Origin of the sequence: Streptomyces sediminimaris (genome assembly GCF_047049295.1) — a bacterium.
GTDB lineage: Bacteria > Actinomycetota > Actinomycetes > Streptomycetales > Streptomycetaceae > Streptomyces > Streptomyces sediminimaris.
Genome location: NZ_JBJWOT010000001.1, coordinates 560,483 through 614,441, shown reverse-complemented (window position 1 = coordinate 614,441; position 53,959 = coordinate 560,483). Strand labels below are relative to the sequence as shown.

At 73.3% G+C, this 53,959-nt stretch carries 55 protein-coding genes and 1 pseudogene (2 of these 56 cut by a window edge); 29 read left to right on the top strand and 27 right to left on the bottom strand.

Translation table 11 applies throughout. The annotated features are described in order from the left end of the window. Positions 1 to 430, top strand: the 3' end of a protein-coding gene (locus tag ACJ9NR_RS02860) for an NAD(P)/FAD-dependent oxidoreductase (RefSeq protein ID WP_412489959.1). It extends 851 nt beyond the left edge of the window; 430 of the gene's 1,281 nt are visible here — the last part of the coding sequence; its start codon lies beyond the left edge, outside the window; it ends in the stop codon at positions 428 to 430. Positions 431 to 456: 26 nt separating this feature from the next. Here the strand turns inward: ACJ9NR_RS02860 and ACJ9NR_RS02855 are convergent. From ACJ9NR_RS02855 to ACJ9NR_RS02845, 3 genes and pseudogenes are all read right to left on the bottom strand, one after another. Then, positions 457 to 741 (bottom strand): annotated as a pseudogene (locus tag ACJ9NR_RS02855) (cryptochrome/photolyase family protein); the annotation flags it as partial. Between the two features lie 10 nt (positions 742 to 751). Then, positions 752 to 2,125 carry a cryptochrome/photolyase family protein gene (locus ACJ9NR_RS02850; protein WP_412489960.1) on the bottom strand — a complete coding sequence of 458 codons (1,374 nt, stop codon included), beginning with the start codon at positions 2,123 to 2,125 and terminating at the stop codon, positions 752 to 754. A gap of 77 nt (positions 2,126 to 2,202) precedes the next feature. Beyond that, the gene (locus ACJ9NR_RS02845) at positions 2,203 to 3,729 is read right to left on the bottom strand and encodes an SDR family oxidoreductase (RefSeq protein WP_412489961.1); all 1,527 of its coding nucleotides are present in this window, start codon (positions 3,727 to 3,729) and stop codon (positions 2,203 to 2,205) included. 90 nt (positions 3,730 to 3,819) lie between these two features. Here ACJ9NR_RS02845 and ACJ9NR_RS02840 point away from each other — a divergent pair, with 90 nt between their 5' ends. From ACJ9NR_RS02840 to ACJ9NR_RS02830, 3 genes are all read left to right on the top strand, one after another. Continuing rightward, positions 3,820 to 4,332 carry a MarR family winged helix-turn-helix transcriptional regulator gene (locus ACJ9NR_RS02840; protein WP_412489962.1) on the top strand — a complete coding sequence of 171 codons (513 nt, stop codon included), beginning with the start codon at positions 3,820 to 3,822 and terminating at the stop codon, positions 4,330 to 4,332. A gap of 151 nt (positions 4,333 to 4,483) precedes the next feature. Continuing rightward, entirely contained in the window at positions 4,484 to 6,571 is a 2,088-nt protein-coding gene (locus ACJ9NR_RS02835; protein WP_412489963.1) for an MMPL family transporter, read from the top strand. Positions 6,572 to 6,717: 146 nt separating this feature from the next. Continuing rightward, positions 6,718 to 6,885 (top strand): DUF8839 family protein, encoded by a 168-nt coding sequence (locus tag ACJ9NR_RS02830; protein WP_412489964.1) that lies wholly within the window; start codon positions 6,718 to 6,720, stop codon positions 6,883 to 6,885. Between the two features lie 88 nt (positions 6,886 to 6,973). Here the strand turns inward: ACJ9NR_RS02830 and ACJ9NR_RS02825 are convergent, their stop codons facing one another. After that, positions 6,974 to 7,312, bottom strand: a complete 339-nt coding sequence (locus tag ACJ9NR_RS02825) for a nuclear transport factor 2 family protein (protein WP_412489965.1) — start codon at positions 7,310 to 7,312, stop codon at positions 6,974 to 6,976. Between the two features lie 259 nt (positions 7,313 to 7,571). On the opposite strand from ACJ9NR_RS02825, the gene ACJ9NR_RS02820 reads away from it, so the two are divergent. From ACJ9NR_RS02820 to ACJ9NR_RS02800, 5 genes are all read left to right on the top strand, one after another. After that, a complete protein-coding gene (locus ACJ9NR_RS02820) occupies positions 7,572 to 7,922 on the top strand; it encodes a YciI family protein (protein ID WP_412489966.1) in 351 nt (116 codons plus the stop codon). Beyond that, positions 7,922 to 9,118 (top strand): RNA polymerase sigma factor, encoded by a 1,197-nt coding sequence (locus tag ACJ9NR_RS02815; protein WP_412489967.1) that lies wholly within the window; start codon positions 7,922 to 7,924, stop codon positions 9,116 to 9,118. Before ACJ9NR_RS02820 ends, ACJ9NR_RS02815 begins: the two co-directional genes overlap by 1 nt. Positions 9,119 to 9,221: 103 nt before the next feature. After that, on the top strand, positions 9,222 to 9,584 hold the full coding sequence (locus ACJ9NR_RS02810) for an ArsR/SmtB family transcription factor (RefSeq protein ID WP_412489968.1): 363 nt from the start codon (positions 9,222 to 9,224) through the stop codon (positions 9,582 to 9,584). After that, positions 9,581 to 10,246, top strand: a complete 666-nt coding sequence (locus ACJ9NR_RS02805) for an SRPBCC family protein (RefSeq protein ID WP_412489969.1) — start codon at positions 9,581 to 9,583, stop codon at positions 10,244 to 10,246. The genes ACJ9NR_RS02810 and ACJ9NR_RS02805 overlap by 4 nt, the downstream gene beginning before the upstream one ends. A gap of 583 nt (positions 10,247 to 10,829) precedes the next feature. Further along, on the top strand, positions 10,830 to 11,738 hold the full coding sequence (locus ACJ9NR_RS02800) for an aldo/keto reductase (RefSeq protein WP_412489970.1): 909 nt from the start codon (positions 10,830 to 10,832) through the stop codon (positions 11,736 to 11,738). Between the two features lie 21 nt (positions 11,739 to 11,759). Here the strand turns inward: ACJ9NR_RS02800 and ACJ9NR_RS02795 are convergent, their stop codons facing one another. After that, complete coding sequence (locus ACJ9NR_RS02795; protein WP_412489971.1) at positions 11,760 to 12,566, bottom strand: MBL fold metallo-hydrolase; 807 nt, start codon at positions 12,564 to 12,566, stop codon at positions 11,760 to 11,762. Between the two features lie 151 nt (positions 12,567 to 12,717). Between ACJ9NR_RS02795 and ACJ9NR_RS02790 the strand changes: the two genes are divergently transcribed. Further along, positions 12,718 to 13,326 (top strand): alcohol dehydrogenase catalytic domain-containing protein, encoded by a 609-nt coding sequence (locus tag ACJ9NR_RS02790; RefSeq protein WP_412489972.1) that lies wholly within the window; start codon positions 12,718 to 12,720, stop codon positions 13,324 to 13,326. Positions 13,327 to 13,369: 43 nt separating this feature from the next. Here the strand turns inward: ACJ9NR_RS02790 and ACJ9NR_RS02785 are convergent, their stop codons facing one another. Beyond that, positions 13,370 to 13,828 (bottom strand): pyridoxamine 5'-phosphate oxidase family protein, encoded by a 459-nt coding sequence (locus tag ACJ9NR_RS02785; protein ID WP_412489973.1) that lies wholly within the window; start codon positions 13,826 to 13,828, stop codon positions 13,370 to 13,372. 173 nt (positions 13,829 to 14,001) lie between these two features. On the opposite strand from ACJ9NR_RS02785, the gene ACJ9NR_RS02780 reads away from it, so the two are divergent. Continuing rightward, complete coding sequence (locus tag ACJ9NR_RS02780) at positions 14,002 to 14,403, top strand: VOC family protein (protein WP_412489974.1); 402 nt, start codon at positions 14,002 to 14,004, stop codon at positions 14,401 to 14,403. Positions 14,404 to 14,497: 94 nt separating this feature from the next. Continuing rightward, complete coding sequence (locus ACJ9NR_RS02775) at positions 14,498 to 15,568, top strand: adenosine deaminase (RefSeq protein WP_412489975.1); 1,071 nt, start codon at positions 14,498 to 14,500, stop codon at positions 15,566 to 15,568. Here the strand turns inward: ACJ9NR_RS02775 and ACJ9NR_RS02770 are convergent. Beyond that, entirely contained in the window at positions 15,550 to 16,065 is a 516-nt protein-coding gene (locus ACJ9NR_RS02770) for a mycothiol transferase (protein WP_412490527.1), read from the bottom strand. The two genes, ACJ9NR_RS02775 and ACJ9NR_RS02770, sit on opposite strands and share 19 nt — an antisense overlap. A gap of 17 nt (positions 16,066 to 16,082) precedes the next feature. Next, a complete protein-coding gene (locus tag ACJ9NR_RS02765; protein WP_412489976.1) occupies positions 16,083 to 16,976 on the bottom strand; it encodes a LysR family transcriptional regulator in 894 nt (297 codons plus the stop codon). Positions 16,977 to 17,112: 136 nt separating this feature from the next. Between ACJ9NR_RS02765 and mgrA the strand changes: the two genes are divergently transcribed. Next, positions 17,113 to 18,105, top strand: coding sequence for an L-glyceraldehyde 3-phosphate reductase (gene mgrA, locus ACJ9NR_RS02760; protein WP_412489977.1), 993 nt, complete (start codon positions 17,113 to 17,115; stop codon positions 18,103 to 18,105). Positions 18,106 to 18,824: 719 nt separating this feature from the next. Here the strand turns inward: mgrA and ACJ9NR_RS02755 are convergent. Beyond that, positions 18,825 to 19,205, bottom strand: a complete 381-nt coding sequence (locus ACJ9NR_RS02755; RefSeq protein WP_412489978.1) for a nuclear transport factor 2 family protein — start codon at positions 19,203 to 19,205, stop codon at positions 18,825 to 18,827. A gap of 342 nt (positions 19,206 to 19,547) precedes the next feature. Here ACJ9NR_RS02755 and ACJ9NR_RS02750 point away from each other — a divergent pair, with 342 nt between their 5' ends. From ACJ9NR_RS02750 to ACJ9NR_RS02730, 5 genes are all read left to right on the top strand, one after another. Further along, the gene (locus ACJ9NR_RS02750) at positions 19,548 to 19,958 is read left to right on the top strand and encodes a hypothetical protein (protein WP_412489979.1); all 411 of its coding nucleotides are present in this window, start codon (positions 19,548 to 19,550) and stop codon (positions 19,956 to 19,958) included. 59 nt (positions 19,959 to 20,017) lie between these two features. Beyond that, complete coding sequence (locus ACJ9NR_RS02745) at positions 20,018 to 22,357, top strand: ABC transporter ATP-binding protein/permease (RefSeq protein WP_412489980.1); 2,340 nt, start codon at positions 20,018 to 20,020, stop codon at positions 22,355 to 22,357. An 8-nt stretch (positions 22,358 to 22,365) separates the two neighbouring features. Continuing rightward, complete coding sequence (locus ACJ9NR_RS02740) at positions 22,366 to 23,010, top strand: hypothetical protein (RefSeq protein WP_412489981.1); 645 nt, start codon at positions 22,366 to 22,368, stop codon at positions 23,008 to 23,010. Beyond that, positions 23,000 to 23,992 carry a serine/threonine-protein kinase gene (locus ACJ9NR_RS02735; protein WP_412489982.1) on the top strand — a complete coding sequence of 331 codons (993 nt, stop codon included), beginning with the start codon at positions 23,000 to 23,002 and terminating at the stop codon, positions 23,990 to 23,992. Before ACJ9NR_RS02740 ends, ACJ9NR_RS02735 begins: the two co-directional genes overlap by 11 nt. Before the next feature lie 63 nt (positions 23,993 to 24,055). Beyond that, positions 24,056 to 25,642, top strand: coding sequence for an IS1182 family transposase (locus tag ACJ9NR_RS02730; protein WP_412489983.1), 1,587 nt, complete (start codon positions 24,056 to 24,058; stop codon positions 25,640 to 25,642). Between the two features lie 101 nt (positions 25,643 to 25,743). Here ACJ9NR_RS02730 and ACJ9NR_RS02725 read toward each other — a convergent pair whose 3' ends face one another. Next, positions 25,744 to 27,024 (bottom strand): streptophobe family protein, encoded by a 1,281-nt coding sequence (locus ACJ9NR_RS02725; protein WP_412489984.1) that lies wholly within the window; start codon positions 27,022 to 27,024, stop codon positions 25,744 to 25,746. A 160-nt stretch (positions 27,025 to 27,184) separates the two neighbouring features. On the opposite strand from ACJ9NR_RS02725, the gene ACJ9NR_RS02720 reads away from it, so the two are divergent. Beyond that, positions 27,185 to 28,345, top strand: coding sequence for a DUF6777 domain-containing protein (locus tag ACJ9NR_RS02720; protein ID WP_412489985.1), 1,161 nt, complete (start codon positions 27,185 to 27,187; stop codon positions 28,343 to 28,345). 109 nt (positions 28,346 to 28,454) lie between these two features. Next, positions 28,455 to 28,910: an ATP-binding protein gene (locus tag ACJ9NR_RS02715; protein WP_412489986.1), complete on the top strand. Its 456-nt coding sequence runs from the start codon at positions 28,455 to 28,457 to the stop codon at positions 28,908 to 28,910. Between the two features lie 25 nt (positions 28,911 to 28,935). Here the strand turns inward: ACJ9NR_RS02715 and ACJ9NR_RS02710 are convergent, their stop codons facing one another. Then, positions 28,936 to 29,820, bottom strand: coding sequence for an RNA polymerase sigma factor SigF (locus ACJ9NR_RS02710; RefSeq protein ID WP_412490528.1), 885 nt, complete (start codon positions 29,818 to 29,820; stop codon positions 28,936 to 28,938). 16 nt (positions 29,821 to 29,836) lie between these two features. Continuing rightward, positions 29,837 to 30,730, bottom strand: coding sequence for a class I SAM-dependent methyltransferase (locus ACJ9NR_RS02705; protein ID WP_412489987.1), 894 nt, complete (start codon positions 30,728 to 30,730; stop codon positions 29,837 to 29,839). An 82-nt stretch (positions 30,731 to 30,812) separates the two neighbouring features. Here ACJ9NR_RS02705 and ACJ9NR_RS02700 point away from each other — a divergent pair, with 82 nt between their 5' ends. Beyond that, the gene (locus tag ACJ9NR_RS02700) at positions 30,813 to 31,214 is read left to right on the top strand and encodes a helix-turn-helix domain-containing protein (protein ID WP_412489988.1); all 402 of its coding nucleotides are present in this window, start codon (positions 30,813 to 30,815) and stop codon (positions 31,212 to 31,214) included. A gap of 172 nt (positions 31,215 to 31,386) precedes the next feature. Here ACJ9NR_RS02700 and ACJ9NR_RS02695 read toward each other — a convergent pair whose 3' ends face one another. From ACJ9NR_RS02695 to ACJ9NR_RS02685, 3 genes are all read right to left on the bottom strand, one after another. Next, complete coding sequence (locus ACJ9NR_RS02695; protein ID WP_412489989.1) at positions 31,387 to 31,989, bottom strand: ClpP family protease; 603 nt, start codon at positions 31,987 to 31,989, stop codon at positions 31,387 to 31,389. A 1-nt stretch (position 31,990) separates the two neighbouring features. Next, positions 31,991 to 32,629: an ATP-dependent Clp protease proteolytic subunit gene (locus ACJ9NR_RS02690; RefSeq protein ID WP_412489990.1), complete on the bottom strand. Its 639-nt coding sequence runs from the start codon at positions 32,627 to 32,629 to the stop codon at positions 31,991 to 31,993. Positions 32,630 to 32,781: 152 nt separating this feature from the next. After that, positions 32,782 to 34,008, bottom strand: a complete 1,227-nt coding sequence (locus ACJ9NR_RS02685) for an epoxide hydrolase family protein (protein ID WP_412489991.1) — start codon at positions 34,006 to 34,008, stop codon at positions 32,782 to 32,784. Between the two features lie 124 nt (positions 34,009 to 34,132). Between ACJ9NR_RS02685 and ACJ9NR_RS02680 the strand changes: the two genes are divergently transcribed. After that, positions 34,133 to 34,615 carry a VOC family protein gene (locus tag ACJ9NR_RS02680; RefSeq protein WP_412489992.1) on the top strand — a complete coding sequence of 161 codons (483 nt, stop codon included), beginning with the start codon at positions 34,133 to 34,135 and terminating at the stop codon, positions 34,613 to 34,615. A 93-nt stretch (positions 34,616 to 34,708) separates the two neighbouring features. On the opposite strand, the gene ACJ9NR_RS02675 is transcribed toward ACJ9NR_RS02680, so the two are convergent. The 5 genes from ACJ9NR_RS02675 to ACJ9NR_RS02655 form a co-directional block, all read right to left on the bottom strand. Next, positions 34,709 to 35,620, bottom strand: coding sequence for an SGNH/GDSL hydrolase family protein (locus tag ACJ9NR_RS02675; RefSeq protein ID WP_412489993.1), 912 nt, complete (start codon positions 35,618 to 35,620; stop codon positions 34,709 to 34,711). Between the two features lie 195 nt (positions 35,621 to 35,815). After that, positions 35,816 to 36,694 carry a geranyl diphosphate 2-C-methyltransferase gene (locus ACJ9NR_RS02670; RefSeq protein WP_412489994.1) on the bottom strand — a complete coding sequence of 293 codons (879 nt, stop codon included), beginning with the start codon at positions 36,692 to 36,694 and terminating at the stop codon, positions 35,816 to 35,818. A gap of 48 nt (positions 36,695 to 36,742) precedes the next feature. Next, positions 36,743 to 37,792, bottom strand: a complete 1,050-nt coding sequence (locus ACJ9NR_RS02665; protein ID WP_412489995.1) for a family 2 encapsulin nanocompartment cargo protein terpene cyclase — start codon at positions 37,790 to 37,792, stop codon at positions 36,743 to 36,745. 14 nt (positions 37,793 to 37,806) lie between these two features. After that, the gene (locus ACJ9NR_RS02660) at positions 37,807 to 39,252 is read right to left on the bottom strand and encodes a family 2B encapsulin nanocompartment shell protein (RefSeq protein ID WP_412489996.1); all 1,446 of its coding nucleotides are present in this window, start codon (positions 39,250 to 39,252) and stop codon (positions 37,807 to 37,809) included. Positions 39,253 to 39,598: 346 nt separating this feature from the next. Next, a complete protein-coding gene (locus ACJ9NR_RS02655; RefSeq protein ID WP_412490529.1) occupies positions 39,599 to 40,606 on the bottom strand; it encodes a zinc-binding alcohol dehydrogenase family protein in 1,008 nt (335 codons plus the stop codon). A gap of 206 nt (positions 40,607 to 40,812) precedes the next feature. Between ACJ9NR_RS02655 and ACJ9NR_RS02650 the strand changes: the two genes are divergently transcribed. From ACJ9NR_RS02650 to ACJ9NR_RS02630, 5 genes are all read left to right on the top strand, one after another. Continuing rightward, entirely contained in the window at positions 40,813 to 41,613 is an 801-nt protein-coding gene (locus ACJ9NR_RS02650) for a VOC family protein (RefSeq protein ID WP_412489997.1), read from the top strand. Positions 41,614 to 41,655: 42 nt separating this feature from the next. Continuing rightward, positions 41,656 to 42,360, top strand: coding sequence for a ribonuclease H family protein (locus ACJ9NR_RS02645; protein ID WP_412489998.1), 705 nt, complete (start codon positions 41,656 to 41,658; stop codon positions 42,358 to 42,360). A 143-nt stretch (positions 42,361 to 42,503) separates the two neighbouring features. Beyond that, entirely contained in the window at positions 42,504 to 43,988 is a 1,485-nt protein-coding gene (locus tag ACJ9NR_RS02640) for an MFS transporter (protein ID WP_412489999.1), read from the top strand. Then, complete coding sequence (locus ACJ9NR_RS02635) at positions 43,985 to 44,587, top strand: TetR/AcrR family transcriptional regulator (RefSeq protein ID WP_412490000.1); 603 nt, start codon at positions 43,985 to 43,987, stop codon at positions 44,585 to 44,587. The genes ACJ9NR_RS02640 and ACJ9NR_RS02635 overlap by 4 nt, the downstream gene beginning before the upstream one ends. 32 nt (positions 44,588 to 44,619) lie before the next feature. Next, positions 44,620 to 45,603, top strand: coding sequence for an aldo/keto reductase (locus tag ACJ9NR_RS02630; RefSeq protein ID WP_412490001.1), 984 nt, complete (start codon positions 44,620 to 44,622; stop codon positions 45,601 to 45,603). Between the two features lie 13 nt (positions 45,604 to 45,616). Here the strand turns inward: ACJ9NR_RS02630 and ACJ9NR_RS02625 are convergent, their stop codons facing one another. Then, entirely contained in the window at positions 45,617 to 45,967 is a 351-nt protein-coding gene (locus ACJ9NR_RS02625; protein ID WP_412490002.1) for a hypothetical protein, read from the bottom strand. A 163-nt stretch (positions 45,968 to 46,130) separates the two neighbouring features. On the opposite strand from ACJ9NR_RS02625, the gene ACJ9NR_RS02620 reads away from it, so the two are divergent. Further along, complete coding sequence (locus ACJ9NR_RS02620; protein WP_412490003.1) at positions 46,131 to 46,631, top strand: DUF6328 family protein; 501 nt, start codon at positions 46,131 to 46,133, stop codon at positions 46,629 to 46,631. Here the strand turns inward: ACJ9NR_RS02620 and ACJ9NR_RS02615 are convergent. Together ACJ9NR_RS02615 and ACJ9NR_RS02610 are read right to left on the bottom strand one after the other, a co-directional pair. Next, the gene (locus tag ACJ9NR_RS02615) at positions 46,552 to 47,262 is read right to left on the bottom strand and encodes a DUF2238 domain-containing protein (protein WP_412490004.1); all 711 of its coding nucleotides are present in this window, start codon (positions 47,260 to 47,262) and stop codon (positions 46,552 to 46,554) included. The genes ACJ9NR_RS02620 and ACJ9NR_RS02615 overlap by 80 nt on opposite strands. Positions 47,263 to 47,357: 95 nt before the next feature. After that, positions 47,358 to 48,329: an LLM class F420-dependent oxidoreductase gene (locus ACJ9NR_RS02610; RefSeq protein ID WP_412490005.1), complete on the bottom strand. Its 972-nt coding sequence runs from the start codon at positions 48,327 to 48,329 to the stop codon at positions 47,358 to 47,360. Positions 48,330 to 48,402: 73 nt separating this feature from the next. Here ACJ9NR_RS02610 and ACJ9NR_RS02605 point away from each other — a divergent pair, with 73 nt between their 5' ends. Further along, a complete protein-coding gene (locus ACJ9NR_RS02605; RefSeq protein WP_412490006.1) occupies positions 48,403 to 49,842 on the top strand; it encodes a serine hydrolase domain-containing protein in 1,440 nt (479 codons plus the stop codon). Here ACJ9NR_RS02605 and ACJ9NR_RS02600 read toward each other — a convergent pair. The 4 genes from ACJ9NR_RS02600 to ACJ9NR_RS02585 form a co-directional block, all read right to left on the bottom strand. Beyond that, a complete protein-coding gene (locus tag ACJ9NR_RS02600) occupies positions 49,834 to 51,429 on the bottom strand; it encodes a serine/threonine-protein kinase (protein ID WP_412490007.1) in 1,596 nt (531 codons plus the stop codon). The two genes, ACJ9NR_RS02605 and ACJ9NR_RS02600, sit on opposite strands and share 9 nt — an antisense overlap. Positions 51,430 to 51,631: 202 nt before the next feature. Continuing rightward, positions 51,632 to 52,591, bottom strand: coding sequence for a threonine/serine dehydratase family protein (locus ACJ9NR_RS02595; RefSeq protein ID WP_412490008.1), 960 nt, complete (start codon positions 52,589 to 52,591; stop codon positions 51,632 to 51,634). A 126-nt stretch (positions 52,592 to 52,717) separates the two neighbouring features. Beyond that, a complete protein-coding gene (locus tag ACJ9NR_RS02590) occupies positions 52,718 to 53,809 on the bottom strand; it encodes a polyprenyl synthetase family protein (RefSeq protein ID WP_412490009.1) in 1,092 nt (363 codons plus the stop codon). Beyond that, positions 53,806 to 53,959, bottom strand: partial view of a tetratricopeptide repeat protein gene (locus tag ACJ9NR_RS02585; protein WP_412490010.1) — the final stretch only. Its footprint extends 887 nt past the window's final position; only the last 154 of its 1,041 coding nucleotides appear in the window; its start codon lies off the right edge, out of view; it ends in the stop codon at positions 53,806 to 53,808. The genes ACJ9NR_RS02590 and ACJ9NR_RS02585 overlap by 4 nt, the downstream gene beginning before the upstream one ends.

The following is a 53,959-nucleotide window of genomic DNA, read 5'->3' as shown; positions in this document are numbered from 1 at the left end:
GCTGGGCGAGCCCACGCTGCTCGTCGACGAGCGCCGCCGCTTCGCCAACACCTGCGTCCTGAGCGACGTGGTCCCCCAGTACGCCCCGGCCGGCTCGGCGCTCGTCGCGACCTCCGTCCTCGGCGCCGGCGGCGAGGACGGCGAGCCGGCGCTGCGTGCGGCGATGGCGGAGGCGTACGGCACCGACACCGCGGGCTGGGACCTGCTGACCGTGCGCACGGTCGCGGACGCCCTGCCCGCCATGCCGCCCCCGCAGCCGCTCAGCCGCACCACCCGCGTCGCCCGCGGCCGGTACGTGTGCGGCGACCACCGCGCCACCGGCTCGGTCCAGGGCGCGCTGGCCTCCGGTGCGCGCGCCGCCCGTGAGGTGCTGCGGGATCTGCACCGGGGCGGGCCGGCGCACGGCTCACGGCGGGCCGTCACGCCGTAGCGCCCGCTCGCGGAGCAGGGCGTCGAAGAGGTGGGGTGATGGGCCGTCAGGGGACCGTCGCCCACGGCGCGGCGGAGCCCTTCGCGGTAGGTCTCGGCCCGCACGTACCGCACCCGGTCGCCGAGCTCGGCCGCCCGGTGCCGCACCGCGGACAGCACGAGATGGGCCTTGGCGCGGTGGAAGCGGCGGCGACGGAAGACCGACCGGGCCTCGATCATCACCACCGGTGCGCCGCGGGCGGGGCCGCCGTCGCCCGGAGCCAGGAAGTGCGGGCCGAGCTGGTCGCCGAACAGCCAGTGCGGGACGGTCATCCGGGCCGCCTCAGTCCCGGCCGCGGGCGTGCTTGAAACGGGCGAGGCCCTCGGAGAGCTCGACGATCGGGTCGGGGTAGTCGTCGATCGCGGCGCGCTCCAGCCCCCGCAGCTTCCACGGCTCGTGGACCGACGGGGCGCCGACTCCGGCGAGTTCGGGGACCCAGCGGCGGACGTACGTGCCGTCGGGGTCGTAGCGCTTGGCCTGGGTGACGGGGTTGAGGACCCGGTTGGGGCGGGTGTCGGTCCCGGTGCCCGCCATCCACTGCCAGTTCATCTGGTTGTTGGCGAGGTCGCCGTCGACCAGCAGCTCCAGGAAGTGGCGGGCGCCCACCCGCCAGTCGACGTACAGGGTCTTGGTGAGGAAGCTCGCGGCCAGCAGCCGGCCCCGGTTGTGCATCCAGCCCTCGTGGGCCAGCTGGCGCATCGCCGCGTCGACGATCGGGTAGCCGGTGCGGCCCTCCTTCCACGCCTGGATGTCGTCGTGGGCCTGGCGCTGCGAGCGCCAGCGGTCGCGCTTCGTACGGTAGTCGCGGGCGGCGGCCGCCGGCCGGGCGGCCAGCACCTGGCGGTGGAAGTCGCGCCAGGCGATCTGCCGCACGAACGCCTCGGCGCCGGGGCCGCCCGCCTTGCGCGCCCGGTGCACGAGTTCGACGGGGGAGAGCGTGCCGAAGTGCAGATGCGGTGAGAAACGCGAGGTGGCGTCACCCGCCAGGTCGTCGTGACGGTCCTCGTACCCGGAGATCCCGCCGCGCAGCCAGGCGGACAGACGCCTGCGGCCCTCGGCCTCGCCGCCCGCGGCCAGGCCCTCGGACAGGCCGGAGAGGCCGGAACGGGAGGGGAGCGCCTCGGATCCGACGCCGTCCGGGACCCGCACGGCGCGCGGCGCGGCCAGGGTGTCGCGCAGGTGCACCTGGGACCACTGCCGGAAGTAGGGGGTGAAGACGGCGAAGTGGTCCGAGGAGGCCGGGGTGAGCTCGCCGGGCGTGACCGCCGTGGTGACCGTGTCGTGGACGTGCAGCCGCCGCCCCCGTGCCTCCAGGGCGCGGCGCAGCCGCCGCTCGCGCAGATGCGCGTAGGCGCTGACGTCGCCCGCCATGTGCACCTCGTCGGCGTCGGTCTCGGCGACCACCCTGCACACCTCGTCGACGACGTCGCCGGAGCGCACCACCAGCCGGCCGCCCCGCTCCCGCAGCCCGCCGTCGAGGTCGCGCAGGCAGTCGGCGAGGAACGCGAGCCGGTTGGGAGCGGCGAACCCCGCCTCCGCGACGCCCCGGTCGCGCACGAACAGGGGCACCACCTCGCCGGCCTCGTTCGCGGCCCGCAGCGGTGGATGGTCGTGCAGACGCAGGTCCGCGGTGAACAGGGCGACCGAGACGTTCATGGCGATTCTCCGGAGAAGGCGGGTGAGGGGCGGCCGACGAAGTGCTTCGGGTCCGCCGGGCGCGGCGGATGCGGCCGTCAGCCGCCGGACACGTCCTGTCGTGCCGGCGCGGCCGGGTCCCGGGCCGCGGCGAGCGCGATGTTGCGGGCCATGCCGCCGAACACGGCGGCGTGGAAGGGGGAGACGCTCCACCAGTAGGCGTGGCCCAGCAGCCCGTGCGGGTGGAACAGGGCCCGCTGGCGGTAGCGGGTGCGGCCGCCGTCGTCCTCCGCGTACATCTCCAGCCAGGCCAGGCCCGGCAGCCGCATCTCCGCGCGCAGCCGCAGCAGCCGGCCGGGCTCGATCTCCTCCACCCGCCAGAAGTCCAGTGAGTCGCCGACCCGCAGACGCGCCGCGTCACGCCGGCCCCGGCGCAGCCCCACGCCGCCCACCAGCCGGTCCAGCCGGCCCCGCACCGCCCAGGCCAGCGGGCAGGAGTACCAGCCGTTCTCCCCGCCGATCCCCTCGATCACCCGCCACAGGGCCCCGCGCGAGGCGTCGACCGGCAGTTCACGTTCGTCGGTGTACAGGCTGCCGCCGGCCCAGTCGGGGTCGGTGGGCAGCGGGTCGCTGGGCGCGCCGGGCACCGCGGCCGACGACCAGCGGGTGGTGACCTTCGCGTCGCGGACGCGCTGCAGGGCCAGCCGGACGGCCTCGTCGAAGCCGATCGGCTGCCGGTCGGTGTCGGGGACGTGCCGGGCGATGTCGTGCTCCCGGCAGACGACCTCGTGCCGCAGCGACTCCGCCAGCGGCCGTGCGATCGACGCGGGCACCGGGGTGACCAGGCCGACCCAGTGGCTCGACAGGCCGGGCGTGAGCACGGGCACGGGGACGATGACCCGCCGGGGCAGCCCCGCGACCGCCGCGTAGCGCAGCATCATGTCCCGGTACGTCAGCACGTCCGGACCGCCGATGTCGAAGGCGCGGCTGACGCCGGCCGGCATCCCGGCGCTGCCGACGAGATAGCGCAGCACGTCCCGCACCGCCACGGGCTGCAGGCGGGTGCGCACCCAGCTCGGGGTGATCATCACCGGCAGGCGCTCGGTGAGATAGCGCAGCATCTCGAAGGACGCCGAGCCCGAGCCGATGACCACCGCCGCGCGCAGCACGGTGGTGGGCACGCCCGAGTCCAGCAGGATCCGCCCCACCTCGGCCCGTGAGCGAAGGTGCGGCGACAGCTCGCGCTCCGGCACCCCCGCGGGGGTCAGGCCGCCGAGGTAGACGATGCGCCCCACCCCGGCGGCCCGGGCCGCCTCGCCGAAGACACGCGCCGCCCTGCGGTCGGTCTCCTCGAAGCTGTCGCCGGTGCCCAGGGCGTGCACCAGGTAGTAGGCCACGTCGACGCCGCGCATCGCCTCGGCGACCGAGCCGGCGTCCGTGACGTCGCCCTTGACCACCTCCGCCCGCCCGGACCAGGGGTGGTCGCGCAGCTTGCCGGGGGAGCGGGCCAGGCAGCGCACGCGGTGGCCCGCGTCCAGGAGCTCCGGCACCAGCCGGCCGCCGATGTATCCCGTCGCCCCGGTCACCAGGCAGCGCGGCCCGGGGCCGTCCTCGTCAGCGTTCATCAGCTCCGGGTCCTTCGTGTCGATGTACCACTGTGATCACTTCCAGGGGCGGCGGCGCATCGGATGCGGGCGCTTCTATAGGCTGATCGCGTGGCCACAGCAGACGACCGGCACGAGCCGGCAGCCGCCGCGTCGGCACCCGACCAGGTACCCCCTGCCGGAGCCGGACTGCACGCCCTCGCCGTGCAGCTGCGCCGGATGAACGGCGAGATCAACCGTCTGGTCCACGGATTCGCCGGAGACCAGGGGCTGCACGCCACCGATGTCCAGGCCCTCGCGGCGATCCTGGACGCCGAGGAGCCGATGACCCCCAAGCGGCTGCGTGAGCACCTGGGCCTGACCTCGGGCGCCGTGACCGCCTGCATCGACCGGCTGGAACGCGCCGGGCACATCCGGCGGGTCCGGGAGAACGCCGATCGCCGGGTGGTGCACCTGTACTACGCCGCCGACGCCAGGGCGGCGGCCCGCACCTACTTCCGCCCGCTGGCGAAGGCGGCGGACGCGGCGCGCTCGCGGTTCACCGAGGAGGAGCTGTCGGTCGTGCTGCGCTTCCTCGCCGCCATGAACGACGAACTCGCCCCGCTCAGGTCGGCCGGCGCCTGAGCGCCCGGAGTCGTGAACGGCACGCCGGCCGCATCCGCGGCGGGCCGGGCGGCGGAAGTCCAGGTGCCGCCCACGATCGGCGGGCACCCGTATAACTCAATCATTGAGATTGTTTGTGATTGAGTTACCTAGCCGCCAAGCCTGGAGAACCATGTCCCTCACCCCGCGCCGGGGCCGCGTCCTCGTGCCCCTGCTCCTGCTCGTCGTCTGGCTCGGCATCGGCGGGGTCCTCGGCCCGTTCGCCGGCCGGCTCGGCGAGGTCGCGACCAACGACCAGGCGGCCTTCCTGCCGCGCAGCGCCGAGTCCACCCAGGTCATCGCGGCGCAGCGGGCCTTCCAGCAGGACGAGACGCTGCCCGCCGTGGTCGTGTGGACCGATGACGGCGGCGGCCCGGTACGCGACCGGCAGGCAGCGGCCGGACGCGTGCTCTCCTCCGTCACGGACGTGCCGGGCGTGGTCGGCGACGTGTCCCCCGCACTGCTGTCCAAGGACGGCAAGGCCCTGGAGGGAGTCGTACAGTTGCGGCCCGACCTGGGCGAACGGCTGGGTGACAGCCTCGACCGGATCCGCGCCGCCGCCGAACGGGTCCCCGGCACCACCGCCCAGCTGGCCGGACCGGCCGCCGGGCAGGCGGACCTGTCCGACGCCTTCGCGGGGATCGACGGCCTGCTGCTGGCGGTCGCCCTGGTGACCGTCCTGGTGATCCTGCTGCTGGTCTACCGCAGCGTGCTGCTGCCACTGGTGATCATCGTGGGGGCCGTCTTCGCCCTGGGTCTCGCCTGCGCGGTCGTCTACGCGCTCGCCGACCACGACCTCGTACGCGTCGACGGGCAGGTGCAGGGCATCCTCTCCATCCTCGTCATCGGCGCCGCCACCGACTACGCCCTGCTGATCACCGCCCGCTACCGCGAGGAACTGGCCGAGCACACCGACCGGTTCGCCGCCGCGCGGGCCGCCCTGCGGCAGTCGTGGGGCGCCGTCGTCGCCAGCGCGGCGACCGTCGCGCTGGGCCTGCTCGCCCTGCTGCTCAGCGACCTGACCAACAACAGGGCGCTCGGGCCGGTCGGCGCGATCGGCATCGTCTGCGCCGTCGTCAGCTCGCTGACGTTCCTGCCGGCCGTGCTGGTCCTGCTGGGCCGCGCCGCCTACTGGCCGGCCACCCCGCGCCCCGCCGCCGACGCCCATGGAGTGTGGCGTCGCGTCGCCGCGCTGGTCGACCGGGCGCCGCGCAAGGTCTGGGCCGTGTCGCTGGCCGTACTGCTGGCCTGCGCCGCCTTCGCCCCCACCCTGGTCGCCAAGGGCGTCCCGCTCGACGAGACCTTCGTCGGCGACGCCCCGTCCGTGACCGCGCAGCGCACCCTCGCCGAGCACTTCCCGGGCGGCTCCGGCAACCCCACCGTCGTCATCGCCGATGCCGGCCGGCTCGACCGGGTCGTCGCGACGGCCCGCGCCACCGAGGGCGTCGCGTCCGCGGCCGGTGTCACCGGCTCCGGACGGCCCGGCGGCACCCCGGCGGTCGTCGACGGACGGGTGCGGGTGGACGTCACCCTGGACTCCGCCGCCGACAGCGACGCCGCCAAGGACACCGTCGCCCGGCTGCGGTCATCCTTGCACGACGTGCCCGGTGCGCATGCCCTCGTGGGCGGATACACCGCCCAGCGGTACGACACCCTGCGGACCGCCGAGCGGGACCGCACCCTCATCGTCCCCGTGGTCCTCGCCATCATCTTCGTCATCCTGACCGTGCTGCTGCGCTCCCTGCTGGCACCCGCGCTGCTGGTGGCGACGGTGGCGCTCAACTTCCTCGCCACACTGGGGGTTTCGTCCCTGGTCTTCCAGCACGTCTTCGGCTTCACCGGCAGCGATCCCTCGGTGCCGCTGTACGGCTTCGTCTTCCTGGTGGCCCTGGGCGTCGACTACAACATCTTCCTGATGTCCCGGGTGCGGGGGGAGTCCCTGCGGCACGGGGTGCGCCAGGGCGTGCTGCGCGGACTGGTCGGCACCGGCGGCGTGATCACCTCGGCGGGCGTGGTGCTCGCCGCGACCTTCGCCGCCCTCGGAGTCATCCCGCTCGCCTTCCTGGTCCAGATCGCCTTCATCGTCGCCTTCGGCGTCCTGCTCGACACGCTCGTGGTGCGGTCGCTGCTGGTGCCCGCGCTCGTACGCGACCTGGGCCCCGTGGCGTGGTGGCCCGGACGGCTGTGGCGTGGGGCACCCGAGCGGACGGGACGCGGGTGACCCCCCTCGTCCCCGTCCCCCTCGTCCCCCTCCCCGGCAGGTCCGTCCGGGCCGGCGCACATGCCGGCGCCGATCGCGGGCAGCCGAACCGTGGGAAGGCAGCCGAGTGGAGCACGAGGAACACACAACTGGAGGTGTCGGCCGCTATGGGCGCGAAGGTGTTGGAGCGGTTCCCCGCCGGATCTCCCCGCGGGTCGTGGCCGGCGGAGGAGTACGCCGCGAAGCGCCGCGCCGAGGGACAGTCCGCGACCGTCGTCATGGACCTCAAGTCGGACGCGTTCCTCGTGGTGGTCCCCACGCGAGAGGACGACTGACGGACGCGGACGACTGACGGAAACGCGGACGACTGGCGGGACGCGGACACGCGGGTGCGGCGGCACCCCGTCCGGCGTCCCCACGGCATCACACCTTGCCGCCGAAGAAGACCTGCACCTCGTGGATGAGACCGTCCCGGACGGTGATCGCCTCGACGTTGCGGTGCCGGTCGCCGGTCGTGAGCTCGTACTCGTAGTGGACGAGTACGAGCTCCTCGTCGGCCGGCACGACGTGCAGCATCCGCTGCTCCCCGAACCGGTCGGCGGTCGGGAAACACCGCTCGAAGAAGGCCGCCTTGTCGATGTGGTCGTCCTGCGGGCTGGTGAAGGTGAAGTCGTCGGCGTAGAGCGGGAGGGCCGCCGCACGGTCCTGTGACCGGTAGTGCCGGAACGCCGCTTCGACGACCTCGGTCGGGCTGTCGGTCATTCGGGCTCCTCACGGGGACGGCCGGCCTGCCCCGCCACCGTAGGCCGCGCGGGGCGGCGCTCGCATCGGGTCCGCTCGGCTCCCCGACCGTCCCGGTCGCCCCGGGCCGCAGGTGCGGCGCGGTGGTCGTGGAAGGGATTCTCCCTGCGCCGTCGGAGAAGTTCTCCCCGTGCCGCCGTGCGCGGTGTCGATCCGGACGGGCGCCGTTCGTGTAGGAGGTGAGACAACAGCCGGACACCTTGACACCGTGGAGGATGCCATGACGCACTACCTGCTCAGCGTGGTCCAGCCGGCCGGCGGGCAGCCGCCGTCGGAGGCCGAGCTCGGCGAGATCATGCGCAACGTGGAGGCGTTCAACCAGGAGCTGCGCGACGCCGGGGCCTGGGTGTTCGCCGGCGGGCTGCACGGCCCGGAGACGGCCACCATGCTGCGCCCCTCGGGAAGCGACGTGCTGATCACCGACGGGCCCTACGCCGAGGGCAAGGAGTACCTGGGCGGGATCTGCCTGATCGAGGCCCCCGATCTGGACGCGGCGCTGGAGTGGGGCAGGAAGGCGGTTCGCGCCACCACTCTGCCGATCGAGGTGCGGCCCTTCACGGACCAGCACTGATGCCAGGCGCCCCCGACGTCGAGGCCGTCTTCCGCGCGGAGTACGGGCGCGCGGTCTCGGTCCTCGTCCGCTTCCTCGGCGACATCGACCTCGCCGAGGAAGCGGTGCAGGACGCCTTCGCCACGGCCCTGCACAAGTGGCCGGAGACCGGTGTCCCGCCGAGCCCGGCCGGCTGGATCATCACCACCGCACGCAACCGCGCGATCGACCGGCTGCGCCGGGATGCCGCCCGCGAGGCCCGCCACGCCGAGGCCGCCCTGCTGCACAGCCCCGACGCACCGGCCGAGGAGGGCCCCGTGCGCGACGACCGGCTCCGCCTGATCTTCACCTGCTGCCACCCCGCGCTCGCGCCCCAGGCACAGGTCGCCCTCACCCTGCGTCTGATCGGCGGGCTCACCACCCCGCAGATCGCCCGCGCGTTCCTGGTGCCCGAGCCGACGATGGCCCAGCGCCTGGTCCGCGCCAAGGCGAAGATCCGCGACGCCCGGATCCCCTACCGCGTGCCCCGCGACGCCGATCTCCCGGACCGGCTGAGGGGTGTCCTGGCGGTCGTCTACCTGATCTTCAACCAGGGGTACGCGGGCACGCCCGAGCTGAGCGCCGAAGCCGTACGGCTCGGCCGCCTGCTGACCGATCTGATGCCGGACGAGCCCGAGGCCGTCGGTCTGCTCGCGCTCCTGCTGCTCGTCGACTCGCGCAGGGACGCTCGCCGGGACGAGAACGGGGCGCTGGTGCCGCTGCCCGAGCAGGACCGCGCCCGCTGGAACGGCGAGCTCGTCGCCGAGGGCCGGGCGCTGGTCCGCCGCTGCCTGCGCCGCAACCGCCCCGGCCCGTACCAGATCCAGGCCGCCATCCAGGCCGTGCACAGCGACGCGCGCACCGCGGCCGCCACCGACTGGGGCCAGATCCGGCAGCTGTACGACCAGCTCATGGCCCTCGCGCCGAGTCCGGTCGTGGCGCTGAACCGGGCGGTCGCCGTGGCCGAGACGGAGGGTCCCCGCGCGGCCCTGGACCTCGTCGACGCGCTCGACCTCGACGGCTACCACGTCTTCCACGCCGTCCGCGCCGACCTGCTGCGCCGCCTGGGGCGCGGTACCGAGGCGGTAGGGGCCTACGAGGAGGCCATCGCGCACAGCGACAGCGCGGCGGAGCGCGGTTACCTGGAACGCCGGAGGCGGGAGCTGCTCCGGCGGTGACACGGAGAGGCGGAGACCGGGGGAGGGGCGCCGGCCTCCCGGGTGCCGACCGCCCCGAATATCGAGCGCTGCTTATATAAGGGATGGCTGATACATTGAGCGCATGCACGCCTTCGATGTGCTCGGTGATCCGGTGCGGCGACGGATCCTGGAGCTGCTGGCCGACGGGGAGATGACCTCCGGCGCGGTCTGCGACGTCATAGGGGAGGAGTTCGGGATCTCGCAGCCCGGGGTGTCGCAGCACCTCAAGGTGCTCCGGGAGAACGGGTTCGCGACCGTGCGCCCCGAAGGAACCCGGCGGCTCTACGCGGTCGACGCCGGCCCGTTGCGGGACATAGACGCCTGGCTCGACCGCTTCCGCCGCTTCTGGAGCCCGCATCTGGACGCCCTGGCCACCGAGCTGGCCCGCGGCCGGCGCGCACGCCGGCTCGGCGGCGCCGACGACCCCCCGAGGAGGACCCCGTGACGGACGTGACCCATGACATCAACGACGTACGCCGCCAGGTCGGCAGGCGCGCCTTCGAGGCGGGCGAGGCGCGCGTGGTGACCGTGAGCCGGTCCTACGACGCCCCGCTCGAGGACGTGTGGGACGCCTGCACCAACCCCGAGCGCATCCCGCGCTGGCTGCTGCCGGTGTCGGGGGAGCTGCGGCTGGGCGGGCGCTACCAGCTTCAGGGCAACGCCGGTGGCCTGGTCGAGCGGTGCGAGCCGCCCCACGGCTTCGCCGCGACCTGGGAGTACGGCGGAGAGGTCAGCTGGATCGAGCTCAGCCTGACCGCGGACGGGGCGGGCACGCGCTTCGAGCTGGAGCACATCGCCCACGTCGACGACACCAAGTGGGCGGAGTTCGGACCCGGCGCGGTCGGGGTCGGGTGGGACCTGATGGTCAGGGGCCTGTCCCTGCACCTCGGCAGTGGCGGCGCCACCGTGGACCCGGAGGAGTTCACGGCCTGGATGGGCTCGGACGAGGGCCGCCGGTTCATGACGGACAGCAGCGAGGCCTGGTGCGCCGCCAACATCGCCGGCGGTGAGGACGAGAAGACGGCGCGCGAGTCCGCCGCCCGCACCACCGCCGCGTACACGGCGCCGGGCGAGTGCGCGGACCCCGGCCAGGGCGACGCCGGCTGACAACGGCTCCCGCCCGGGCGGCACTTGTGTGCGTTCCGGAGCGGGGAGCGGTGATTGACTGGTCTACACCCTTGACTGGTACAGACCAACACGGTTGAGTGAGGCTCCACACCCCCCACCGCGGCCGTACCCCTCGCCGGGTGCGGCCGTGCTCCGCCCCGGCCGCGGTGCTCGCCGCCGCGGTCGCCGGTCCCCGGCCGAGGCCGGGGTCGAGGCCGAAGCCGCCGTTCCGGCAGCGGCCGACCCCGCCGTGCCGGCACCGGACGACTGCTGCCACCCGGTGGCGCGGTCGAGGCTGCGACCGCGGCCTCGACCCGGACGGGCGACTCGCCGACGGGACACGGCGGTTCCGTCGGCCGGTCGCATGCGGGAAGTCCGACTCGCCGACCGCGCGTGGCACGCCCGACTTGCCGCCCGTCCGTGGCACGCCGGGCTTCCCGGCCGTCCGTGGCACGGGCGGCTTCCCGGCCGTGGAACGTCACGGCGTCGGCGGTCCGGCCGCAGCCGTGAACAGCCTGAACCCCGGCAGCCGTCCGTGCGCCGCGTGGTCGGCCGAGGACCGCACGTGTGCGAGACTCCGCCGATGACCACCGAAACGATCACCGCGGACGCCGCGGGCACCTGGGGACTCGGCGACCTCACCGTCAACCGCGTCGGCTTCGGAGCGATGCGGCTGACGGGCAGCGCCGCCTTCCACCTCGGCACCCCCGGCGACCGCGAGCGCTCGATCGCCGTGCTGCACAGAGCGATCGAGCTCGGCGTCAACCACATCGACACCGCCGCCTTCTACTTCTCGCAGACCCGGTCCGCCAACGAACTCATCAACAGCGCCCTGGCCCCGTACCCGGACGACCTCCTCATCGCCACCAAGGTCGGCCCCTACCGCGACTACCACGGCGACTGGGGCACTTCGGCCCGGCCCGACCAGCTGCGCGGGCACGTCGAGGAGAACCTGCGCCAGCTCGGCCGTGACCACCTGGACCTGGTGTATCTGCGCCGCATGCGCCAGGAGTCCGTCGCCGAGCACTTCGGCGCCCTGGCCGAGCTGCGCGAGGCCGGCCTGGTCCGGTACCTCGGCCTCTCCGACGTCGAGCCCCGCCACCTCGCCGAGGCGCGGGCGATCGCCCCGGTGGTGTCCGTGGAGAACCGTTACGGCCTGGACTCCCGCGACCCCGCCACCGAGGAACTCCTGCGCGTCTGCGGCGAACAGGGCATCGCCTTCGTCCCGTTCTACGCCGTCGCCGGCGCGCGGGGGCCGCGGGCCGCCGCCACCGGCGGCGACGACGAGGCGGTGCGCGCGGTCGCCCGCGCCCATGACGCGAGCCCCACCCAGGTCCGCATCGCGTGGACCCTCCACCAGGGCCCGCACGTCCTCGCCATCCCCGGCACCGGCAACCCCGACCACCTCGCCGAGAACGTCGCGGCGGGCGCCCTGCGGCTGACGGACGAGGAGCTGCGCCGACTGGACGGAGCGCGCGGGGCGGCGGGCTGAGGTGCCCTCACACGCCGACGGTCAGAAGGGCAGGTCGATCCACTCGCCGTTGTCCGCGGTGCGCAGGCACGGGGAGAGCCCGGCCTCGTCGAAGGCACGGCGGACGTCGCCCAGGTCCTCGCTGAAGTGCGCCCAGCCGTCGCAGTGGGCCGGGACCACGATCGGCGCGCGCAGCACGGAGGCGGCGGCGCTCGCCCGCTGCGCGGTCAGGGTCAGCGGACGCCCGCGTTCCTTGGCCGGCACCCGGGCCGCTCCCACGAACAGGACGGCGACGTCGATCCGCGGCATCCGGCGGGAGATCTCGGCGACGATGCCGACGGAGGCGTTGTCGCCGCTGACGTAGACGGTCGGCAGGCCGTCGCCGGTCAGCACGAACCCGGTCACCTCGCAGTTCACGTGACCGTCCTGGTCGCGGTCCCCGTCGTCGGGACCGTGCTGGGCCGGCACGGCGCACACCTCCACGACCCCGCCGCCCGGACGGTCGAGGCGGGCGGTCTCCCACGCCGCGAGCCCGCGCGCCGGTCCGCCCAGCCGCCCCGCCGTGACGGGTCCGGTGAGCAGCAGTGGAGCCTTCAGGGCGAACACCCGGCCCCGGGTGTCCAGGTTGTCGGGGTGCAGATCATGGCTGACCAGCACGGCGTCGACGTCCCCGACGTCCGCCTCCCTCGCCGCGGGAGCGGCGGTCTTCGTCAGGTAGCCGTGGTTCCCGGCGTCGTCGAACGTCGGATCGCACACCAGCCGGAGCCCGCCGATGTCGAGGACCGCGGTGGGCCCTCCGAGCACCGAGACGGCACACGGCCGGCGTTCAGGACTGATCGTGTCGCTCATGACCGCACCCCAGGTGAGTTGGACCGGAAGGAAACCGTACGTCGGCCGAGCGGTCCGCCGGTCCGCCGGGTCCGTCTTTCGGCGCGCGCGGCGGCCGGGGAACTCGTCTGCCGGCCGAGGAGCATCCCGCCGTCTTTCCGGGAGAACGCAGATGAGCACCTATCGCGTCGCCCAGGTCGCCGGCGCGGGCGAAACCTTCCATATCACCGAGCGTGAAGTACCCCGGCCTGGTCCGCGTCATGTGCGGATCGCCGTGGAGGCCTGCGGGATCTGCCACAGCGACGCCCTCTTCGTGAACGCCCTGGTGCCGGGGGTCCGCTTCCCGCTCGTGCCCGGCCATGAGAACGCCGGGCGCATCGCGGAACTCGGCGAGGGCGCGGTCGACATGGGCTGGCAGGTGGGCGACCGGGTGGCCGTGGGCTGGTTCGGCGGCAGCTGCGGCCACTGCACGCAGCGCCGGCAGGGCGACTTCATCGTCTGCGCCGGCCTGAAGGTGCCCGGATGGGCCTACGACATCGGCGCCGACACCCAGCCACTGGGGATCAACCCCGACCAGCTGCTGATGAGCGGCCGGGTCCTGCGCGGCCAACCGTTCGGGACGGCGCAGGACGTGCAGGACGTGCAGTACACCATGGCCTTCAGCGCTCTGCACGGCATCCGTCCCATGGCGGAGACGGTGCCCCTGGACCAGGCCGACGCCGCCGACCGGAAGATGCTCTCCGGAGCCGCCCGCTTCCGGATGGTTCTCACCAGCCGCTGACGGACCCGCGCGGGCGGCCGCCTCCACGACAGGGGCGGCCGCCTCACGTCAGCCAGGCACCGTCCCTCATGAGGTGCCGTCCGGACAGCTCGTGCTGCTCGTGCCAGGCCTGCACCGCGCGCGGGCGCACCCGGAAGAAGGCGTACGACGCGCTGTCGCGCCGCGGGTCCCAGCCCGTCTTGGCGAGGAACGCCTCGGCGGCCGCGGCCGGTGCGTCGGGCGCGGCCCAGGTCTCGACGTCACCGTCGATGAGCACGACGTCCCGGGTGTCCCCGAGCGCGAGCCGGGCCCGGCCTCCGTCGCGGAGATTGCGGCCGGTCGGGTTCGTCGTACGGGTGGCCAGCCACACGGACTCCCCGTGCCACACGAACCAGAGCGGGACCAGGCACGGCAGCCCGCCGGAGTCCGCCGAGGCGACCCAGATGTCAGTCTCCCCCTCCAGCCGGCGCAGGACGTCCTGCCTGCGCCGGCGCGGCTCGCGCGGCGGCGTGTCGATCTTCATGTCCGGGACGCTATCCGGCCGGGGCGGAGCCGCGCGTCGGCCGCGGGTCCGACTCCGGCTCCTGCGCGGGTCCTAGGCCCCGGCCGACGGTTCCCGCCCGTCCGGCGACGACTGGCGCCCCGGGGGTTTTACGTATAACCTCTCCCGTCGACCGCTCCTCCCGGAAGGCCCCGATGAGACACGTCGCCCTGGTCACCCTCGTCGTCGACGACTACGACGAGGCGATCGGCTTCTACACCGGAGCCCTCGGCTTCCGGCTGGCCGAGGACACGCCGCGCCCCGACGGCTCCCGCTGGGTCGTCGTCACGCCCGGCGGCCAGGGCACGGACGACCGGAGCACGTCACTGCTGCTCGCCCGGGCCAAGGGCGACGAGCAGCGGGCCAGGGTCGGGGACCAGACCGGCGGGCGCGTCGGGTTCTTCCTGCACACCGACGACTTCGCCCGCGACCACGCCCGTATGCTCGCCGCGGGCGTGACCTTCCTGGAGGAACCGCGCCACGAGCCCTACGGCTCGGTCGCCGTCTTCCAGGACCTGTACGGCAACCGCTGGGACCTGCTCCAGCCCGCCGGCTGACCGCCGGCCCGCCGGCCCGTTCGCCCGTCGCGCCGACCGGTCGACCGGGCTCCTCCCGCCGCTTCGGACCACCCCGCTCGACGAAAGACCCACCATGACTGCTACGCGCGTAGACGCCGATGTGATCCGCCGCCTCCCCAAGGCCGTCCTGCACGACCACCTCGACGGCGGCCTGCGCCCCGCGACCCTGGTGGAGCTCGCGGCGGACGTCGGTCACAGCCTGCCCACGACCGACCCGGAGGAGCTGGCCGCCTGGTACGTCGAGGCCGCCGACTCCGGCGACCTGGTGCGCTACATAGGCACCTTCGAGCACACCCTCGCCGTGATGCAGACCCGGGAGGGCCTGCTGCGCACCGCCGAGGAGTATGTGCTCGACCTGGCCGCGGACGGCGTGGTGTACGGCGAGGTGCGCTACGCACCGGAGCTGATGCTCAAGGGGGGCCTGACCCTGCCCGAGGTCGTCGAGACCGTACAGGAGGGGCTCGCGGCGGGCATGGCGAAGGCGGCGGCCGCGGGCACGCCGGTCCGCGTCGGAACCCTGCTGTGCGGCATGCGGATGTTCGACCGCACCCGGGAGACCGCCGAGCTTGCCGTCGCGTTCCGTGACGCCGGAGTCGTCGGCTTCGACATCGCGGGCGCCGAGGACGGCTTCCCGGCCGCCGACCACCTCGACGCCTTCCGGCACCTGCGCGCCGAGAGCGTGCCGTTCACCGTCCACGCCGGCGAGGCGTACGGCCTGCCCAGCATCCACCAGGCCCTGCAGGTGTGCGGCGCCCAGCGCATCGGCCACGGTGTCCGCATCACCGAGGACATCGTCGACGGCAAGCTCGGCCGGCTCGCGGCCTGGGTCCGCGACCGCCGTGTCGCCCTGGAGATGTGCCCGACCTCCAACCTCCAGACGGGCGCGGCGACCTCGATCGCCGGGCACCCGATCACGGAGCTGAAGGACCTCGGCTTCCGGGTCACCCTCAACACCGACAACCGTCTGGTGTCGGGCACGACGATGACCCGCGAGATGTCCCTGCTGGTGGAGCAGGCCGGCTGGTCGGCGGAGGACCTGCGCACCGTCACGGTGAACGCCGTCAAGAGCGCGTTCATCCCGTTCGACGAGCGCAGGGCCCTCCTGGAGGACGTCGTCCTGCCGGGCTACGAGGGCGTGCTCTGAACCAGCCCGCGTACGTAGGCGGCCTGCCCGACGTGCTGGAGATCGTCGGACAGGACGCTGGTCAGCCGTACGCCCAGGGTGACCGGCGGATCCCAGCGTTCGTCGACGACCCGCTCCAGATCCGCGGCGGCCAGGCCGCGCAGGGCGCCGAGGGTCTGCTCGTGGACGGCGTCGTAGTAACCGGTCAGCAGGTCGCCGGAGTCGACCCGCACCTTGGCGACCTGGGTGGAGCTGTGCCCGTAGCCGGTGTCCCTGGGCGGCAGGTCGAGGCCGAAGCGCTTGTGCCAGTCCTGCGTCTGCCAGACCTGGTCGAGCCCGAAGGCGTCGGCGATGTGGTCGTCCTGGACGCGGGTGAGGTGCCAGACCAGCCAGGCGATGGAGTTGGCGTCGTGGGAGGGCCGGGCGCCGAGCACGTCCGGGTCGAGTCCCTCGACGGTGGCGTGGACTTCTTCCCGGATGCGGTTGTACGCGTCGATGAGGATGTCCTTGGCATGCATGCCTCCACCATCGCGCATCACGGCTCCTCGTGCGTCCCCTGTTCCAGAAGGGCCATCAGCGCCCGGGCCGCCGGACTGGTCGCCTGCTGCGGCGGCAGCAGTGCCACGGTCTCGTAGACCGTCTCGCCGGTGCCCTTCACGGGCAGGGCGGTGAGCGCCTCGCGCTTGTGCCGGAAGTGCCGCGGCACGACGGCGATGCCGAGGTTCTCGTCCACCAGGTCCAGCAGGCTGTGCACGTCGTTGACCTCCAGCGCGACGGTGCGCCGCACGCCGGCCGCGGTGAAGGCGGCGTCGGTGGTGCGGCGGGGCCCCCAGTCGGGGTGGAAGTCGACGAACACCTCAGGGCCGAGATCGTCCGGCGTGACCGCCGCGCCGCCGGTGGCCAGGTGGTGGGTGGGATGGCACAGCACGGTCATCGGCTCGCCGGTCAGGGACACCGAGCGCAGCTGGTCGGTGTCGGCCTGGGTGCGGTAGGCGAAGGCCAGGTCCAGGCGCCCGGCCGCGACCTCCTCCGCCAGCACGCCCGAGCCCGCCTGCCGCAGCCGGATCTCCACGTCCGGGTGGCACCGCCGGAACGCGGCGAGCAGCCCGGCGACGTGCACTCCCGCGATGCACTGCTCGGTCCCCAGCGAGAGCGTGCCGCGCAGCACGCCCTGCACGGCGGCGACCGCCTCGTGCGCCGACCGCACCTGCGCCAGGATCCGCTCCGCCTCGCCCAGCAGTGCCCGCCCGGCCTCGGTGAGCGTGACCCGGCGGGTCGTGCGCACGAACAAGGGAGTCTGCAACTCCCGCTCCAGCGCCCGGATCGAGGCCGACAGGCCCGACTGGGACACCATCAGCCGTTCCGCTGCCCGGGTGAAGTGCTGGTCCTCGGCGACCGCGACGAAGTGCTGGAGATGGCGGAGTTCCATGATTGAGAAGCCTAACCGCTGAGTTCCATCGCATTCTCCTGTTGGACCACTGGTCGCGGGTCGCGACAGAGTGGGTGGCGACTTCCCGCAGTTCCCGGAAACCGGACCTCATGTGCCAACCCCCTCTGGAGTCGCGTTGTACACCGCCCACCCCGACCGTTATGCGGACATGCCCTACCGGCGCACCGGACGCAGCGGACTGAAGCTCCCCGCGATCTCGCTCGGTCTCTGGCACAACTTCGGGCCCGACCGCCCGGCCGGGACCCAGCGGGCCATCCTGCGCCGGGCCTTCGACCTCGGCGTCACCCACTTCGACCTCGCCAACAACTACGGCCCGCCGCCCGGCGCCGCCGAGTCCGCCCTCGGTGAGGCGCTCAGGGCGGACTTCACCGCCCATCGCGACGAGCTGATCATCTCCACCAAGGCCGGCTACCTGATGTGGCCCGGCCCCTACGGCGAGTTCGGCTCGCGCAAGTACCTGCTGTCCTCGCTGGACCAGAGCCTGAAGCGGATGGGTCTGGACTACGTCGACATCTTCTACTCGCACCGCCCGGACCCGGAGACTCCGCTGGAGGAGACGATGGGTGCCCTGCACTCGGCGGTCCAGCAGGGCAAGGCGCTCTACGCCGGCATCTCCAACTACTCGGCGGAGCAGACCCGCGAGGCGGCTCGCATCCTCGGCGAGCTGGGCACCCCGCTGCTGATCCACCAGCCGCGCTACTCGATGCTCGACCGCCGCCCCGAGGACGAGGGCCTGCTGGACGCCCTGGACGAGCTCCAGGTCGGCTCCATCGTCTTCTCCCCGCTGGAGCAGGGCCTGCTCACCGCCCGTTACCTCGACGGCATCCCGGAGGACTCGCGGGCGGCGAGCGACAGCCCGTTCCTGAGCTCGGACGCGGTCACCGAGGAACTGGTGGGCCGGCTGCGCTCCCTGGACGCGATCGCCAAGGGCCGCGGCCAGACCCTGGCCCAGCTGGCCCTGGCCTGGGTACTGCGCGGCGGCCGGGTGACCTCCGCGCTGGTCGGTGCGAGCAGCCCGCAGCAGATCGAGGACAGCGTCGCGGCCACCCGCAACCTGGACTTCGCCCCCGAGGAACTGACCCGCATCGACGCGATCCTCAGGCCCTGACCGGCTGCCCGGTCCCGGCTTCCGGTCCGGCTGCCCGGGTCTGGACCCCGGACGGCTGCCTGGCCCCGGCTTCCGGACCGGTTGCCGGGACCGGGCTCCCGGACCGGGTGCCGCCTCGTGCGGTGACCGGCCTTGGCACGGACCGCGACCCGGTATCGGCGCGGACGCGAGCGGATGCCGGCGCGGGCCGTGACCGGGCCTTCGCACGGGCCGTGTCCTGACCGGCGCCTGCCATGACCGGGCCTTCGCACGGGCTGTGATCGGGTCGGCGCCTGGCGTGTCCGGGACGGCGTCTGCCGTGACCCGGCGTCGGCTCAGCCTGTCGCTGTCGCTGTCGCTGTCGCTGTCGTCGCCGCCGCTGTCAGCCCGGACCCCGGCCCCGGCGTCCGCGGTGTCGTCCGCCGAACGCCTGGACCGGGAGGAGCCGGAGCCGGGGCCCGCCGGGGCCGGCGATGGTGGCCGGATGCGCGGCGAGGGCCGCGGCACCCGGTCCCGGCCGCGCCTGCTGAGCCCTGCCGCGAGGGGCGCGTCGGCCGTCTCCGGTCGGCCGTGTACGTGCCGTCCGTCCCCGACGGCCCCGGGAGGGCCGGGGAAGGGTGCCTGCCGACCGTGCCGCACGCCCCGGGTTGCGCCGCTCGCGGTGGCCGGGCACCGAAAGAGACCGAAGCCGGAAGAGGCCCGGGAGAAGCCACCGCGAGCGCCGGGACCGCGCGCGTCGCTCAGGCCCCGGTGGGCACCCGGTCGAGAAAGCCGAGCACGGCCCGGATCCGGCCGTCCTCGTCGAGCGTGATCACGTCGGAGCCGGCCACCGGCGCCGAGCCGTCCTCGGCGACCAGCTCCCAGGAGAAGCGCGCCGTGTCGTGGTGGCCGTCCACGGCACCGCTCGGCCGGAAGGCGAAACCCGGGAACTGCTCGTGGGCCGCTGCGATCACGGCCGCGATCTGCTCGTGCCCGGAGACGTCGGCGAGCGGGTCGGTATAGCCGCCGTCGACGGCCCAGGCGGCGGCCACCGCCTTCGTCAGCTCCTCGGGCTCGGCCGCGTTCCAGGCCTCGAAGTAGCGGGCGACGGCGTTCTCGTAACGGTCGGTGTTCACGGACATGGCGGATCAGCCTCCATCGAGGTGGTCTTCGCTGGTCAGGATCCGGATGCGCGCTCCGGCGACCCGGTACGGCAACCATGCCCGCGCCGCCGCGCGCCGTCGATTACTCCGCGGGTAATGGCGGTGCTCGCAGGATTTCGGCCAACTGCCCCTGTGAATATGCCAGGAGACTGGCCGGAAAGTCGTGGTGACTCTGTTTCAGCAGTGAACATACTCAACAGTCGAGGGACTTCACGGCGAGCGAAGGCGCGATCACGCACCGCACATGATCGCGGCCACCGCACACGAGCCGCACCGAAAGCGAGGACGGCCGACCGGCACACGAGCCACGGGGGAGCGGACGTGCACGACGAGTTCTTATGCCACGTAACGGCGTACGGCACCTGCGGAGGCCAGCGGATCGGTGTGCCGCTGGGCTCCTACCGGGCCCCGACCCTGGCCCTCGCCCTGTGGTGGCTGCGCGAGCGTGCGAACTGGATCGCCGACCGGCTCGACCCCCTGCCCGAGGCCGGGCACTTCCCGCCGAGCTCGCTCGTGCCGGTCGCCGACACCGTGCCCGACGTGCCGGCGGTCCTGCGCTCCTGGTGCGCCGACGACGCCCAACAGGAACTGGTCGCGGAGCAGTTGGCCGCCGGACGGCTCGTGCGGATCGCCACGAACGACGACACCACCGAGTACGAACTGCTGGCGGAGTCCGTCGACGCCCTCCGTATGCAGCGCACCATCCCCGCACTCGTCCTGCCGGTCGGCTGACCGCCCGCGACGCCCGCCGCGCCGGGCGCACAGAGGGGTGAATCGGTAGAATCCTGCCCATGGCAGAGCGGCCCGTCGCGCCGACTGCGCCCGAACTCGTCCTGGAGACCGAGGCGGGCTCCACCGTGATGAGCCCGGCCCGCGACTACCACGTGGGACGCGACCCGCTGAGCGACATCGTCATCGACGACATACGCGTCTCGTGGCACCACGCGGTGCTGCGCGCCGACTCCGACCACTGGATCATCGAGGACGAGAACAGCACCAACGGCACCTTCACCGACGGCCGCCGCATCCACGCGTGGGGCGTGGGCCCCGGCAGCGTGATCCACTTCGGCAACCCCGCCGACGGCCCGCGCGCCGTGCTGATCAGCCGGTCGGTCAGCCCCCCCGAGCGCCCCTCGGCGGTCTCCATGCCCGGCCTGACCGCCACCTACCGCCGCCCCACCAGCGTCCGCCCGCTGCCCACCCGCACCGTCCGCATCGGGCGCGCCGCCGACAACGACCTGGTCGTCGACGACCTGATCGTCTCGCGCCGGCACGCCGAACTGCGCGCCCTGCCGGACGGCACGTACCAGATCGCCGACCTGGGCAGCCACAACGGCACGTTCCTCAACGGCGCCCCCGTCACCGCCGCCACCGTCGGCCCCGGCGACATCGTCGGCATCGGCCACTCGGCGTTCTGCCTCGTCGGCGACCAGCTCCAGGAGTACGTCGACACCGGCGAGGTCTCCCTCGACGTGCAGGACCTCACGGTGACCGTCGACCGCGGCCACAAGACCCTGCTCGACCACGTGTCGTTCCCGGTGGGCGAGAAGTGCCTGCTCGCGGTCGTCGGCCCCAGCGGCGCGGGCAAGTCCACACTGCTGAACGCCCTCACCGGCCAGCGGCCCGCCGACCGCGGCACCGTGCTCTACGACGGCCGCGACCTCTACCGCGACTACGCCGAGCTGCGCCAGCGCATCGGACTCGTGCCGCAGGACGACATCCTGCACGCCCAGCTGACCGTCCGCAGCGCCCTGTCCTTCGCCGCCGAACTGCGCTTCCCGCAGGACACCGGGAAGGCCGAGCGCCGGGCCCGGGTGGAGGAGGTCATCCGAGAACTCGGCCTGGAACAGCGGGCCGGCCAGCCCGTGCACAGCCTCTCCGGAGGGCAGCGCAAGCGGGTCAGCGTGGCCCTGGAGCTGCTGACCAAGCCCTCGCTGCTCTTCCTCGACGAACCGACCTCGGGCCTCGACCCCGGGATGGACCGCTCGGTGATGCACATGCTGCGCGGTCTCGCCGACGACGGCCGTACGGTCGTCGTGGTCACCCACAGCGTGCTCAGCCTCGACGTGTGCGACCGGCTGCTCGTGCTCGCGCCCGGCGGCACCATCGCCTACTACGGGCCGCCCGACGAAGCCCTCGGCTTCTTCGGCTTCGCGCACTGGCCGGAGGCCTTCGAGGCCTTCGAACGGGACCGCGACCGCGACTGGGCGGGCGACTTCCGCAGCTCGCCCGCCCACCGGCGCTACGTCAGCGACGCCACCGCACAGCCCCGCGTGCCCCGTTCGGGCCCGGTCGTCGTCACCCCGCCGCCCCGGCCGCGCAGCCGCGGTGCCCAGCTCGGCACGCTGGTGCGCCGCTACACCGCCGCGCTCGGGGCCGACCGCACCTTCCTCGCCATCATGATCGCCCTGCCGTTCGTGATGGGCGCCATGGCCCGCGCCCTGGCCGGCAGCAGGCTGACGCAGGCGACGGCCATGAACGCCCTGCTCATCCTGTGCGTCGGCGGCGTCCTCACCGGCGCGGCCAACGCCGTGCGCGAACTGGTCAAGGAGCGCACCATCTACCAGCGCGAACGAGCCGTCGGCCTGTCCAGGTCGGCGTATCTGATGTCGAAGGTCGTCGTCCTCGGCGCGATCACCGTCCTGCAGGCCGTGGTGCTCACCCTCGTCGCCCTCCTGGGCGTCGACCTCAACGCCCCCGGCGGCGAAGGCGTACTGCTGCCGCCCCTGGCCGAGATCACCGTGGCCGTGGCGCTGCTGGCCTTCACGGCGATGATGCTCGGCCTGCTCGTCTCCGCGCTGGTGCGCAAGGAGGAGGTGACGATGCCGCTGCTGGTCCTGCTGGCCATCGTCCAGGTCGTCTTCTGCGGAGCCCTGCTGAAGCTCCACGGCGTTCCGGGCCTGGAGCAGCTGGCGTGGCTGGTGCCCTCGCGGTGGGCGCTCGGCGCGATGGCGGGCACGGTGGGACTGGCCCGGATCGTGCCGGGCGACCTGACCGGCGATCCGCTGTTCCGGCACGCGGCCGGAACCTGGCTGCTCGACATCGCCATGCTGGTGGTGCTCTCGGCGCTCTTCGGGTTCCTGGTCTCCCGGCTGCTGCGCCGGCACGAGCCCGTCGTGATGCGGAAGTAGGCACCGCGATGACGAACCCCGGCTTCCGCCCCACCCATGTCGTCCCCCAGCACGGCATGCCCGCCTGGGAGACCCCCGATCCGGACCGTCCCACCGTCCCCCTCGACCCCCTGCTGCCCGTGCAGCTCGCCGAGCGGCGCGGCGAGTGGGCGCACGTGGTCTGCTCCAACGGCTGGTCGGCCTGGGTCGACGGCCGCCGGCTGGTCGCGGTGCCGCAGGACCCGCCCGCCACCGGCGGCCCGCGGGCCCGAACCGCCGACCCGCGCCCGCTGCTCGCCCGCACCGAGCGGAACCTGGCCCGCTACCGCGCCGCGGTGGAGGAACGCGCACGCGGCGGCCTCGACGGCGAGTCCTTCCGCGGCCGTACGCGGGGACTGCGCGTCGGGATCGTCGTCGACGGCGAGAACGTCTGGCTGTACGACACCGAGCAGAGCCGCTGGGTCTACGGCGACGGAACGTGCCTGAGCACCTTCACCACCGACGACGCACCGCGGGCCACCGACGACGCACCGCGGGCCACCGACGACGCACCGCGGGCCACCGGCGACGCACCGCGCGCCACCGGCGACGCACCGCCCGCCGGCGACGCACCGGCCGCCGCGCCGGACGGCGGGCACGCGCCCACGCAGGTCGTGACACCCGATGGTCCGTGACGCGAGCGTCTTCGCGGGCCGGCCCTCCGACCTGATCGGCCGGCGGATCGCGGGCTACCGCATCGAGCGCGAGATCGGCCGCGGCGGCATGGCCGTCGTCTACCGCGCCCGGGACCTGCGCCTGGAGCGGACGGTCGCCCTCAAGCTGCTCGCCCCGGAACTCGCCCGCAACGACACCTTCCGCCTCCGCTTCACCCACGAGTCCCGGGCTGCCGCCGCGATCGACCACCCGCACATCGTGCCGGTCTACGAGGCGGGCGAGACGGACGGCGTCCTCTACATCGCCATGCGCTACGTCGAGGGCAGCGACCTGCGCCACCTCCTCGACCGGCGGGGTCCCCTCGACCCCGCCACCGCGCTGCGCGTCGCCGCGCAGATCGCCTCCGCGCTCGACGCGGCCCACGAGCACGGGCTGGTCCACCGGGACGTGAAGCCCGGCAACATCCTCGTCGCCCGCGGCACCGACAGCGACCATCCCGAGCACGCCTACCTCACCGACTTCGGCCTGACCAAGAAGTCCCTGTCGCTGACCGGGTTCACCTCCGTCGGCCAGTTCGTCGGCACCCTCGACTACGTGGCCCCGGAGCAGATCTCCGGACGGCCCGTCGACGGACGCTGCGACGTCTACGGCTTCGCCTGCGTCGTCTACGAATCCCTGGCCGGCCGCCCGCCCTTCCGGCGCGACGACGACATGGCCCTGCTCTGGGCCCACCAGTACGACCAGCCGCCCCCGCTCACGGAGTTCCGCCCCGGCCTCACCCCGGAGGCCGACGCCGTGTTCGCCCGGGCCCTGGCCAAGAGCCCCGGCGACCGCCACGACTCCTGCCGCTCCTTCGTCACCGCCCTGCGCACCGCCACGACGGGCACCCCGCCGGCCGGCCACCCGCCGACGGCGACTGCCCCGCGGCCTCCGCACGCGAGCGGAAGCCGGCCCGAACCGCCGCCGCGCTGGGCCGAGCCCGTGTTCCGGGAACCCGTCTAGAAGGCTGCTGAAAATCTCGGGTTCTGGCCCCGGCTCGGTGGAGTTGGGGCCAGTCTTGTAGGCATGCAGGGGGAGTGGGCCGGGGAGATGGTCGGGCCGGATGTGTGGGAGACCTGCCGGGAGTTGATCCCGGCGGGCAGTGTGTTCGCGTTCCTGGCCGAGCACCGGGAGGTGCTGTTCCCGCCGGGGATGTTTGCGGATATGTACCCCTCGTCCAACGGCCGTCCGAGTCTGCCGCCGCAGGTGCTGGCCGCCACGGTGGTGCTGCAGAGCCTGCACGGGCTGTCGGACTTCGAGACGGTTCAGGAACTGCGGTGTGACCTGCGCTGGAAGGCGGCCTGCGGGCTCGGCCTGTACGACACCGCGTTCGATCCCTCGCTGCTGACGTACTTCCGGCGCCGTTTGCGTCACTCGGCCGATCCGACGCGGATCTTCACCAAGGTCAAGGAGGTCGTGGCCGCGACCGGGGTACTCAAAGGCAAGCAGCGGCGAGCGCTGGATTCGACTGTGCTGGACGACGCGGTGGCCACCCAGGACACCGTCACCCAGATCATCTCCGCGATCCGCCGGGTGATCCGCGAGGTCCCCAGGGGCGGGGAGACCGCGGCGCGGTGGTGCCACGCGCACGATTACACCGACCCGGGCAAGCCGAGGATTGCCTGGGACGACGAGGCCGCCCGTGCCACGCTGGTCGACGCGCTGGTCACCGACGCGGTCAACCTGCTCGGGCACCTGCCCGAGCAGGAACTGGGCGAGAGAGCGGCGAACGCGGTGGGCCTGCTGGCCCTGGTCGCGGGCCAGGACGTGGAGCCGGCCGAGGACTCCGACGGGCGCGACGGACGCTGGCGCATCGCCCGGCGCACGGTGGCGGACCGGACCGTGTCCACCGTCGATGCGGACGCACGCCACATCCACAAGAACCGCACCCGCCATCAGGACGGCTTCAAAGGGCATGCGTCCTTCGAGCCGGAGAGCGGGCTGTTCACCGCGGTTGCCCTCACCAGCGGCTATGGCCCTGACAGCCACGAGGCCGCTGTCGCCTGCGATCTGCTGGCCGAGGAGGACGAGGGCCAGGAGTTAACCGTGCTCGGCGATTCCGCCTACGGAACCGGCGACCTGCGCGCCCGGTTGCAGGCAGATGGCCACACTCTGGTGATCAAGCCGCCACCGCTGCGGCAGGCCGTCCCCGGCGGCTTCACCATCGATGACTTCCTCATCGACTCGGCCGCCGGCACCGCGACCTGCCCCGCCGGACACACCGCCCACCTCGGACAGGTCAAAGCGGACGGCGCCCGCACCGCCCAGTTCAAGCGCGTGTGCAGCGACTGCCCCCTGCGCGGACGCTGCACCACCTCCAAGACCGGACGCACCCTCAACGTCCACGCCCGGCACGAACTGCTCACCGCAGCCCGTCACCAGGCTGCCACCGACCCCGCCTGGCAGGACGAATACCGCCGATGGCGGCCCCCGGTCGAACGCGCCATCGCCTGGCTGGTCGCCAAGGGCAACCGGCGAGTCCCCTACCGCGGCGCCATCGCCAACAACCTCTGGCTCCACCACCGCGCAGCCGCCCTCAACCTCCGCCGACTGATCAACCTCGGACTCGCCCGGGCCAACGGCAGCTGGCACCTCACCCCGGCCACCGCATAACCAAGAAGGGCCGCCCAGCCCACGGCCGGACAGCCCCACAACAAGATTTTCAGCAGCCTTCTAGTGCTGACCTAGGGTTGGTCCAGGGCCGGCCGGCGGCCTCACGCGCCGCCGTCGCGCTTCGCGGCCTCGCCCGGCCGGCGCACCGGTCCGGCCGGCAGGGCGCCGAGGAAGCCGGTCACCAGGCCCCACAGCACGGCGAGTCCCAGTGCGCCCCACACCCGCGGCTTCAGGAACAGTTCACCGGACAGGCCGCCGCCCAGGTCTCCGATGCCGAGCAGCGACAGCCCGTAGTGCGCGGAGATGCGGCCCACCAGGCAGATCATGAGGACGGTCGCGGCGAGGGCGAGCGCCATGCGCAGGGCGTGCCGCCAGGCCGGTACGCGGGCGGGGGAGCGGGCCGCCATCGAGAACGCCGCGGCCAGGATCAGTACCGCGTCGACCGCCACGAGCCACCACACCCGTCCGTCGTAGTGGGACAGCGTGGACACGTTGAGGGTGGAGACGTCCTCGGCCCGCAGCACCTCGTCGAGGACGTGCGGCATGGGCAGTCCGAAGGGGCCCTGCACCCGGCCCGTCCAGGTGGCGCCGAGTCCGAGCGTGAGCGCGAGCCAGGCCACGTTCGGCAGGCCCAGCAGGATCACCGCGAAGGTCTCCGCGGCGTGCCCGCGGGTCGCCGCGACGACCAGTGCGATCACGAGGCCCACGGCGACGAACGCGAGCAGCAGGACGACCATGGCGTACGCCGCCGGCCGTACCGACGCCTCGAAGCGCAGCAGCCGCCCCGGCAGCGGCGCCGCACGCGAGACCAGCAGAGCCAGCACCAGCACACCGGCCAGCCACAGGACGCCGAAGAGCACGGTCAGCGGCACGTCGGTGGTGAACCCCACCTCCGGCGACAGGCCGAACACGTCGCCGAGGTCGCTGAGGGCGCCGGTGCCGAGCGACACCGCGAACGTCTGACGGGCGGCGAAGGCCATGCCGAGCAGCGCGGCCACCCACAGCACCGCGATCCGGGCCGCCCAGCCGGCGAGTTCCGCGGCGCCCGCGACCGCCCGGTGCCGCAGCGGGCGCAGGAACCCCGCGGCGAGGACGAGCGCCCCGACCAGCGTGACGGACAACGGCATCACCGTGATCCCGGCCGCGGACTCCGCCAGCGCACCGGCGTTCCCGGACAGCTCGACGGTGCCGCCGACGGCCGTGACCACCGTCGCCGTGACGACCCGCGGGAACGCGCCGTCCGGCAGACCTCCCGCTCCGGCCGCCAGCAACCCCAGGGCGGCGACTCCCCACATGGCGATCAGCGTGACCAGCACCGCGGCGAGCGCCCGCGTCCAGCCGTGGCGGGCGGCATCCGGGGCGGAGAGGTTTCGCGGGCTCACGTCCGCCACGCTAAGCAGCACCCGCGCGCCCCGCCCGCCGGGAGGTCCGTCCGCGTCGGCTTGCGGGCGGCGGGGGACCGGGACACACAATGGGTTCGGCAGGTAAGAAAGCGGCACATCTCGGGGCGGGCCGCACGAAAGCCGCGTCGGGAGAGAGCTCGTGAGCGTCGAACCGCCGTCCTCCGGCCGCCCCACAGGACCACCCTCCGGTCCGCTCTCGGGCCCCTCCGAGCCCCCCTCGGGCCCGCCCGCGCAGCCACCGGGCGGCAGCGGCGGCGTTGGCGGGGGCAGCGGGGGCGGCGGAGGCGGTACCCCGCCGCGCCGGCCGTGGTGGAGGTCCGTGCCCCGCCTCGCGGTGCTCGCCACCGCGGTGGTAGCCGCCGTGATCCTGGCGGTCGTCCTCACCCGGCCCGGCGGCTCAGGGCACGGCGGTGGGGAGCTGTTCCTCCAGGCCGCGGGCAAGTCCGGCCCCGAGCCGTTCACGCAGTCCACCGCCGAGGACAGCTCGGCCCCGCCCGTCTCCGCCTCCCCGGCCACCGGATCGGCGCCCGCGAACGCGGTACGGCAGGTCGACGGCGGGTCGCCCGGCCTCTACGGCGGCACCCGCAACGTCTCCAGCTGCGACGTCGAACAGCAGATCAAGGCGCTGGGAGCGGACCAGGCGAAGAACAGGGCCTTCGCCTCGGTCGAGGGCGTCGCCCCGGCCGGGGTGCCCTCCTACCTGCGCTCCCTGACCCCCGTACAGCTGCGGACGGACACCCGCGTCACCAACCACGGCTACCGCAACGGCGCCGCCACCAGCTACCAGGCGGTCCTGCAGGCGGGCACGGCCGTCCTCGTCGACGGCCGCGGCGTGCCCCGGGTGCGCTGCGCCTGCGGCAACCCGCTGACCCCGCCCGTCGCCCTGCGCAGCACACCCGCGCCCACCGGCGACACCTGGCCGGGATACCGCTCCTCGAACGTGGTGGTGGTCATCCCCGCGCCGCGGACCATCGACGTCTTCGTCCTCTACGACCCCGAGCACGGCGAGTGGATCGCCCGGCACCGAGGTGATATCGGCCACCACGACCGCAGGACGCAACCGCCCGCGAAGCCCTCCCCGTCGGTCAGCGTGTCCACGCCGTCGGCGCCCCCGTCATCGTCGTCCCCGTCCGGGTGCGCCTCCTCGCCGGGCACGGACCACGGCTCGACTCCCTGTCCGCCGACGTCGGCCGCCCCTTCCGGGTCCCCCTCCGCCCCGAGTTCCGAGCCGGCCTCCTCCGAGCCCGCCGGCAGCCCACCGGACACGTCCGCAACCCCTGCCGCACCGCCTGCGTCCTGAGTCCAGGGGGACACAACGGCCGGAAGGGGGGACTGCGAAACGCGTCTCGGGGTACGAGCATGGAGCAGCAGTGTGTTTCCGGCCTGGCCGGCTTCCGAGAGAGAAACGCATGATCGAGCACGTGGGCGGGGCAGTGATACCGACTGGTTTCGACGTGCCCGTCGAGCCGCTGCGGCGGGCGGCGCACTACACCGGCGAGCAGGGGTGCATCGCCGAGGCACGTTCCTTCACCGCGCACTTCGTGGACCAGCTCAGGACCGAGTGGTGTGCCCGGATCGAGGACCGTACCCTCGAGGAGGTCCTGCTGGTCGTGAGCGAGCTGGTCACCAACGCCGACCGGCACAGCAACGGCCCGTACATCCTCGAACTCGAAGGCACGGACGCCTCGCTGAGCATCTGGGTCTACGACAGCAGCTCGGCGCTCCCGCGCCGCTTCCCGCGCGACCCCGAGCGTGTCGGGCGGCACGGACTGGAGATCGTCCACGCCCTGGCCGAACGCGTCGCCGTGGAACGGGTTCCGGTGGGCAAGCGGGTGTGCGCGGTGGTGAGACTGGTCCGCGCCTGAGGCCGGTTTGCCCGCGGCACCGCCCTCAGGCACAGCCGAGTTCGCCCAGCATTCCCTCGCGCAGCCGCGTGATGATCCGCTTGATCAGCCGCGACACGTGCATCTGTGAGCAGCCGAGGCATTCGCCTATCTCGGCCTGCGTGGCTTCCTCCACGAAGCGCATGTGGATGATCTGCCGGTCCCGCTCGTCGAGTTCCGCCATGAGCGGGGCGAGCGAGTGGAAGTCCTCGACCAGCCGCAGCCCGTCCTCCTCCACGCCGATGAAGTCGGCGAGCACCGCCTCGCCGTTCTCCGGTCCGTCGCCGGTGAGCGCGGCGTCGAGGGAGGAGGAGTTGTAGCCGTTGGAGGCGATCTGCGCCTCGACGACCTCGTTCTCGGAGATGTTCATCAAGGTGGCCAGTTCGGGCACCGTGGGGTCACGGTCCAGTCGGCTGGCCAGTTCCTCGCGCGCCTTGGCCAGTTCCACCCGCAGCTCCTGCAGCCGGCGCGGCACGTGCACGGCCCAGGTGGTGTCGCGGAAGAAGCGCTTGATCTCGCCGACGATGTACGGCAGCGCGAACGACGTGAACTCGACCTCGCGGGACAGCTCGAAACGGTCGATCGCCTTGATCAGGCCGATCATCCCGGTCTGGACGACGTCCTCCATGTCGTCGCCGCGCCCCCGGAAGCGTCCGGCGGCGAACCGCACGAGTGACATGTTCATCTCGATCAGGGTGTTGCGCGCGTACTGGTACTCGTGCGTGCCCTCTTCGACTTCCGTCAGGCGCTGGAAGAACTGACGGGACAGTTCCCGTGCGTCCCGGGGAGCGACCGCCCGGGGCTCTTCGATCCCCGGCAGTGGTCGCTCACCCGTGCTGGTCCCGGCGGCCCCCACGGCCTTTGCCTCCGACCGTTCCACGGCGGTGTCCATTTCCTCTCCCACGAAGTCACGGTGTCGACGTCTGTGTCCGTCCGTCTTCATCTGTTCTTCGCAGGGGCGGGTACCCGGCAACCGAAGAACCATGCCCTCCGGAAGCCGCAGCGACTCGATTCGGGCCGTGCTGCGGAGTGCCGGTCACGATCAGTTCATGGAGGTAGCGCTTGGTGACGCTCCCGCCGTGCCGTGTCTCGATCAACCGGCGCAGGCACGCCAGCAGACCCCGCCGTGACCTCTCGTCCAGGGCGCGGTGGCCCGAGTAGGTCAGCAGTACGTCGATGTACTCGTCGGTGGTGTAGGTGATGTCCTGGGTGTAGCGGGTGGCGGCCACCCGGCCGAAGAGCGGGGAGCGCTCCAGCTCGCCGGTGCCCGCCGGGATCTCGGAGGCCGGCTGCGGGCGCAGACCGGGCGGTGTGGCCGGATCCCAGTGCTCGTAGCAGCGCTGGGCCCGCGCGAAGAAGTCCTCGGTGCCGCCCGCCACGTGCTCCGTGACGACGAGGGCGAGGCGCCCGCCGGGGCGCAGCGCCCGCGCCGCCTTGACCAGCCGTACCGCGGGGTCGATCCAGTGGAAGGCGGTGGCACTCACCACCAGGTCGAACGGCTCGGGGGGCAGGTCCCAGCTCTCGAACTCGGCGACCCGCACGTCCACGTGCGGGAACGCGGCCAGCCGCCGCCGGGCCACGGCGGCCAGCGCGTCGCCCAGCTCCACCGCGGTGATACGGCAGCCCGACTCGGCCAGCGGACGGGTCAGCTGGCCGGTGCCCGGGCCGATCTCCAGCACGCGGCTGTGCGGGCCCAGGTCCGCCGCGCGGGCCAGCTCCTCGACCAGGGTGCGGGGATACCGCGGCCGGGCCCGGTCGTACCGCTCGGCGTCCTCGTTGAACGTCTCCCGCAGCGCCGTCACCGCACCCTCCGTCCTCCGCGATTCCACCCAGGGCAGAATGCCGATCTCTTCCCATCGGGGCGAGGGAATTTAGGCTGGGAAGGTGAGCAGCCAAGCGCCGGACGAAGCCCGGGTCCTCGAACTGCGCCCCCCGCGGGGCGCACGTCCCCTCGCCCCTCCTCCCGCCGGCCCGCCGCCCAGGGAGCCCCTCTGGCGTGACCTGGTCGGCGACGTCCTGCGGCGCGAACGCCTCGCTCAGGAGCGCACCCTGAAGGACGTGGCCGACGAGGCCCGTATCTCCATGCCGTACCTCTCCGAGGTGGAACGGGGCCGCAAGGAGGCCTCGTCGGAGGTCCTCGCGGCCGCCGCCCACGCCCTGGGCCTCGGGCTGGCCGACCTGCTCTCCCTGGCCCAGGGCGAGCTCGTCCGCGCCACCGGCCGCCGGCCCGGCCGCGGCCGGACGACGTCCGCCTCGCCGCGCAACGGCCTCTGCCTGGCCGCCTGACGGGCAGGCGAACCGGCGCCCGCGACACCGTGTCGAGGCGCCGGTAGGCGACGTGGCCGCAGCCGCGGACCCTCGAAAGGGTGCGCCGGAGCAGTGGTTCACGCCGGGCGGTGCCGCCCGGGCGCTGCCGTCAACCGGTGGCCGCCTGACGGCGGCGCGTCGGGGGCGGGTCTCAGGCCATCACCAGGCGGCGGCTCAGCACCTCGTCCGCCAGGCCGTACGCCACCGCCTCCGGCGCGGTGAAGACCTTGTCGCGGTCCATGTCCGCGCGCAGGGTCGCGATGTCGTGGTGGGTGTGGCGGGAGAGGACCTCCTCGACCTGGGAGCGGATCCGGACCATCTCCTTGGCCTGCAGGGTGAGGTCGGAGACGGTGCCCTGCCGTCCGCCGCTGGCCGGCTGGCCGAGCAGCACGCGCGCGTGTTCCAGCACGAAGCGCCGGCCGGGATCCCCGCCCGCCAGCAGGACGGCCGCCGTGGAGGCCGCCTGGCCGACGCAGAACGTCGAGATCGGGGCCTGCACGAAGGTCATCGTGTCGTAGATCGCCATCAGTGAGGTGAACGATCCGCCGGGGGAGTTGAGGTAGATCGCGATCTCGTTCTCCGGAGCCGCCGACTCCAGGTGCAGGAGCTGTGCGATGACGACGTTGGCGACGCCGTCGTCGATCTCGGTGCCGAGGAAGATGATCCGCTCGGACAGCAGGCGGCTGAAGACGTCCGAGGAGCGCTCGCCGTGCGCGGTCCGCTCGACGACGTACGGAATCGTGTAGTTCCCCATGTCACAGCCCCATCCGTCGCTTCGAGGCGGTCGGGCGGACGTCCGCGAGGGACTCCACGACCCGGTCCACCATGCCGTACTCCCGGGCCTCCTCGGCCGTGAACCAGCGGTCGCGGTCGCCGTCGCGCGAGATGGTCTCCGCGCTCTGCCCGGTGTGCTCGGCGGTGATCCGCTCGATGGTCCGCTTGGTGTGCTCCAGGTTCTCCGCCTGGATCTCGATGTCCGCGGTGGTGCCGCCGATCCCGGCCGACGGCTGGTGCATCATGATCCGCGCGTTCGGCAGGGCGTACCGCTTGCCCGCCGTGCCGACGCTGAGCAGGAACTGCCCCATGCTCGCCGCGAAGCCCATGGCGAGGGTGGAGACGTCGTTCGGGATCAGCCGCATGGTGTCGTAGATCGCCAGGCCCGCGTGCACCGAGCCGCCCGGGCTGTTGACGTACAGGCTGATGTCGGTGCGCGGATCCTCCGCGGACAGCAGGAGCAGCTGTGCGCAGACCCGGTTGGCGGAGACCTCGTCCACCTGGGTGCCGAGGAACACGATGCGCTGGCCGAGGAGTTGGGCCGCGAGATGGTCGTCGAACCTGCTGGGCGCGGTGTCGCCCTCCTCCGCGCGGGGCGCGAAGGCACTGAGTGCGGTCATGGTCTCTCCTGTCGAGCGGTGATGCCGTCGACTCCACTCTCGGCCCGGCCGCGCGCGCCGCCGCGGTTTCTCTGCCCGCGGCAGATTCGCCGCGGGCAGAGCCCGCCGTCACCCCTTCCTCCTCCCGCCCGCGGAAGCGGTGCCGGCCCTGGTCAGCCCTTCTCCCGCAGCTGCCGGAAGAACGCCCGTACGTCCCCCACCAGCAGATCCGGTTCCTCCATCGCCGCGAAGTGCCCGCCCCGGTCGAACTCCGTCCACCGCACCAGGTTCTCGGTCCGCTCCGCCTTGTGCCGCAGCGGGAGCTGCGGCTCGGCCGGGAAGAGGGCGAGCGCGGTGGGCGCCGCCGACGGCTCGTCGGGCCGGGCCGCACGGCCCGTGGCGTGCGCGCGCTCGTAGTAGACGCGGGCGGCGGAACCGGCCGTCCCGGTCAGCCAGTACAGCATCACGTTGGTGAGCATGCGGTCCCGGTCGACGGCCTCCTCGGGCAGCAGCCGCGAGTCCGTCCACTCCTGGAACTTCTCCACGATCCAGGCGAGTTGGCCCACGGGCGAGTCGGCCAGCGCGTAGGCCACGGTCTGCGGCCGGGTGGACTGCAGGACCGCGTAGCCGGTCCCCTCGCGCGACCACTCGCTCCACCGCCGCCAGGACAGCAGCGTCCGCTCCTGCTCCTCCGTGCCGAGCTCGTCCAGCTCGTCCGGCGTCGGCTCGGTGAGCTGCTGCCCGCCCGGCAGCAGGTTGAGGTGCACGCCGATCACCCGGTCGGGATGGGCACGGCCCAGCTCGCGGGAGATCGCGGCCCCCCAGTCGCCGCCCTGCGCGCCGAACCGCTCGTAGCCGAGCCGCCGCATCAGCTCGGCCCACGCGTCGGCGATCCGGCCCGCCTCCCAGCCGGTGTCCGCGGGGGGCCCGGACAGCCCGAACCCCGGGATGCTCGGTACCACGACGTGGAAGGCGTCGGCCGGGTCGCCGCCGTACGCCGCGGGGTCGGCCAGCGGACCGACCACGTCCAGGAACTCCACCACGGACCCCGGCCAGCCGTGCGTGACGATCAGCGGGGTGGCGTCCGGCTCGGGGGAGCGGACGTGCGCGAAGTGGACGTTCGAGCCGTCGACGGTGGTCGTGAACTGCGGCCACCGGTTGAGCCGCGCCTCGGCGGCCCGCCAGTCGTAGGAGTGGCGCCAGTACCCGGCGAGCTCGCGCAGGTAGCCGGCGGGCACGCCGTAGGCCCATCCGGTGCCGGGCAGCTCGTCCGGCCAGCGGGTGCGGTCGAGGCGGTGGTGCAGGTCGTCCAGGGCGCTCTGCGGGATGTCGAGACGGAAGGGCCGGATGCCGGCGGAGTGCTCGTGGTTGTCCGCCGTGCCGGCGGGCGATGACGTCATGCACGGAGCGTAGGTGCGGACGGTGCCGCCGCCATCCGGATTTCTCCGCCGTCCCACCGATGAGTTCCACGGCGGGAACCGGTCGGTACAGGTGACCGCGTTCCACGCCCCAGGAGGAGAACCCATGACCACCGACGGATTCACCACGTGTCTCTGGTTCGACGGCCAGGCCGAGGAGGCCGCCCACTACTACGTCTCGGTCTTCAAGAACTCCAGCATCGGCAGGGTGTCCCACTACACCGAGGGCGCGATGCAGCCGGCCGGCACGGTGCTGACCGTCGAGTTCACGGTCAACGGCCACCGGTTCGTCGCCCTGAACGGCGGCCCGCAGTTCAAGTTCACCGAGGCGATCTCCTTCCAGATGTTCTGCGAGAACCAGGAGGAGATCGACTACTACTGGGCCAAGCTGACCGAGGGCGGCGGCGAGCCCGGCCCCTGCGGCTGGCTCAAGGACCGCTACGGAGTGTCCTGGCAGGTCATCCCCGAGAGCCTGGACGGGATGATCAGCGACCCGGACCCGGCGAAGTCGGCGCGCGCGATGCAGGCGATGCTGTCGATGGGCAAGCTCGACATCGCCGCGCTGGAGAAGGCCTACGCGGGCGAGTGACCGCCGGGCCGCCGTCCTTCCGCGCGAGGGCCGGTCCGCGCTCAGCGCCACGGGCGGACCGGCCGCGGCCACACCGGTGGCGCCCCGGCCGGCTCACCGGGCGCGCGCTCGTTCCGCGACCGTCCGGCTGATCGCGCGGGCGATCCGCAGGATGCCGGGGGAGCGCACCGGGCACGGCTTCGGCGCGGCGGTGGTGGGCGCCAGGCAGAAGTGCAGGTAGTCCCGGTCGAGGTGGAGAGCGGTGCGGTCGCGGCCCGGTTCGGTGCAGTAGCCGTCGTGCTGGTGCTCGTAGGCGGTGCACGGCAGGTACTGGCTCCAGGTGTAGCGGGCCCCGGCCGGGCTGACCGCGGCGCCCGCGTCGGCGACGAGGTCGCCCGAGGCGGCGGCCTGCCGCTCGTACATCTCGTTCACGCGCCGCACCCGGTCGGGCGTGACCGGGTCCGGGCCCTGGAGCACCCACACGATCGCCGGGCGGCGGGCGCCGCCCGCGCCGGCGATCTGTTCGGTGAGCCGGCGCAGGTCGGCGCGGTAGCGCGTGAAGTACCGCTGCGGTGCGGCGTCGTAGGTGATCCCGTCCATGCACCAGGTGTAGCCCCAGGCGTTGCCCCAGAACTGCAGCACCACATAGTCGGGATGCCGGGCGCGCACCAGTGCGGCCGCCTTGTCCGCGTCCGGCACGAGCGAGCGCTCCTGCGTGCCCTCGAGGTAGTCGCACGGGGTGGTCCCGGAGTACGGGACGCTGGTGTACGCCGCCTCCAGGTCCGCGCGGAGCCGGTCGCCGAGGACGTTCTGGGCCTCCATGGCGAGCGAGTCCCCGAGATACAGCACCCGTGGCTTCACCGCCGGCCTGTTCGGGGTGGCGGGGGCCCGCTGATGGGTCGTCGTGGCGGACACCTGCGGCAGTGCGGGGGAGGCCGGCACCTCCACCGGCCCCGACGGGTCGCCGCAGGCGCCCAGCAGCAGGACTCCGGCCAGCAGTGATCCCACGATCCACGGCTTGCGCATACGGCGACTCCTGCACCGGCGACCGAGAACGGCTCACCAGGCAAGCACAGTCGGGTTCAACGAGGAAGGGCCGGCGTCGAGTTGAACCCCTCATGCCCCCTCGCCCGGACGGCTCCGGCACGGGCCCGTACCCGGCCCGTGCCGGAACGCGCCACCCCCGCGGCGCCGACGCGCCGCGGGGGTGACGGGGGCGGATCAGACCCGGTCGGCGACGATCAGCAGGTACTGGAAGCTGCCGTCCCGGTACGCCGTGAGGAACGTGTCCTCGATGCCCGTGACCAGGTGGTCGGCCTGCCGGCGCAACTCCCAGTAGGGGATGGCGTCGGCGGTGAGGTCCTGGACGTGGACGGGGACGAGCCGGTTGCGGGCCATCGCCCGGAAGTACTCCGAGCGCGGATGGATGTCGCAGATGTAGTGGGCGTTGATCAGGGACACCTCGCGGGACGCCCGGCCGTAGGCGTCGTTGTAGCAACCGGTGATCACCACATAGCGCCCGCCGCGGCGCAGCAGCCGGGCGTGCTCGGCGAACAGCAGCTCCAGCTCGACGTACATGGTCGACTCGTTGTTCCACGAGGCGGCGTATGCACCGGTCTCGAAACCGGTGTCGAGCATGTTGCGGTGGTGGTAGCGGACCTGGCCGTCGATGCCCCGCTTGCGGGCCTGCTCGGCCGCGAAGGCGGCCTGCTTGGCCGAGATCGTCACGCCGTCCGCCTGGCAGCCGTGGCGCAGATGGGCCACGACGCTGCCGCCGCCGCGCCCGCAGCCCGCGTCGAAGACGCGGTCGGCGGGGGAGAGCGGACCGAGGTGGCCGGCGAGGAGTTCGGCCTGGGCGTGTTCCAGACGGTGCAGCTCGGCCGTGATCCGCTCCCGTCGCCGTGCGGGGTCGGCCTCCTCGAGCACGGAGCGGTCCGCCTCGCCGATGCCGTAGTGGTGGTGGTAGAGGTCGTCGATCCTGCCGAGTTCGAGGTTGACCGGGTTCTCCTCGGCGTTCCAGTAGTCGGCGACGCGGTTCTGGTACCGGGACTGGGTCGGTACCGGTGCCGCCGTGGTGCCGGCGTCGGGGGCGATGGTCAACAGATGACTCCTCGTGGTGCGTCTGACGTCACGTCAGCAGTACGGGTATTACCAGTAGTCGGGCAGGGAGTAGCGGTGGGTGTTGGTGGCGTGCCACTCGTGGTTGCCGGCCACCCAGTCGGACAGGCCCCGGGCGTAGCGCTCCACGAGCGGTGAGGTGGCGGCCAGGAGGGCGGACTCCTCCTCGAAGGCCGCCATGATCTCGTTGTGGATCTCGACGGCCCTCAGATAGGCGGCCTTCAGGCCGCACCGCTCGTTGGCGGCGACGACCTGCGGCAGGTTCAGGTGGGTGGGGTCGCTCGCCAGCTCCTTGGTGAAGGAGTACAGGTCGTTGACGACGGTGGTGGCGTTGCAGGCCAGCGCGGTGACGCGCTGGATCTCCGGGCGGGCGTAGACCGCTTCGGGCAGTTCGTAGCCGTCCACGGCGTCGACGATCGACAGGCAGGGGCGGAAGTTGTTGAACTGCCGCATCACCAGGTACTCCCACACCTGCGGCACGTGCCGGGTCTCCGCCCATGCCGCCTCGGCGAGATAGCCGAGGTGCAGCCGGGCGATGTCGTGCACGAAACGGTCGGTCTGGCTGGGGGTGGCGAGGACGGAGTAGTCCCTCAGCGCCCGGTGGTACGCGCGCAGCGGACCGTCGGCCTGCACGCCTCGCGCCCACTGCTCCTGCAGCAGGGGCGGGCCCTGGAAGGGATCGAGCGCCGACTGGGCCAGGATCAGCCGGCCGCCGAGGCCGCGGCGGGCGCCGCCCCTGCCCTCGTCCTCCTCGCAGTAGCAGCTGTCGATGAGGTTCTCGGCCAGCAGCAGCTTTCCCGCCGTGGTCAGCCGCTCCAGGTCGGCCGCCGCGGGATGCTGCAGGACGACGGCCCGGCCGAACTGGAAGCCCGAGAAGTCCCCCGACCACGCCTTCGGGAACAGGTCGAGACCGTGGGCCCAGGTCTCCAGCCTGCGGTCGATCTCCTCGGCCTTGGCCGGGTCGGCGGGCGCGACGGGCCGGTACCGCAGGCCGGGGATCGCCCCGCCGCGGCGGCTGCGCACCGTGCGGGCCAGATCGGGCGGCCCCGGCAGCGGCGTCGGGGATGCGGGCGCACTCATCGCTCTCTCCACCCTCAGTCGGCCGTCCGGCCGAGCTGGACGTTCTCCAGGATCCCCGCGGCGTCCGGCACGAGGATGGCCAGCGAGTAGTAGGCGGTCACCAGGTAGCGGATGATCGCGGCGGTGTCGATGCCCATGAACCTCACGTTCAGGCCGGGTTGGTACTCCTCCGGGATGCCCGTCTGGTACAGGCCGATCACCCCCTGGTCGGACTCCCCGGTGCGCAGCGCGATGATGCTGCTGGTGTGCTGCGGGCTGATCGGGATCTTGTTGCAGGGAAAGATCGGAACGCCGCGCCAGGCCGGGATCTCGTGCCCCTCGACGGTGGCGGTACCCGGCACCAGGCCGCGCCGGTTGCACTGCCGGAAGAACGCGGCGATCGCCTTCGGGTGGGCGAGGAAGACCTTGGTCCTGCGGCGCATGGCGAGCAGTTCGTCCATGTCGTCCGGGGTGGGCGGCCCCGTGAAGGTGCTCACCCGCTGGCCGTAGTCGACGTTGTGCAGAAGCCCGAACTCCCGGTTGTTGACCAGCTCCCACTCCTGGCGCTCGCGGATCTCCTCGATGGTCAGGCGCAGTTGCTGCTCGGTCTGGTTCATCGGGTCGTTGTAGAGGTCGGCGACCCGGGTGTGCACCCGCAGCACCGTCTGCGTGAGCGACAACTCGTACTCGCGCGGGGTGAGTTCGTAGTTCACGAAGCCGCCGTCGAGGGTCGCCTCGCCGACGTGGCCGGCCTGTACGGGCACGTCGGCCTCGCCCTTGCGGTTCATCGGCAGCCGCTGCCGCTCGGCGAACGCCGCCAGGTGCGCGGCGAGCGAGGGCACCCGCCCGGTGAGCTCCCTGACGACGTCCCAGGGCAGCGCCAGCACCACGCCGGCGGTCTCCGCCCGCACCGAGCTCAGCCACAGCGGGTCCGGCTGGCCGATGGCCTCGTCGCCCATCTGGTCGCCGTCCGCGACGACCCCGATGATCTCCTCCTCGCCGTACTTGCCGGCGGCGTAGCGGGTGAACCTGCCGTGCACGACGAGGTAGGCCTCGGTGACCGGTTGCCCGGCCTCGAACAGCACCTGCCCGGCCCGCACCTCGCGCGCCCGGAAGCGGGTGGCGACCTCCTTGAGGACGTCGGTCTCGGAGTAGCCGCGCAGCACGGGCAGTTCGGTGAGCGTCTCCGGGATGACCTTGATGTCGTCGGCGCCGTTCTGCTCGAACTGCACGCGTCCGCGCCCGACGCGCAGTTGCAGACGCCGGTTGACCCGGTAGGTGCCGCCCTTGACGTCCACCCAGGGCAGCGTCCGCAGCAGCCAGCGTGAGCTGATGGCCTGCATCTGCGGTTCGGACTTGGTCGTCGTGGTGAGCCGGCGCGCCGCCTGCGTGCTGAGACTGGTCAGCCGCGCCTGACCTTCGGGCTCGGGCGGGACGGGTTCCTCGGTGGCGGGCCCGGAGGCGCTTTCGGGGGCGGACACATTCCCTCCCTGGGGATGCACATGGCGATGTACAGGGGTGGCAGGGGTGACGGGGGTGGGGTGACAGAGCGACAGGGGTGAACGGAGCGGTCGGAGCGGAAGGCGACTTCGTGGCGGCCGGCGGACGCGAACCGCAGGTAAAAGCCAAACAGCTGTGATCGCGGGCCGGTACGGCGCGAAGGGGGCGGCTTCACGGCCCCGAGGCGCAAACGCCGCGGACGAGGCGGGGGAGCGTCGGGGAAGTGATCGCACGCCGGTGATCTTCCGTCCCCACTCCGGCGTACAGGGCGCACGACCGCCCCAGGGGCACCGCGCAGCGCGCGCTCCCCTGCAGTGCTGCCCGCGCTCAGGACACGTCGTTCACCAGCACCGCGGCTCCGTCGAAGCGCCCGTCCCTGAGGTCCAGCAGCGCCTCGTCCGCCCGCGACAGCGGATAGGTGTGCGTCGTGGCGCGCACGCCGTGCCGGGCCGCGAGGGCCAGGAACTCCCGCCCGTCGGCACGGGTGTTGGAGGTGACGCTGCGGATCTGCTTCTCGTAGAACAGCTCGCTCTCGTAGTGCAGCGGCGGGGTGTCGCTGAGATGGATGCCGGCGACCGCGAGCGTCCCGCCGCGGTCGAGGGCCCGCAGCGCGACCGGCACCAGGTCGCCGGCCGGAGCGAACAGGATCGCGCTGTCCAGCGGCTCGGGCGGCATCGCGTGGGCGTCCCGCGCGGACGCCGCGCCCAGTTCGAGCGCCAGCCTGCGCGCCGCGTCCCCGCGCGTGAGGACGTGCACCGTGGCGCCCTCGGCCAGCGCCAGCTGTGCGCACAGGTGCGCGCTGCCGCCGAATCCGTACAGGCCGAGCCGTCCGCCCCGCGGCAGCGCCGCCCGCCGCAGCGCGCGGTAGCCGATGATCCCGGCGCACAGCAGCGGCGCGAGCGCCACGTCGTCGAGGGAGCCGGGCAGCCGGTGGGCGAAGGCGGCGGGGACGGTCGTGTACTCGGCGTAGCCGCCGTCGGCGTCCCAGCCGGTGTACCGGGAGGCCGGGCACAGGTTCTCCGCCTCGCGCGAGCAGTACGCGCAGGTGCCGTCCGTGCGCCGCAGCCAGGCCACCCCGACCCGTTCACCGACCTCGAAGCCCCGTACCAGGGCCCCGAACCCGGCCACCTCGCCCACCACCTCGTGCCCCGGCGTCACGCCCGCCCGGTGCACCGGCAGGTCGCCCTCGGTGACGTGCAGATCGGTCCGGCACACCCCGCACGCGCGCACCCGCACGAGCAGTTCGTCGTCCGCGGGCCGCGGCACCGGCTTCCGGACGAACCGCAGACCGCCGTTCTCGACCGGCCCGGGTGTCTCGACCGCCCACGCCCGCATGGTCCCGTCCGTCATCGCGCACCCCGTCCCGTCGCTGCCCGTCTCCCGGCTGCCCGTCTCCCGCGCCGTGGAGGCCCGTTCCCGTGCTCCGAAGGCGCTCACCACCAGTCTGGAACGGACCTGCGCGTTCGGCGCGCGTTTCGGCGGAGGGATGGCTAGCGTGAGGAAACGGACCGGATTCCACCTATTCGGGAGAGGGCCGCGTCATGGCCGTGCAACCTGAGGGAACTCCCTGCTGGGCCGATGCGATGTTCGTCGACCTCGAGGCAGCCAAGAACTTCTACGGCGACGTCCTGGGCTGGACCTTCGGCGAGTCGTCGTCGGAGTACGGAAACTACACCCAGGCCTACGCGGACGGCAGGGCGGTGGCCGCCGTCGTACCGCCGATGCCCGGGCAGGAGGGCCACTCGCAGTGGTGCCTGTACTTCGCGTCCGCGGACGCCGCCGCCACCGCCGCCAGGATCCGTGAGAACGGCGGCGAGGTGCTGATGGAGCCGATGCAGGTCGGCGAGTTCGGCACGATGTGCCTGGCCCGCGACCCCGGGGGAGCCGTCTTCGGTGTCTGGCAGGCGGGCACCCACGAAGGGTTCGAGGCGCCGCCGCAGCAACCCGGCGCCTACTGCTGGGCCGAGGTCTTCACCCGCGAGCCGCGCGCGTGTGACGCCTTCTTCACCTCGGTCTTCGGCTACCGCGCCAAGCAGATGCAGGACGACGCGATCGACTTCCGCCTGTTCGAACTCGACGGGAACACCGTGCTCGGCCGGATGCGGATGACGGAGGACTTCCCGCCCGAGCTGCCGCCGTACATCAACGTCTACTTCACCGTCCCCGACTGCGACGACGCGGTCGCCCGGGCGGTCAAGCTCGGCGGCGTGCTGCGGTTCGGGCCGATGGACAGCCCCTTCGGCCGGTTCGCGGCGCTCAGCGACCCGCAGGGCGCCGGCTTCTCGGTCATCGATCTCACGACGACGGCCGGAGAGATGCCGCAGACCACCGACGTCTCCTGACGGCGGGCCGGGAGGCCCGCCGGTCCATGGCATGATCGGCCCATGCGTGAACGTGTTGTGGCCGCGTGCGACGGGGCTTCGAAGGGAAACCCCGGGCCGGCGGGCTGGGCCTGGGTCGTCGCCGACGAGACGGAGAGCCCGGCCCGCTGGGAGGCGGGACCGCTCGGCAGGGCGACCAACAACGTCGCGGAACTCACCGCGCTGGAACGGCTGCTGACGGCGACCGATCCGGGCGTCCCGCTCGAGGTCCGCATGGATTCGCAGTACGCGATGAAGGCGGTCACCACCTGGTTGCCCGGCTGGAAGCGCAACGGCTGGAAGACCGCCGCCGGCAAGCCGGTCGCCAACCGGGAACTGGTCGTGCGCATCGACGCGCTGCTGGAGGGCCGCTCGGTCGACTTCCGCTACGTGCCCGCCCACCAGGTCGACGGCGACCCGCTCAACGACTTCGCCGACCGTGCCGCCAGCCAGGCGGCGAAGATCCAGGAGCCCGCGGGCAGCGCCCTGGGATCCGCCGAGCCGCCCCCTTCCGAGGACACCCCGAAGTCGGGCGCCGCGAAGCCGGGCGGCGCGCGCCGCAGACCGGCCCGGCAGGGCGCGGGCGCGTCGTCGCGCACCATCAAGGCGAAGTTCCCCGGCCGCTGCCTGTGCGGCCGCTCCTACGGGGCGGGCGAGCCCATCGCCAGGAACGCGCAGGGCTGGGGGCACCCGGAGTGCCGTACCGCCGAGGCCGCGGGCCGGCCATAGCGGCCGGAGGAGGACCGGAAAAGGATCGGAAAAGCACCGGAAAAGGACCGGAGAAAAGACGGGGTGAATGGCCATTCACCGAGTGGACGAGTAAGGTGAATGGCCATTCACCCGCCTGTTCCGCATCCTCCGCTGGAGCGCCGATGGACCACCCAGGACCGATACCCCGCGCCACCGGGCCGGCGGTGCCGCTGCGCGACCGGCTCACGATCCCGGTGCTGGCCTTCGGCGGCATCCTCATGGCCGTCATGCAGACCGTGGTCGTGCCGCTGCTGCCCGATCTGCCGCGGCTGACGGGCGCCTCCGCGGGGGCGGTCTCCTGGACGGTCACGGCGACCCTGCTGTCGGGCGCCGTACTCACCCCGGTCCTCGGCCGGGCCGGCGACATGTACGGCAAGCGCAGGGTGCTGACCGCCGCGCTCGCCCTGATGACCGTCGGCTCCGTGATGTGCGCCCTGTCGTCCGACATCACCGTGCTCATCACCGCCCGCGCCCTGCAGGGCGCCGCCGCCTCAGTGGTGCCGCTGTCGATCAGCATCCTGCGCGACGAACTGCCGCCCGAGCGCCGGGGTTCGGCGGTGGCGCTGATGAGCTCCACCGTCGGCATCGGCGCCGCGCTGGGCCTGCCGCTGGCCGCGCTGGTCGTGCAGTACTACGACTGGCACACCATGTTCTGGCTGACCAGTGCCCTCGGCGTGCTCGGCGTCTGCGCCGTGTGGTGGGCGGTCAAGGAGTCGCCCGTGCGGGAGCCCGGCCGGTTCGACGTGCCGGGCGCGCTGGGCCTGGCCGCGGCGCTGGTCTGTCTCCTGCTCGGCGTGTCCCAGGGCGGGCAGTGGGGCTGGGGGAGCGCACGGGTCGTCGGGCTGTTCCTCACCGCCGTCGTGGTCCTGGCCCTGTGGTGGCGCCAGCAGCTGCGCACCGAGAAGCCGCTGGTCGACCTGCGCCTGGTCGCACGGCCCCGCGTGGGCCTCTCCCACGTGGCGGCGCTGCTGACCGGATTCGCCTTCTACGCCAACTCGCTGGTGACCGCCCAGCTGGTGCAGGCCCCGAAGGCCACCGGCTACGGCCTCGGACTGTCGATCGTGGAGACCGGCCTGTGCCTGCTCCCCGGAGGCGTCACCATGCTGCTCTTCTCGCCTCTGTCCGCGCGCATCTCCGCGGCCCGCGGCCCGCGTGTCACGCTCGCCCTCGGAGCCGCGGTCATCGCCTGCGGCTACGTCGTGCGCATCGCCGACAGCCGCGACCTCTGGATGATCATTCTGGGTGCGACGGTGGTCTCCACCGGCACCACCCTCGCCTACTCGGCGCTGCCCACCCTGATCCTGCGCGCCGTGCCGGCCGAGCAGACCGCCTCCGCCAACGGCGTCAACGTCCTGATGCGCACCATCGGCCAGGCCACCTCCAGCGCCGCCGTCGCCGCGGTGCTCGTCCACCACACCAGCCCGGTCGGCGGCGCCCCCGTGCCCACCCTGCACGGCTATCTGCTCGCCTTCGGGATGGCCTGCGCGGTCGCCCTGGCCGCGAGCGCCGCGGCCCTGAGCATCCCGGGCGACCCCGGGACGGGCGCGACACGCCGGGCCCGCGGCCGTATCCGTGACCGCCGCGACGGGGCGCTGGAGGGAGCATGAGTTCCGTGAGCACTCCTCCCCCCGCGTCCGCCCCCGCCTCCGCCCGCCGGGACGCCGAGGCGACGAAGGCGGCCATTCTCAGGGCGGCCCGCCACCTGCTGGCCCGGCACGCGCACGGCGACATCACGCTCAAGGCGGTGGCCGAACGCGCCGGTGTGAGCGCCCCGCTGATCCTGAAGTACTTCGGCAACAAGGACACCCTCTTCGCCCGCGTCATGTCCTTCGAGACCGACGCCGAGGCCCTGCTCGACGCCCCGCTGGACGAACTCGGCCGGCACATGGTCCGGCACGTGCTGGTCAGCCAGACGCGGCAGGGCGCCGACCCGTTGCTGCGGATCGTGTTCGCGCCCCTGCACGGCGCCCAGGGCGACATCCTGCGCGCCAACTTCCGCACCCAGGTCACCGACCGCCTCACCGGACGGCTGGACGGCCCCGGCGCGGGCCTGCGGGCGGAGCTGGCCGTCGCGGGCCTGCTCGGCCTCGGCGTGATGCACGGCATCGCCCGAGGCACCCACGTGCGGGGCGCCGCGCTGGAGGACATCGTGGACCGGTACGCACCCGCCGTGCAGGCGCACCTCACCCCGGCCGGTGGCGGATGAAGGATCCGGCCGGCGGATGAAAGACTGACGTCATGGACGAGCGCACTTTCGGTAGGTCTGATCAGCACGCATCCGTCATCGGTCTGGGCACCTGGCAGCTGGGCGCGGACTGGGGCGACGTCGACGACAAGCAGGCACTGTCCGTCCTGGAGGCGGCGGCCGAGGCGGGGGTGACCTTCTTCGACACCGCCGATGTCTACGGCGACGGGCGCAGCGAGCAGACCATCGCCGCCTTCCTCGCCGGACGGCCCGACCTGCACGTACTGGTCGCCACCAAGATGGGCCGCCGGGTCGAGCAGATCCCGGAGAACTACGTCCTGGACAACTTCCGCGCCTGGAACGACCGCTCCCGCCGCAACCTGGGCGTCGACCGCGTCGACCTCGTGCAGCTGCACTGCCCGCCCACCGCCGTCTACTCCACGGACGCGGTCTTCGACGCCCTGGACACCCTGGTGGAGGAGGAGCGGGTCGCCGCGTACGGAGTCAGCGTGGAGACCTGCGCGGAGGCGCTGACGGCGATCGCGCGGCCGAACGTGGCCAGCGTGCAGATCATCCTCAACCCGTTCCGCATGAAGCCGCTGCGGGAGGTCCTGCCGGCCGCGGCCGAGGCCGGCGTCGGCATCATCGCCCGCGTCCCGCTCGCCTCCGGGCTGCTGACGGGCAAGTACACCAGGGACACCGTCTTCGCCGACAACGACCACCGCAACTTCAACCGGCACGGCGAGTCCTTCGACGTCGGCGAGACCTTCTCCGGCGTGGACTACGCGACGGGCGTCGAGGCCGCGGCGGAGTTCGCCGCGCTCGCGCCCGAGGGCTGCACCCCGGCCCAGCTCGCGCTGCGCTGGATCATCGACCAGCCCGGTGTGACCACTGTGATCCCCGGCGCCCGCTCGCCCGAGCAGGCGCGCGCCAACGCGGACGCCGCCAGGCTCCCGGAGCTCGACGAGGGCACCCGGGCGGCGATCCGCGACCTCTACGACCGCCGGATCAAGGACCAGGTCGAGGCCCGCTGGTAGCCCCGCGGGCCGCTCACGGCTCCAGGAGCAGCTGCCACTCCTGCTCCTGGTCGCCGGAGGCCGAGCCCTGGTCCTGCAGGGTGAAGGCCTGGCCGAGCGCGTCGCGCGCCGTCGCCACCGCCCGGGGCGAACCCTGCACGGTCAGTGTCACCGCGCCGGACAGGTGACCGACGCCGGACTGCCCGCTGCCGGGCGTCCGGTGCGCCGGGTCGTGCGCGAACCGCGCCGTGTGGACGGTGACGTCGTCACCGGCCGGGAGGTCCTCCCGGGGGAGGCCGAAGGCGGGTTGCAGGACCCGTACGACCGCACGCGCGTCGTCGACCGTGCCGCCGCTGAAGGTGACCGTGAGCTCGGTGCCGGGCATGTCCTTCTGACTCCTCGGATGGTCGTCGTACACCATGGCGCTCCGTGTAACCCCCCGCCCCTCGCCCAAACAGCCACCGATGCGCGCACGGCCTGCTCAATCCCGCGCGAAGGGGGAACACGGTCAGGGAAGCAGTCCGGGTCCAGACGAGGCGGGAGGAACCGTGCCGGCCACGAAGAGCGGTGCAGAGGTCAACGAGTGGGGGCGGCACGAGACCGACGAGGAGAGAGCCGACCGGAAGTGGGTCGAGCTGATCCAGGAGGTCCGGGTCGCCCAGACCGGGGTGCAGATCCTGTTCGGCTTCCTGCTCACCGTGGTGTTCCAGCAGAAGTACGAGTCGCTGACGCAGACGGACAAGACCATCTACATCGTGACGGTCGTCCTCGGCGCCGCGACGACCGGCGCCCTCATCGGGCCGGTCTCCCTGCACCGCCTGGTGTCCGGGCGGCGGGTCAAGCCGCAGGCCGTCGAGTGGGCCTCCCGGCTGACCTTCGTCGGCCTGGCGCTCCTGCTCACCACCATGACCTCCTCCCTGGTGCTGATCCTGCGGGTCGCGACCCACGACGGCATCGTGCCCTGGATCGTCACGCCGATGGTCGTGTGGTACGCGCTGTGCTGGTACGGCGTTCCGCTGTGGACCCGGCGCCGCCATACGACGAAGTGAGGCCCGGCGCGGCGAGCTGCCGGTCGTGCGGACGGGCGAGCACGAGTACCGAGACCGTGGCGCCGATCAGCGCGCAGAACATGTCCCACTGGGTGTCCCACACGTCGCCCTGCGTGGCCAGGAACGCGTCCGCGGAATGGCCGCCGACCACCGCCGCCAGCCACTCCAGCATCTCGAAGACGGCGCTGAAGGCGAGGCACGCGCAGACGGTCAGCGGCGCCAGCCAGCGGCTGCCGCGCAGCGGTGAGGTGCGGCTGAGCAGCTCCCGTACCAGCACCGCGGGGACGAAGCCCTGCATGAGGTGGCCGAAGCGGTCGTAGGGGTTGCGGGACAGCCCGAAGACGTCGCGCACCCAGTCGCCCAGCGGCACCCGCGCGTAGGTGTAGTGGCCGCCCACCGCCAGCACGAGGGCGTGCGCGGCCAGCAGGCAGCACAGCAGGTTCGTCAGCGGGAAGCGCCGCCGGGTGAGCACCACCAGCGGCAGCCCTGCCAGCACCCAGACGGTCTCCAGGAACCAGGTCGTCCGGTCGCGGGCGCCCCAGGCCGACAGGGCCATGCCCGTGACCACGACGGCGACGAGCACGGCGGGCAGACGCCGTCGCGGCGCGGCGGCAGGCACAACAGCGGTCATGGGGGCTCCTTCTCGCGGCAGCCCCCATGCTGGCCGAGCGGGCGGACGGCGGCATGAGTACCGCTACTCAGTCTCCCGGCCCGGCGTCCGTCCGGTCAGGCGAAGGCCTCGCGCAGCGCCGGCAGCAGCGTCTTCTCCGACCAGTCCAGGAACGCCGGCTGCGACTCGCCGCCGACCTGCACGAGCGCGACCTCGGTGAAGCCGGCCTCGGCGTAGGGGCGTACGGCCTCGACGAAGTCGTCCGGGTTGTCGCCGCAGGGGATCGACGCGGCCACGTCGTCCGGGGTGACGAACCGGGTCGCCGCCTCGAACGCGTCGGGGTGCGGAAGCTCGGAGTTGACCTTCCAGCCGTTGCCGAACCAGCGGAACTGCGCGTGCGCGCGCTTCACGGCGGTGTCCCGGTCCGGGTCGTAGCAGACCGGCAGCTGGCCCACGCGTGGCTTGCCCTCGCCGCCGTGCCGGTCGAAGGCGTCCAGCAGCCCCGGTTCGGGCTCGGTGGCGATGACCAGGTCCGCGAGCCGGCCCGCGAGGGCGCAGGACTGCTCGCCGGAGACGGCGACACCGATCGGCGGCGGCTCGTCGGGCAGGTCCCACAGCCGGGCCGACTCCACGTCGTAGTGCTTGCCGCGGCGGTTGACGTGGCCGCCCGCGAAGAGGGCCCGGATGATCTCCACCGCCTCCTCGAGCATCTCGTGGCGTACGTCGGCCGGCGGCCAGCCGCCGCCCACCACATGCTCGTTGAGGTTCTCCCCGGCGCCGAGGCCGAGCCGGAAGCGGCCCTCGGACAGCAGCTGCATCGTCGCGGCCTTCTGGGCGACGACCGCGGGGTGGTAGCGGCGGGTCGGGCAGGTCACGTACGTCATCAGCGGGATGCGCGAGGTGGCCTGGGCCGCCGCGCCCAGCACGCTCCAGGCGTACGGCGAGTGCCCCTGCGCCCGCAGCCACGGAAAGTAGTGGTCCGAAGTCACCGAGAAGTCGTAGCCGGCCTCCTCGGCCCGCACCAGATGGCCGACGAGCTCGCGGGGGCCAGCCTGCTCGGTCATCATCGTGTATCCGATTTGCACCATGACCGCCGGGTCCCCTGCCCGGGCGGCGGAAAACGGTCTCATGCACCGCCCGCCACCGGGGCAGGATGCCCGCATGAGTGTCCGCCCGCTGCCCTCCAGCGACCCCGCAGCCCAGGGTGTCGACGCCGCCGGCGTCCACGCCTTCCTCGACGCCCTCGAGGCCGCCCCCGGCATCGAGCCGCACAGCCTGATGATCCTGCGGCACGGCCGTCTCGTGGCGTCCGGCTGGTGGGGGCCGTACACCGCCGGGCGTCCGCACCTGCTGTACTCCCTCAGCAAGAGCTTCACGGCGACGGCCGCCGCGATCGCCGCCGGTGAGGGCCTGCTGCGCCTCGACGACCCGGTGATCTCCTACTTCCCGGAGTTCGAGGCCGACATCACCGACCCGCGCGGCCGCGCGATGCTGGTACGGCACGTGGCCTCCATGTCCAGCGGACACGAGGCCGAGACCCTGTCCCGGGCGCTCGCCGCCGACCCCGCGGACATGGTGCGCGGCTTCCTGCTGCTGCCGCCGGAGCGGGATCCGGGCACGGTCTTCGCCTACAACCAGCCCACGACCTACAGCCTGGCCGCGATCGTGCAGCGCGTCACGGGCCGGCCGCTGACGGAGTACCTGCGCCCGCGCCTGCTGGACCCGCTCGGGATCGGCGAGGTGGCCTGGCTGCGTGACCGCTCCGGCCGGGAACTGGGCTACAGCGGGCTGCACGCCACCACCGACGCCGTCGCCCGGCTCGGGCAGCTCTACCTGCAGGACGGCGTGTGGGAGGGCGAGCGGCTGCTGCCCGAGGGCTGGGTGGCCGAGGCCACGCGCCCGCACATCGGCAACGGCGACGGTACGCCGGAGGGTGCCCGGTCGGACTGGCAGCAGGGCTACGGCCTGCAGTTCTGGCGCTCCCGGCACGGCTACCGCGGCGATGGCGCCTACGGCCAGTTCTGCCTGGTGCTGCCCGAGCACGACGCCGTGATCGCCACGACCGCGGCGACCGAGGAGATGCAGCTGCTGCTGGACCTGGTCTGGCGGCACCTGCTGCCGGCGTTCGGGCCGCCGGCGGACCGGCGGGACGCGGACCGGGCGCTGCGCGAACGGATGGCGGGACTCGCCCTGCCCCCGTCCCCGGGCAAGCCCGCGCCGCCGGAGAGGGCGCGGGACTGGGCGGGGGCCGCGTTCACCCCGTACGGGGGTACCTGTACGGAGCAGCCCGGGCTGACCGGGGTCACGGTGACGTCCGGCGCCGACGGCTGGACGCTGCGGCTCACCGAGGACGGGCACCGTCTCGACGTGCCGGTCGGGCAGGCCGGCTGGACCGTCACCGACGGGCCGCTGCCCACCGCGGTGAGCGGCGGCTGGGCCGACGCGGACACCCTCGCCGTGGACATCCGGTTCCTGGAGACGCCGCACCGCCTGAGCGTGACCTGTTCGCTGCCGGACGGGACGTTCACCGCGCGGTGGCCCACGACTCCGCTGCACAGTCCCCCGCTGCGGGCCATGCGCGCGCCGCGCGGCTCAGCGTGAGGGGGGCCGGAAGGTCCGCAGGAAGGTCTGCAGGGCCTGCCGGTTCGCGGCGTCGTTCCAGTCCCCGGCCGGGGTCGTCCAGCGCAGCGAGAAGCCCCGGCCGCCGCCCAGCAGGAAACCGCGCCCGAAGGTGCGCACCCGGGTGCCGCCGGCCTCGGTGAGCCACTGCATGTCGGCGGCCCGGTGGCCCTGGTACGTCGTCGCCCGGATCGCGCCGATCCGCCGGAAGCCGTCCTGCTTCTCCAGCACGGGCTGGACGTCGTCGCGCCAGACGGCGACGGGGTCGGGGCCCACGACGGTGCTGTAGGTGACCGCCAGCGCGCGGGCGTCGCCGTCCGCGCCGAAGGTCACGCGGTAGGACTTGTCGCCGGCGCGCCGGGTGTCCACCCGGCCCCAGCCTCCGGGCAGGGCTACGGAGAAGCCCTCGGGTGCCGTGTAGCGGCGGAAGCCCTGCGGCAGCGCGCCGGCCGGGGGAGAGGGCGCCGGGGGCGTGACGGGCGCGGTGGAGGCGGATGCGGACGGGGCGGCGCCCGGGCCGTCGGCCGGGCTGCCCGGCCGGGTGGAGGCCGGCGTCCGGGACGCGGCGTCGGTCCCGGACCTGCCGGTGCCGGGCAGCAGCCCGGTGGCCGCGAGCGTGGCGACCACCACCGTCGCGACGGCCAGGGCCGTCCCGGCGGCCATGGTGCGCCGGGTCCAGGCGGGGGCGGAGTGCCAGGCGGCGGTGGAGACGCCCCGCAGCCGGGGCCGGGCCGGGGCGTCGGCTCTCGCGCCGGGGTCCTCGGTGACGGCACGGGTGAGGGCCTCGCGGACCACGTGGCGGGTCAGCCGCTCCCGGGAGTTCTTGCGCAGCAGCCCCTGCACGGTCTGGGTGAGCGGGCCCGCCCGCACCGGTGCGCGCAGCGGCAGGCGGTCCACGCCCTTCAGGGTGGCCTCGGGCCGCTCCCGGTCCCTGAAGGGCGGGCGGCCCTCCAGCATCGTGTAGAGGATCGCGCCGAGCGCCCACAGATCCGCCGCGGGACCGATGCGCTCGTCGCGGGCCTGTTCCGGGGAGGCGAAGGACGGTGCGGTCAGCCGCGGTGCCAGGGTCGCGCCGGCCAGCCCGAAGCCGGTGACCACGACCGAGCCCCGCTCCCGCACGTGGACCTGCCCCGGGCTGAGCTCGCAGTGGGTGATGCCCTCGCGGTGCGCCGCCTCCAGCACGTCGAGCAGGGCCAGGCCGATCCTGGCGGCCCGCACGTGGTCGAACGTGCCCTGCTGGGCGATGAGTTCGTTGAGCGGCGTGCCGTCGATCCACTCGGTGACGACCCACAGGCTGCCGTCCTGCTCCACGGCGTCCACGACCGTCGCCACCGCACCCGGGCACATCAGCCCCATGGTCTCGGACATGCGGATGACACGGGCGGTCGCACGGGGTGCCGCCTCGCCGTCCGGGTCGTACGGAAGGGCGATCTGGGTGAGGAGATACGGCCGTTGCGCGGTGACGTCCTTGCCGTACCAGCAGACGCGGTTGGCCTCCTGGTGGACGACGTCGACGAGCCGGTACCGGCCGGCGACCAGCTCGTGCGTGAAGACATGCGCCTTGGCCATGGTCATCCCTCGTCGAAACCCCGCGCGTCACCTTTCACACAGGTACGAGAAGTACGGCGGGAAGTGTTCAAAGGATCCGCACATCTACGGCGCCCGCACCCTTTTCTTCGTGTTTCTTCATGAGCCGCCGGGTGAATTCGATGAAGCCCCTTATTGCTGACCGGAATTCAAACAACCGCATTCGGCGGGCGCCCGCAGGAAATCAGCGCAGCCCGAAGCGTTCCGCCCAGCCCATGACGTCACCGGTCGTCGCGTTCCCCCCGCACACCACCAGTCCCAGCCGCGCCCGCTCGCCGACCCGCTCCAGGACCTGCCGGGCGGCCGGCAGCAGACAGCCGGCCGCGGGCTCCGCCCAGACCTTGGCGTGGTCGGCGAGGTCGAGCGTCCCGCGCACCGCCTCCCGGTCCGGCACCACGAGCACCTCGTGGACCAGCGCGGACACATGGTCGTACGTCAGCTGCGACGCGGCGGGCGCGCAGAGCGTGGAGACCAGGGACGACAGGGGGACCGGCACCGGACCGCCCGCCGCCAGCGCCTCCGACATGGCCTGCGCGCCCTCGGTCTCCACGCCCCAGATCCGCACCCCGGGCCGCAGCGCCCGCAGCGCGGCCGCCACCCCGGCGATGAGGCCCCCGCCGCCGATGCTGACGACGACGTCGGTGAGCTCGCCCGCGTCGGCGGCGAACTCCAGCCCGACGGTGCCCTGCCCGGCGATGACCACCGGATCGTCGAAGGGGTGGACGAGCGTCAGCCCCTCGTCGCGCAACCGCGTCATGAGAGCGAACGCCCCCGCCATGTCGTCCGTCACCCGCACCGACGCACCCGCGCCCTCCGCGATCTCCACCGCGCGTGCGGGGGCCGAGCGCGGCATGACCACCGTGGCCTTCACATGGAGCGCCGCGGCCATGACCGCGAGGGCGATGCCGTGGTTGCCGCCGCTGACCGCCACGACGCCGGCCGCCCGCTCGGCCTCGCTCAGCGAGAGCAGCTTCGCCGTCGCCCCGCGCGCCTTGAACGAGCCGGTGCGCTGGAGCAGTTCGAGCTTGACCGTGACCGGGGCGCCGAGCAGCGTGGTCAGGCCCGGGCTCGGCAGCGTCGGCGTCCGCACGACGTGCCCGGCGATGACCTCGGCCGCGGCTTCGACATCAGAGATCCCGATCAAGACACTCACCCTTCCGGCGCGGGTGACGGTCCGCGCCGCTTCGCACCCTTACCCGGCCGAGGGCCGGGGGTCAAACGGTTTCGGCAGGCGGGGCGGGGGAGCGCGGCGACCCGCCGCCCCGCCTCGTCAGAGGTTCCGCCGCACCAGGTACTCCAGCAGCGCCCGCAACTCGTCCGCGGCCCCCTGCTCCAGGGGTACGTCGGCGAGAGCCGCTTCCACCGCCGCGAGGTGACGGCGGGCCTCGGTCCCGGCCGCCGACCGGCCTCCCGCGGACTCGACCAGCGCGGCCGCCTCCTCGAGGTCCTCGCCCGTGTCCAGGTGCGCGGCGAGTCGGCGGGCGGCGCGAGTGTCGCGGTCGAGCGCGGCCAGCACCGGGTACGTCTTCTTCCGCTCGCGCAGATCGCCGTGTACGGGCTTGCCGGTGACCGCGGGGTCGCCCCAGATGCCCAGGACGTCGTCGACGACCTGGAAGGCGATCCCGAGATGGCGCCCCGCGCGGTCGAGGGCGTCGGCGACCGGGGGCGCCGCACCGCCGAGCTGGGCACCGAGCGCGGCCGCGCAGCCGAGCAGCGCGCCCGTCTTGTGCCCGGCCATCGCCCGGTACTCCGCCGGCCGCACCCGGCCGGGGCCCCGCCAGGGACGCGCGGCGAACAGCAGGTCGTCCGCCTGGCCGCGCACCAGGTCGGCCAGCGCCACGGACAGCACCCGCACGGCCCGCGGCCCGCCCGGCGCGGCGGCCAGGGTCTCGACGGCGAGGGCGAACAGCGCGTCGCCCGCGAGGACCGCGGGCCCGGTGCCGTAGGCCTTCCAGACGGTGGGGCGGCGGCGCCGCGCCGCGTCCCCGTCCATGATGTCGTCGTGCAGGAGCGAGAAGGTGTGCACCAGCTCCACCGCCACCGCCGCGGGCACCCCGGCCCGCCCGGGCGCGCCCGCGGCCTCGGCCCCGAGCACGGCCAGCGCCTGCCGTACGCCCTTGCCGCCCGGTGCGGCGGCCGGCGTACCGCCCACCTCGCACCAGCCGAAGGAGTAGGCGGCCATCTCGCCCATCCACGGATGCATCCGCCCGACGGCCTCGCGCAGCGCGGGCCGCACCAGCGCTCGGCAGCGGCCGAGGACGCCCGGGACGCCGGGGACGCCGGGGACGCCGGGGACGCCGACCGGAATCCGCAGCGCCGAGGGGGCCGTGGGAGCCGGGACGGCCGAGGGAAGGGCCGTCACCGTGCCACCTCCGCGACCAGGCCGAACTCCTCCTGGGCGCGGGTCACCATCTCCCGCGCGTGCCGCAGCCCGATGCGCTCCAGCTCGGCTGCCAGGACGTCGAGTTCGGCCGCCGTCTCGGTGCGGTCGCGGCCCAGCCTGGCCAGCGAC

What these genes read in the sequence shown, in the direction of transcription:
- ACJ9NR_RS02850 (WP_412489960.1), bottom strand. Translation starts at nt 2,125, where the DNA reads ATGAACGTCTCGGTCGCCCTGTTCACCGCGGACCTGCGTCTGCACGAC.
- ACJ9NR_RS02845 (WP_412489961.1), bottom strand. Translation starts at nt 3,729, where the DNA reads ATGAACGCTGACGAGGACGGCCCCGGGCCGCGCTGCCTGGTGACCGGG.
- ACJ9NR_RS02835 (WP_412489963.1), top strand. Translation starts at nt 4,484, where the DNA reads ATGTCCCTCACCCCGCGCCGGGGCCGCGTCCTCGTGCCCCTGCTCCTG.
- ACJ9NR_RS02830 (WP_412489964.1), top strand. Translation starts at nt 6,718, where the DNA reads ATGGGCGCGAAGGTGTTGGAGCGGTTCCCCGCCGGATCTCCCCGCGGG.
- ACJ9NR_RS02825 (WP_412489965.1), bottom strand. Translation starts at nt 7,312, where the DNA reads ATGACCGACAGCCCGACCGAGGTCGTCGAAGCGGCGTTCCGGCACTAC.
- ACJ9NR_RS02820 (WP_412489966.1), top strand. Translation starts at nt 7,572, where the DNA reads ATGACGCACTACCTGCTCAGCGTGGTCCAGCCGGCCGGCGGGCAGCCG.
- ACJ9NR_RS02815 (WP_412489967.1), top strand. Translation starts at nt 7,922, where the DNA reads ATGCCAGGCGCCCCCGACGTCGAGGCCGTCTTCCGCGCGGAGTACGGG.
- ACJ9NR_RS02810 (WP_412489968.1), top strand. Translation starts at nt 9,222, where the DNA reads ATGCACGCCTTCGATGTGCTCGGTGATCCGGTGCGGCGACGGATCCTG.
- ACJ9NR_RS02800 (WP_412489970.1), top strand. Translation starts at nt 10,830, where the DNA reads ATGACCACCGAAACGATCACCGCGGACGCCGCGGGCACCTGGGGACTC.
- ACJ9NR_RS02795 (WP_412489971.1), bottom strand. Translation starts at nt 12,566, where the DNA reads ATGAGCGACACGATCAGTCCTGAACGCCGGCCGTGTGCCGTCTCGGTG.
- ACJ9NR_RS02790 (WP_412489972.1), top strand. Translation starts at nt 12,718, where the DNA reads ATGAGCACCTATCGCGTCGCCCAGGTCGCCGGCGCGGGCGAAACCTTC.
- ACJ9NR_RS02785 (WP_412489973.1), bottom strand. Translation starts at nt 13,828, where the DNA reads ATGAAGATCGACACGCCGCCGCGCGAGCCGCGCCGGCGCAGGCAGGAC.
- ACJ9NR_RS02780 (WP_412489974.1), top strand. Translation starts at nt 14,002, where the DNA reads ATGAGACACGTCGCCCTGGTCACCCTCGTCGTCGACGACTACGACGAG.
- ACJ9NR_RS02775 (WP_412489975.1), top strand. Translation starts at nt 14,498, where the DNA reads ATGACTGCTACGCGCGTAGACGCCGATGTGATCCGCCGCCTCCCCAAG.
- ACJ9NR_RS02770 (WP_412490527.1), bottom strand. Translation starts at nt 16,065, where the DNA reads ATGCATGCCAAGGACATCCTCATCGACGCGTACAACCGCATCCGGGAA.
- ACJ9NR_RS02765 (WP_412489976.1), bottom strand. Translation starts at nt 16,976, where the DNA reads ATGGAACTCCGCCATCTCCAGCACTTCGTCGCGGTCGCCGAGGACCAG.
- ACJ9NR_RS02755 (WP_412489978.1), bottom strand. Translation starts at nt 19,205, where the DNA reads ATGTCCGTGAACACCGACCGTTACGAGAACGCCGTCGCCCGCTACTTC.
- ACJ9NR_RS02745 (WP_412489980.1), top strand. Translation starts at nt 20,018, where the DNA reads ATGGCAGAGCGGCCCGTCGCGCCGACTGCGCCCGAACTCGTCCTGGAG.
- ACJ9NR_RS02740 (WP_412489981.1), top strand. Translation starts at nt 22,366, where the DNA reads ATGACGAACCCCGGCTTCCGCCCCACCCATGTCGTCCCCCAGCACGGC.
- ACJ9NR_RS02735 (WP_412489982.1), top strand. Translation starts at nt 23,000, where the DNA reads ATGGTCCGTGACGCGAGCGTCTTCGCGGGCCGGCCCTCCGACCTGATC.
- ACJ9NR_RS02730 (WP_412489983.1), top strand. Translation starts at nt 24,056, where the DNA reads ATGCAGGGGGAGTGGGCCGGGGAGATGGTCGGGCCGGATGTGTGGGAG.
- ACJ9NR_RS02715 (WP_412489986.1), top strand. Translation starts at nt 28,455, where the DNA reads ATGATCGAGCACGTGGGCGGGGCAGTGATACCGACTGGTTTCGACGTG.
- ACJ9NR_RS02710 (WP_412490528.1), bottom strand. Translation starts at nt 29,820, where the DNA reads ATGGACACCGCCGTGGAACGGTCGGAGGCAAAGGCCGTGGGGGCCGCC.
- ACJ9NR_RS02695 (WP_412489989.1), bottom strand. Translation starts at nt 31,989, where the DNA reads ATGGGGAACTACACGATTCCGTACGTCGTCGAGCGGACCGCGCACGGC.
- ACJ9NR_RS02690 (WP_412489990.1), bottom strand. Translation starts at nt 32,629, where the DNA reads ATGACCGCACTCAGTGCCTTCGCGCCCCGCGCGGAGGAGGGCGACACC.
- ACJ9NR_RS02685 (WP_412489991.1), bottom strand. Translation starts at nt 34,008, where the DNA reads ATGACGTCATCGCCCGCCGGCACGGCGGACAACCACGAGCACTCCGCC.
- ACJ9NR_RS02680 (WP_412489992.1), top strand. Translation starts at nt 34,133, where the DNA reads ATGACCACCGACGGATTCACCACGTGTCTCTGGTTCGACGGCCAGGCC.
- ACJ9NR_RS02675 (WP_412489993.1), bottom strand. Translation starts at nt 35,620, where the DNA reads ATGCGCAAGCCGTGGATCGTGGGATCACTGCTGGCCGGAGTCCTGCTG.
- ACJ9NR_RS02665 (WP_412489995.1), bottom strand. Translation starts at nt 37,792, where the DNA reads ATGAGTGCGCCCGCATCCCCGACGCCGCTGCCGGGGCCGCCCGATCTG.
- ACJ9NR_RS02655 (WP_412490529.1), bottom strand. Translation starts at nt 40,606, where the DNA reads ATGCGGGCGTGGGCGGTCGAGACACCCGGGCCGGTCGAGAACGGCGGT.
- ACJ9NR_RS02650 (WP_412489997.1), top strand. Translation starts at nt 40,813, where the DNA reads ATGGCCGTGCAACCTGAGGGAACTCCCTGCTGGGCCGATGCGATGTTC.
- ACJ9NR_RS02645 (WP_412489998.1), top strand. Translation starts at nt 41,656, where the DNA reads ATGCGTGAACGTGTTGTGGCCGCGTGCGACGGGGCTTCGAAGGGAAAC.
- ACJ9NR_RS02640 (WP_412489999.1), top strand. Translation starts at nt 42,504, where the DNA reads ATGGACCACCCAGGACCGATACCCCGCGCCACCGGGCCGGCGGTGCCG.
- ACJ9NR_RS02635 (WP_412490000.1), top strand. Translation starts at nt 43,985, where the DNA reads ATGAGTTCCGTGAGCACTCCTCCCCCCGCGTCCGCCCCCGCCTCCGCC.
- ACJ9NR_RS02630 (WP_412490001.1), top strand. Translation starts at nt 44,620, where the DNA reads ATGGACGAGCGCACTTTCGGTAGGTCTGATCAGCACGCATCCGTCATC.
- ACJ9NR_RS02625 (WP_412490002.1), bottom strand. Translation starts at nt 45,967, where the DNA reads ATGCCCGGCACCGAGCTCACGGTCACCTTCAGCGGCGGCACGGTCGAC.
- ACJ9NR_RS02615 (WP_412490004.1), bottom strand. Translation starts at nt 47,262, where the DNA reads ATGACCGCTGTTGTGCCTGCCGCCGCGCCGCGACGGCGTCTGCCCGCC.
- ACJ9NR_RS02610 (WP_412490005.1), bottom strand. Translation starts at nt 48,329, where the DNA reads ATGGTGCAAATCGGATACACGATGATGACCGAGCAGGCTGGCCCCCGC.
- ACJ9NR_RS02605 (WP_412490006.1), top strand. Translation starts at nt 48,403, where the DNA reads ATGAGTGTCCGCCCGCTGCCCTCCAGCGACCCCGCAGCCCAGGGTGTC.
- ACJ9NR_RS02600 (WP_412490007.1), bottom strand. Translation starts at nt 51,429, where the DNA reads ATGGCCAAGGCGCATGTCTTCACGCACGAGCTGGTCGCCGGCCGGTAC.